The 57,671-nt window shown below is 64.5% G+C and carries 46 protein-coding genes and 2 rRNA genes (1 of these 48 running past the window's edge); 8 read left to right on the top strand and 40 right to left on the bottom strand.

From position 1 onward, the window contains the following. Window positions 1–92: 92 nt before the first annotated feature. The 21 genes from DFR24_RS15820 to aceE form a co-directional block, all read right to left on the bottom strand. Complete coding sequence (locus DFR24_RS15820) at window positions 93–1,274, bottom strand: OmpA family protein (protein ID WP_246051686.1); 1,182 nt, start codon at window positions 1,272–1,274, stop codon at window positions 93–95. Window positions 1,275–1,754: 480 nt separating this feature from the next. Further along, a complete protein-coding gene (locus tag DFR24_RS15815; protein ID WP_162851246.1) occupies window positions 1,755–5,636 on the bottom strand; it encodes a beta strand repeat-containing protein in 3,882 nt (1,293 codons plus the stop codon). A gap of 506 nt (window positions 5,637–6,142) precedes the next feature. After that, on the bottom strand, window positions 6,143–7,630 hold the full coding sequence (gene nuoN / locus DFR24_RS15810) for an NADH-quinone oxidoreductase subunit NuoN (RefSeq protein WP_133882345.1): 1,488 nt from the start codon (window positions 7,628–7,630) through the stop codon (window positions 6,143–6,145). Next, window positions 7,627–9,171: an NADH-quinone oxidoreductase subunit M gene (nuoM, locus tag DFR24_RS15805; RefSeq protein WP_133882344.1), complete on the bottom strand. Its 1,545-nt coding sequence runs from the start codon at window positions 9,169–9,171 to the stop codon at window positions 7,627–7,629. Before nuoM ends, nuoN begins: the two co-directional genes overlap by 4 nt. Before the next feature lie 13 nt (window positions 9,172–9,184). Beyond that, window positions 9,185–11,032, bottom strand: coding sequence for an NADH-quinone oxidoreductase subunit L (gene nuoL / locus DFR24_RS15800; RefSeq protein ID WP_133882343.1), 1,848 nt, complete (start codon window positions 11,030–11,032; stop codon window positions 9,185–9,187). 7 nt (window positions 11,033–11,039) lie between these two features. Next, the gene (nuoK, locus tag DFR24_RS15795; protein WP_133882342.1) at window positions 11,040–11,357 is read right to left on the bottom strand and encodes an NADH-quinone oxidoreductase subunit NuoK; all 318 of its coding nucleotides are present in this window, start codon (window positions 11,355–11,357) and stop codon (window positions 11,040–11,042) included. A gap of 24 nt (window positions 11,358–11,381) precedes the next feature. Then, window positions 11,382–11,879, bottom strand: coding sequence for an NADH-quinone oxidoreductase subunit J (gene nuoJ / locus DFR24_RS15790; protein ID WP_133882341.1), 498 nt, complete (start codon window positions 11,877–11,879; stop codon window positions 11,382–11,384). After that, window positions 11,876–12,415 carry an NADH-quinone oxidoreductase subunit NuoI gene (nuoI, locus tag DFR24_RS15785; RefSeq protein ID WP_133882340.1) on the bottom strand — a complete coding sequence of 180 codons (540 nt, stop codon included), beginning with the start codon at window positions 12,413–12,415 and terminating at the stop codon, window positions 11,876–11,878. Before nuoI ends, nuoJ begins: the two co-directional genes overlap by 4 nt. Continuing rightward, window positions 12,412–13,431: an NADH-quinone oxidoreductase subunit NuoH gene (nuoH, locus tag DFR24_RS15780; protein ID WP_133882339.1), complete on the bottom strand. Its 1,020-nt coding sequence runs from the start codon at window positions 13,429–13,431 to the stop codon at window positions 12,412–12,414. The genes nuoI and nuoH overlap by 4 nt, the downstream gene beginning before the upstream one ends. After that, window positions 13,428–16,124 carry an NADH-quinone oxidoreductase subunit NuoG gene (gene nuoG / locus DFR24_RS15775; RefSeq protein WP_133882338.1) on the bottom strand — a complete coding sequence of 899 codons (2,697 nt, stop codon included), beginning with the start codon at window positions 16,122–16,124 and terminating at the stop codon, window positions 13,428–13,430. The genes nuoH and nuoG overlap by 4 nt, the downstream gene beginning before the upstream one ends. A gap of 178 nt (window positions 16,125–16,302) precedes the next feature. Continuing rightward, a complete protein-coding gene (gene nuoF / locus DFR24_RS15770; RefSeq protein WP_133882337.1) occupies window positions 16,303–17,622 on the bottom strand; it encodes an NADH-quinone oxidoreductase subunit NuoF in 1,320 nt (439 codons plus the stop codon). Next, window positions 17,619–18,137 (bottom strand): NADH-quinone oxidoreductase subunit NuoE, encoded by a 519-nt coding sequence (gene nuoE, locus DFR24_RS15765; RefSeq protein WP_133882336.1) that lies wholly within the window; start codon window positions 18,135–18,137, stop codon window positions 17,619–17,621. The genes nuoF and nuoE overlap by 4 nt, the downstream gene beginning before the upstream one ends. Before the next feature lie 5 nt (window positions 18,138–18,142). Continuing rightward, complete coding sequence (gene nuoC, locus DFR24_RS15760; RefSeq protein WP_133882335.1) at window positions 18,143–19,936, bottom strand: NADH-quinone oxidoreductase subunit C/D; 1,794 nt, start codon at window positions 19,934–19,936, stop codon at window positions 18,143–18,145. A 3-nt stretch (window positions 19,937–19,939) separates the two neighbouring features. Next, entirely contained in the window at window positions 19,940–20,608 is a 669-nt protein-coding gene (locus DFR24_RS15755; protein ID WP_133882334.1) for a NuoB/complex I 20 kDa subunit family protein, read from the bottom strand. 32 nt (window positions 20,609–20,640) lie between these two features. Beyond that, window positions 20,641–20,982 (bottom strand): NADH-quinone oxidoreductase subunit A, encoded by a 342-nt coding sequence (gene ndhC / locus DFR24_RS15750; RefSeq protein WP_281280185.1) that lies wholly within the window; start codon window positions 20,980–20,982, stop codon window positions 20,641–20,643. 359 nt (window positions 20,983–21,341) lie between these two features. Then, the gene (locus tag DFR24_RS15745; RefSeq protein ID WP_133882332.1) at window positions 21,342–22,376 is read right to left on the bottom strand and encodes a succinylglutamate desuccinylase/aspartoacylase family protein; all 1,035 of its coding nucleotides are present in this window, start codon (window positions 22,374–22,376) and stop codon (window positions 21,342–21,344) included. Next, entirely contained in the window at window positions 22,376–23,281 is a 906-nt protein-coding gene (gene rimK / locus DFR24_RS15740) for a 30S ribosomal protein S6--L-glutamate ligase (protein WP_133882331.1), read from the bottom strand. The genes DFR24_RS15745 and rimK overlap by 1 nt, the downstream gene beginning before the upstream one ends. Beyond that, a complete protein-coding gene (locus DFR24_RS15735) occupies window positions 23,278–23,751 on the bottom strand; it encodes an ATP-dependent zinc protease family protein (RefSeq protein ID WP_133882330.1) in 474 nt (157 codons plus the stop codon). Before DFR24_RS15735 ends, rimK begins: the two co-directional genes overlap by 4 nt. 197 nt (window positions 23,752–23,948) lie before the next feature. Beyond that, window positions 23,949–25,256, bottom strand: a complete 1,308-nt coding sequence (locus DFR24_RS15730) for an adenylate/guanylate cyclase domain-containing protein (protein WP_162851245.1) — start codon at window positions 25,254–25,256, stop codon at window positions 23,949–23,951. Between the two features lie 172 nt (window positions 25,257–25,428). Beyond that, window positions 25,429–27,108, bottom strand: a complete 1,680-nt coding sequence (gene aceF / locus DFR24_RS15725; protein ID WP_133882328.1) for a dihydrolipoyllysine-residue acetyltransferase — start codon at window positions 27,106–27,108, stop codon at window positions 25,429–25,431. Window positions 27,109–27,203: 95 nt separating this feature from the next. Next, entirely contained in the window at window positions 27,204–29,864 is a 2,661-nt protein-coding gene (gene aceE, locus DFR24_RS15720; protein ID WP_133882327.1) for a pyruvate dehydrogenase (acetyl-transferring), homodimeric type, read from the bottom strand. A gap of 359 nt (window positions 29,865–30,223) precedes the next feature. Here aceE and DFR24_RS15715 point away from each other — a divergent pair, with 359 nt between their 5' ends. The 3 genes from DFR24_RS15715 (at window position 30,224) to DFR24_RS15705 (ending at window position 34,189) form a co-directional block, all read left to right on the top strand. After that, window positions 30,224–31,126 carry a LysR family transcriptional regulator gene (locus DFR24_RS15715; protein WP_133882326.1) on the top strand — a complete coding sequence of 301 codons (903 nt, stop codon included), beginning with the start codon at window positions 30,224–30,226 and terminating at the stop codon, window positions 31,124–31,126. Window positions 31,127–31,271: 145 nt separating this feature from the next. Continuing rightward, window positions 31,272–33,659, top strand: coding sequence for a TonB-dependent receptor (locus tag DFR24_RS15710; RefSeq protein ID WP_133882325.1), 2,388 nt, complete (start codon window positions 31,272–31,274; stop codon window positions 33,657–33,659). After that, on the top strand, window positions 33,656–34,189 hold the full coding sequence (locus DFR24_RS15705) for an HPP family protein (protein ID WP_210772522.1): 534 nt from the start codon (window positions 33,656–33,658) through the stop codon (window positions 34,187–34,189). The genes DFR24_RS15710 and DFR24_RS15705 overlap by 4 nt, the downstream gene beginning before the upstream one ends. A 15-nt stretch (window positions 34,190–34,204) precedes the next feature. Here the strand turns inward: DFR24_RS15705 and DFR24_RS15700 are convergent, their stop codons facing one another. Together DFR24_RS15700 and opgC are read right to left on the bottom strand one after the other, a co-directional pair. After that, complete coding sequence (locus tag DFR24_RS15700) at window positions 34,205–35,596, bottom strand: SGNH/GDSL hydrolase family protein (protein ID WP_133882324.1); 1,392 nt, start codon at window positions 35,594–35,596, stop codon at window positions 34,205–34,207. A 245-nt stretch (window positions 35,597–35,841) separates the two neighbouring features. Continuing rightward, entirely contained in the window at window positions 35,842–37,065 is a 1,224-nt protein-coding gene (opgC, locus tag DFR24_RS15695; RefSeq protein ID WP_133882323.1) for an OpgC domain-containing protein, read from the bottom strand. Between the two features lie 185 nt (window positions 37,066–37,250). Here opgC and DFR24_RS15690 point away from each other — a divergent pair, with 185 nt between their 5' ends. Then, on the top strand, window positions 37,251–37,769 hold the full coding sequence (locus tag DFR24_RS15690; RefSeq protein ID WP_133882322.1) for a hypothetical protein: 519 nt from the start codon (window positions 37,251–37,253) through the stop codon (window positions 37,767–37,769). Window positions 37,770–37,841: 72 nt separating this feature from the next. Here the strand turns inward: DFR24_RS15690 and DFR24_RS15685 are convergent, their stop codons facing one another. The 6 genes from DFR24_RS15685 to DFR24_RS15660 form a co-directional block, all read right to left on the bottom strand. Then, window positions 37,842–38,213 carry a hypothetical protein gene (locus DFR24_RS15685; RefSeq protein ID WP_133882321.1) on the bottom strand — a complete coding sequence of 124 codons (372 nt, stop codon included), beginning with the start codon at window positions 38,211–38,213 and terminating at the stop codon, window positions 37,842–37,844. A gap of 84 nt (window positions 38,214–38,297) precedes the next feature. Beyond that, window positions 38,298–39,053: a glutathione S-transferase family protein gene (locus DFR24_RS15680; protein WP_162851244.1), complete on the bottom strand. Its 756-nt coding sequence runs from the start codon at window positions 39,051–39,053 to the stop codon at window positions 38,298–38,300. 155 nt (window positions 39,054–39,208) lie between these two features. Further along, complete coding sequence (locus DFR24_RS15675; RefSeq protein ID WP_133882319.1) at window positions 39,209–39,403, bottom strand: hypothetical protein; 195 nt, start codon at window positions 39,401–39,403, stop codon at window positions 39,209–39,211. Between the two features lie 65 nt (window positions 39,404–39,468). Beyond that, complete coding sequence (locus DFR24_RS15670) at window positions 39,469–39,789, bottom strand: DUF4166 domain-containing protein (RefSeq protein ID WP_162851243.1); 321 nt, start codon at window positions 39,787–39,789, stop codon at window positions 39,469–39,471. Continuing rightward, entirely contained in the window at window positions 39,786–40,118 is a 333-nt protein-coding gene (locus tag DFR24_RS15665; protein WP_210772523.1) for a hypothetical protein, read from the bottom strand. The genes DFR24_RS15670 and DFR24_RS15665 overlap by 4 nt, the downstream gene beginning before the upstream one ends. 161 nt (window positions 40,119–40,279) lie before the next feature. Next, window positions 40,280–42,877 carry a DUF1302 domain-containing protein gene (locus DFR24_RS15660; RefSeq protein ID WP_246051672.1) on the bottom strand — a complete coding sequence of 866 codons (2,598 nt, stop codon included), beginning with the start codon at window positions 42,875–42,877 and terminating at the stop codon, window positions 40,280–40,282. Window positions 42,878–43,118: 241 nt separating this feature from the next. On the opposite strand from DFR24_RS15660, the gene DFR24_RS15655 reads away from it, so the two are divergent. Next, window positions 43,119–43,904, top strand: a complete 786-nt coding sequence (locus DFR24_RS15655) for an alpha/beta fold hydrolase (protein ID WP_162851242.1) — start codon at window positions 43,119–43,121, stop codon at window positions 43,902–43,904. Window positions 43,905–43,918: 14 nt separating this feature from the next. Here DFR24_RS15655 and DFR24_RS15650 read toward each other — a convergent pair whose 3' ends face one another. From DFR24_RS15650 to DFR24_RS15640, 3 genes are all read right to left on the bottom strand, one after another. Then, window positions 43,919–44,629: an acetoacetate decarboxylase family protein gene (locus tag DFR24_RS15650; protein WP_133882315.1), complete on the bottom strand. Its 711-nt coding sequence runs from the start codon at window positions 44,627–44,629 to the stop codon at window positions 43,919–43,921. After that, a complete protein-coding gene (locus tag DFR24_RS15645; RefSeq protein WP_133882314.1) occupies window positions 44,626–45,741 on the bottom strand; it encodes a CaiB/BaiF CoA transferase family protein in 1,116 nt (371 codons plus the stop codon). Before DFR24_RS15645 ends, DFR24_RS15650 begins: the two co-directional genes overlap by 4 nt. Before the next feature lie 102 nt (window positions 45,742–45,843). Then, window positions 45,844–46,983, bottom strand: coding sequence for an acyl-CoA dehydrogenase family protein (locus DFR24_RS15640; protein ID WP_133882313.1), 1,140 nt, complete (start codon window positions 46,981–46,983; stop codon window positions 45,844–45,846). Between the two features lie 265 nt (window positions 46,984–47,248). Here DFR24_RS15640 and DFR24_RS15635 point away from each other — a divergent pair, with 265 nt between their 5' ends. From DFR24_RS15635 to DFR24_RS15625, 3 genes are all read left to right on the top strand, one after another. Beyond that, a complete protein-coding gene (locus DFR24_RS15635) occupies window positions 47,249–47,863 on the top strand; it encodes a TetR/AcrR family transcriptional regulator (protein ID WP_133882312.1) in 615 nt (204 codons plus the stop codon). Between the two features lie 151 nt (window positions 47,864–48,014). Further along, entirely contained in the window at window positions 48,015–48,803 is a 789-nt protein-coding gene (locus tag DFR24_RS15630; protein ID WP_162851241.1) for an enoyl-CoA hydratase/isomerase family protein, read from the top strand. Between the two features lie 25 nt (window positions 48,804–48,828). Continuing rightward, window positions 48,829–49,542: an NAD(P)H-dependent oxidoreductase gene (locus DFR24_RS15625; protein ID WP_133882310.1), complete on the top strand. Its 714-nt coding sequence runs from the start codon at window positions 48,829–48,831 to the stop codon at window positions 49,540–49,542. Between the two features lie 9 nt (window positions 49,543–49,551). On the opposite strand, the gene DFR24_RS15620 is transcribed toward DFR24_RS15625, so the two are convergent. The 8 genes from DFR24_RS15620 to DFR24_RS15585 all read right to left on the bottom strand — a co-directional run. Next, on the bottom strand, window positions 49,552–50,508 hold the full coding sequence (locus DFR24_RS15620) for an ABC transporter ATP-binding protein (protein ID WP_133882309.1): 957 nt from the start codon (window positions 50,506–50,508) through the stop codon (window positions 49,552–49,554). A gap of 16 nt (window positions 50,509–50,524) precedes the next feature. Continuing rightward, window positions 50,525–51,421, bottom strand: a complete 897-nt coding sequence (locus DFR24_RS15615; protein WP_133882308.1) for an ABC transporter permease subunit — start codon at window positions 51,419–51,421, stop codon at window positions 50,525–50,527. Next, on the bottom strand, window positions 51,418–52,341 hold the full coding sequence (oppB, locus tag DFR24_RS15610) for an oligopeptide ABC transporter permease OppB (RefSeq protein ID WP_133882307.1): 924 nt from the start codon (window positions 52,339–52,341) through the stop codon (window positions 51,418–51,420). The genes DFR24_RS15615 and oppB overlap by 4 nt, the downstream gene beginning before the upstream one ends. An 80-nt stretch (window positions 52,342–52,421) precedes the next feature. Next, window positions 52,422–54,002, bottom strand: coding sequence for a peptide ABC transporter substrate-binding protein (locus DFR24_RS15605; protein ID WP_133882306.1), 1,581 nt, complete (start codon window positions 54,000–54,002; stop codon window positions 52,422–52,424). Beyond that, window positions 53,999–55,045 carry an EamA family transporter gene (locus tag DFR24_RS15600; protein ID WP_246051671.1) on the bottom strand — a complete coding sequence of 349 codons (1,047 nt, stop codon included), beginning with the start codon at window positions 55,043–55,045 and terminating at the stop codon, window positions 53,999–54,001. The genes DFR24_RS15605 and DFR24_RS15600 overlap by 4 nt, the downstream gene beginning before the upstream one ends. 206 nt (window positions 55,046–55,251) lie before the next feature. Beyond that, window positions 55,252–55,515, bottom strand: a complete 264-nt coding sequence (locus DFR24_RS15595) for a ComEA family DNA-binding protein (RefSeq protein ID WP_133882305.1) — start codon at window positions 55,513–55,515, stop codon at window positions 55,252–55,254. A 165-nt stretch (window positions 55,516–55,680) separates the two neighbouring features. Beyond that, a 5S ribosomal RNA gene (gene rrf, locus DFR24_RS15590) occupies window positions 55,681–55,795 on the bottom strand. 147 nt (window positions 55,796–55,942) lie between these two features. Then, window positions 55,943–57,671: ribosomal RNA gene (locus tag DFR24_RS15585) — 23S ribosomal RNA — on the bottom strand (it continues 1,100 nt past the right edge of the window).

Here is a 57,671-nt window from a genome sequence, read left to right as displayed (position 1 = left end):
ACGCCCGGGCTTTAGGGCCCGGGCGCTGATTCAGCAGTCGCCTCCGACCTCCCTGAACGCCGTTGAATGGCGCCCAAGGGATCCGGTTTCTATTACTGCGGCCGATCCTGGATACGGAGTTCGACGCGGCGGTTCTGCGCGCGGCCTTCGTCCGTCTCGTTGGTGGCAACCGGCTGCTTTTCGCCATAACCGCGCGAATCGAGCTGGCCAGCAGGAACACCCTTGGAGATCAGGTAGGCCTTGACCGAGGCGGCGCGGCGCTTCGACAGGGCGAGGTTGTAGGCATCCGAGCCCTTCGAGTCGGTGTGTCCGGCAACTTCGATCTGCAGACCCTTCTGATCCTTAATGCCGCCCACCACGTTGTCCAGGATACCGGTCGAGTTGGCGGTCAGCTTGTCGGAATCGAATTCGAAGTTGACGTCGCGCAGCAGGAACGTCTGGGCGCCGCCCACGCAACCCTTCGCATCCACCTTCATGCCGCGCGGGGTGTTGGGGCACTTGTCGAGGTAATCGGCGACGCCGTCGCCATCCGTGTCGAGCGGGCAACCAAACTCGTTCACCTGCACGCCCTTGGGCGTATTGGGGCACTTGTCGGCGCTGTCCGGGACGTTGTCGCCGTCGGTATCCACGATCGGGGCAGCGGCGATGGCCGCAGGCGCCGCAACGTAAACAATCGTGTCGGGCTTGGGCGGCTGGAACGTGTACTGGAGACCCAGACCGAGCTGACCGTCGTCATAACGCGATTCATCGGCAGAGCCGGAACCCGTGAACACCGGCACATAACGGGCTTCGGCACGAAGATCGAAGCCGCGGCCGAGGGCGAACAGGGCGCCCAGACCGAGGTTGACGTAACCGTTGTCTTCCTTGTCGAAACCGGCCTCGTCGCGCTGATAGCCGGCCCCGATCAAGCCGAACGGTCGCAGACGTCCCTGCGTGAACGGAATCATCGCGTCGACGCCGACACCCCAACCATCGAGGTCATCGCGCGGCCCGCCGTCGGACTCGGCATTCTGGCCATAGCCCGAGATTTCAACGTTGAACGACTTGCTGATCGGGTATCCGAAGAGGGCGCGAGCACCGCCGCCGCTGTCGTAATCCCTGGACGAGTCGGTCAGGTAAACGAATCCGAGTCCGCCGATGTAGGCACCTTCAAGCGCCGAGCTTTTGGCCGGGGCCGGGGGCGGTGCTTCGGTCGTTGCAGCGTCCTGAGCGAACGCTAGTGTCGTGGCCGAGGTGACCATTGCTACCGCGGCCCAAAGTGCGGCCTTGCGCATTCCCACGATTGTCTCTCCTGATGTTTGCTGTTCTGCCGATGCCTGACTGTCTCAGGTGATCAGCCCCCGGGGTGCGGGCACTAATAAACCGCCACCCCAAATTACGCAGCGACTATGCACGGGTTGATCACGAGCAACAAGTGCCTGGCTGTGAAAATGGACTCCGATCCAAAATGGAGCTCTGCTGCATTGCCATGTCCGCTGATTTCGGCGCCCGTTAGGACCCGGTTCAAGGACACCGCGAAGATGATTAACGACCGCTGACTGCGACAGTTACTCGCTCGCGGATCGCGAAGCGTCAAAGGTGTGGTGTGAACTTCTCAGCGACAAACGACACCACTTTTGCCCGACTCCGAGCTCCTGACGGCCGCATGGCTACGAGTTGCGACCGGAGCCCTCCATCACGACGAACAAAAAAAGAGAGGGGGGCTTCCGCCCCCCTCTCTAGGTCCTACTGTTTACATCTGATCTAACTAGCGATTAGCACTCGCCCGTCGTACCCACAACACCCACCTGCGGGCAGGTGTAGACCTGCGGGAGCGGCGGGATCGGAGCCAGCTCGTTCCGATCGTTGGTACCGTTGGCAGGCGTCGGCTGACCTTCATCGAACGGACGGATCACGATATTCGTGTTCGTCGGATCGAATTGGCTACCGAGGCCCTGACCAGCGATGAGACGCACCGAGTCGCCTGCTTCAACGTCCTGACCCAGCACAAACGTCAGGATGATCGTCTGAGCCTGCTGGTTGTTACCCGAGGTCGTCGTCACGTCCTGACCAGCCGAGTCCAGAATCTGGACCGAAGTCGGGGGGACGCTCAGTGCCGGATTCACCTGAGCCAACTCGAACTTCGCCGCGGCCCAAGCATTCAGCTCGGCCTGGGTCAGCACGTTGTTGTTGTCAGTGTCCGCATCGGGCCCAACTCCAGCAGCAACCACAGCCGGTCCAGCAGCAGCAACACCGTCGGTGAGGTAGAACGGGGTCGACGTCGTCACGGTGACGTTGATGTTCTGAGTGGCCAGACCGTTACCACCGCCCGCGCTGGTGAAGTTGTTGCCACGAGCGATCGCCTGCGGCACGAACGGCGGCAGGATGTTCGCGATGGCGAACAGCGGCGTGGTCTCGTCACCGTCGATGACGCCGACAGCCGGTTCTTCACCCGAACGACCCATACCGAGGCCCTGCGCCGCCCAGAACGCCCAGCTGTTGCCCTGCGCGACACCGAGATCGGTGTTGTTCGCGAGATCGCGAACGCCAGGGTAGGTGACCGCGCCATGCGACGGAGCGACAGCGACCGTCGGCAGCGTGGTATCCCCAGCAGCGCTCAGAGTTGCGAACGTGTACTGGTCGCCTTCCGCGTAGTTCAGCGACGCAGGGCCACCGAAGCATGCATTGACGATTCCGGCAGCCGGCAGCGACTGGATGGCACCAGTGTTCGGCGCTCCGTTGATCGCGAGCGGAACGATCACGCGGCGGTTACCGTCGCCGAACGAGACCGCGCCGGTCGGCGTGGCGTCGATGTCGATGACGATATCCGTACCACCGCAGTCGATCACGATGTCCTGAGTCGGGCCACCAAATCCGACGACGCCATTGCCACGCACCGCTTCGTGGAAGCGGAACACGAACTGGCGGCCGTCGAAGAGCGCCTTCGTCATGATCGGCGGCAGGAAATCACGCACGTTTACGATTGCACGGCTGGCCTGATTCGGCGCAGCAGCGGTATCGGTAAAGGTCGGCGAGAAGTCGATCGTGCGGTTGTTCGCACGGCCATCCGTTTCAAGCGTCAGCACATTGGACAGGAAGCCCAGCAGGTTGACGGGCTGGTTCAGCTCGTCGACGCCACCGTTGATGGAGCTGATACCCGTGATCGCCGAAGTCGTACCAGCGCTCAACACCGGGACAGCGCCGCTGACGACAGCAGACGGCTCCGTAACAACCAGGCCCAGACCACGGTTCGCGGCGGCGAGGAATGCCGTCGTACCCGCGGCGTCAGCGATGAAGTTGCCGCTGGCAGCACCCGGATCGATCGCGCTGCCCGTCAGGACAGCAGCCGAGGCGGCCTGGATCTCGCGCAGCGTATCGCCGGACAGACCGGTAGCGCCAGGACCCGCGTCCTCGACCAATTCGAGCGCCTGCGGGGTGATGGGATAGACGACCTGACCAGTGGACGTGGTCAGATTGATGGTCGTACCGCCCGAGCCACTGTTCTGCGCGTTGGCCGAGCTCAGGGCTCCTGCCGTACCGGCGAAGAACTGCGCGCCGGCCGTGGGGGCCACTGCATCGACGAGCGGGACAGAGATCTCGCTTCCCGTGAACCCCGACGCCGTACGGGCGATGACCTTCAGCACCGCGCCAGGCCGCAGAGGCTTGAACGGGGTGGTGGCCGTCGACGACGAGTCGGTGATGTAGATCTTGGCACCCGTCGCATTGCCCTTGGTGATGACGAAGATCGGGCAGGCATCGTTACCGAACCCTGCGGTCGGATTGTTGCAGCCCGGGAACTGCGTAACCGCCGACGAGAAGCTCTTCGGCACGACAGTACCCGGCTGGAAGCCTTCGAGCGTACCGACGATGCGCGGGTTGCCAGCAGCATCGGGGCTGACCGGCTGGACGGACATCTGGATCGTGTCAAGCGTGGTGCCGTTGCGATCTTCGACCCAAGCCAGATAGTGATCAGCAGTGCCGAACGTGATGTCGGCCGCTGCGGCGGCGACGTCGATCGCAGGGCCCGTGCTGCCACCCAGCACGCGGTCGTCGAGGATGTCGGCGAGCGCCTTCAGCGGGTGCGCCTGCGAGGGATTGAGCGGGAAGACGGCGTTCAGCTGCTGCATACCGTCAACGGAAACCGGGACGTTCTGCGTCGTGTTGCCGCTGCTCTTGTTGGCGAAGTTAAGCGTGCCGGAGCCGGGGATGAAGTCGGCAAGGGCCTGCGTCGCCGCGAAGAACGAATCGGTCGACGGATTCTCGGCCGTGAGGTCCTGCGACACGGTGGCTGCGCCGGTGTCGATGTCGAGCGGGTTAAAGGTACGGAGCAGCAGGCGCACGTAACCATTGGGCGCGTTCAAGTCGTACGCAACCGGGGGCTGCGTAGCGGCGGGACCGCCACCGGGGCCGCCGGAGCCAGGATTATTGCTGCCGGTATTGCCACCCGTGGTGGGCGCGCTGTTCTGGTCGTTCAGACCGAGCGAGTTACCGTTCGTGTCGCGGAACGTGTCGCGCAGCAGGTCGATGTTGAAGACGGTGCCGTCAGGGATCGGCGTCGCGAGCGTCACCGTGATCGTGTTGGCGTCGACAATCGTGACCGTGGACGGACGGAACTCGGTGTTGACACCCGTGCCCACCGTGACCACAACGTCATTCTGACCGGCGGCCAAGCCAGCGACCAGCGCTTCGCTGAAGTCGATCGTGAACACGCTGTTGACACCAGCCTGCAGCTGGCCAGCGCCCGAAACCAGGGCGGGGGTGCTGCCATCTACCACGCCGGCAACGCGCGTGACGAAGGGCTTCGTCAGGTCTTCAGTCGAAATCGCGGAGGCCTGGACCAACAGTGCCGTGTTGGCACCTTCGTTGATCGAGAAGCGAATTTCATTTGCGTCAACAGACGGCTGGATGGTGGTGCATCCAGCGCCTGCCGAGGAACCATCCGGATCGTTGTTGGCGAAGTTCAGATCCAGGTTGGCCGCACGCAGGTCATAGCAGGAATCGACCGCAACGTTGGCGAACGTGAAGGTGCCGTCAGCGGCCGTGGTGGTCGTCAGGATGGTGCCGGAAGCCTGGAAGCCCTCGGCGCCGGCGTTGTTCTGATCCAACTTCAGGCCAGCGAAATCGAGCGTCAGGACCTGATTGCCAATGACCTGGCCATTGATCTGGTCGCGCAGAACGCCGGTCAGCGTGCCGGTGGTTGCCGGAAGAATGATTGAGCCAGCGCCGACGTTGAAGCCGTCGATCAGGACGCACTGCGGGTTCGTCTGTCCGCCGCCATCCGTAACTTCGCTGCAGCTGTACTGCGAATTGAGCTTGACCTTCGTGTTGCCGCCGAGGAATCCGGGGGGCGCCTGGACAGTGATCGGCAGGGCGGGGTTGTTGGCGCTGCCTGAACCCGAAGACCCGCCAGAGCCGGTCTGCAGAACCGCATCGGTGACGGCGAGGTTATCGAACTGATACGCGCCTGCGGCGTTGGTCGTCTGAGACCGGGTGCCGATGGTTACCGTCGCGTTGGCAATGGGATTGCCGTTGGTGTCGAGCACCGTACCAATCACGGTGCCCTTGGGCGAATTCTGGCCGCCGAGGCCAGGGCCATTATTGCTGGAGTTGTTGTCGTCGTTGCAACCGGACAGGCCCATGCCAAAGGTCGCTGCCATGGCAGCGATCAGAAGCTTGCGGCCAGGTCTTTGAACCTTAGCGTTACCAAACGGCATTTGAAGTCTCCCTAGAAGAAGAAGGAACACGAAGAAGTTGAACAGAAGCTGCAGCTCTCAGGAGGACCCATGTTCATTTCATCGAACCCCCTCCCTAGCGGCCGGAGGCTAGCACACGCAATTCCGGCGGCACAAGCAATTGTCTCCATAATTTTAAGAACGGACTGCGACGCAATGCTCAGAGGTTTGTTGAGGACTGGCGCGGGTTTGCGGAGCGCCTGTTTCGGCCTGAATAAAGCATCGGAACGAGTCTCGGGAAGACCGAGGAGAAGCTTCCGACAGACGTTGAAGTTTGCCCGCTGTTTGGTTGAAGGACCGCCGCCGTTCCAATAATGGGGCCTCTCTTCGAGGTCATTTGGAGGGGGCCGCGCCCAGGCGGGAAGGCACCGTGATCGGGTTAGGCCCTGCCCGCTTCCCCGGAAGGGGCTGAAACCGGTTTCCCGGTCTCGCTACCTGCCGAGGGGGGCGAGCTGGATGATTTCGATGAAAGGCTGCGGGTATAGGCCAAGCACGAAGCTCGCCAACGTGACCGCAAGGACCATCGCGCCGCCCGTCTGCAGACCCCAGTCCAGCGGGGCGTCGAAGCGCTGCTGCCGGTCGCGGTCCATGAACATGATGATCATCAGGCGCAGGTAGTAGAACAGGCCGATGGCGCTGCCCAGGACCACGGCACCCAGCAGCCACCATTCGCGCGAATCGACACCGGCCGCAATGACATAGAACTTGCCGACGAAACCGGCCGTCGCCGGGATGCCGGCGAGCGAGAGCAGCATCGCCGTCAGAATCGACGAAATGTAGGGTCGGCGCCAGAACAGGCCCCGGTAATCCTCGAGTTCGTCGGCGTCACCGTCGTTGTTGAAGGGGCTCGACAGCAGGGTGATGACCCCGAGCACGCCCAGCGTCGTGACCACGTAGGTGATCAGGTACGCTCCGACCGCCTCGACCGCCAGCGGCCCGGAGGCGATCAACGCCACAAGGCAGTACCCGAAGTGGGCGATCGACGAGTAGGCGAGCATGCGCTTGACGTTGTTCTGGAGCAGCGCCAGCACGTTGCCGATCAGCATCGACAGGATGGCGAGCACCGTCAGGACGTTGATCAGCGAGATGTTCTGATGGCCGCCGGCTTCCACGTAGTAGCGCAACAGCACCGCGAACACCGCGGTCTTGCTGGCGGTGGCCAGGAAACTGGTCACCGGCGCGGGAGCGCCTTCGTACACGTCCGGCGTCCAGAGATGGAACGGCACCAGCGACAGCTTGAAACCGATGCCGACCAGGATCATCGCGCCGCCCAGACTCACGACGCCGGTGATGTGCCGGGGTTCGGTCATGTAGGCCCCGATCTCCGCGAACCCGAGATGCCCGACCTGGCTATAGATGAGCGCCATGCCGAACAACAGGAAGGACGAGGCCGCTGCCGACAGCACCAGGTACTTCAGTCCGCCTTCGAGCGAGCGCTTGGAGCGCTGCGGGTAGGCGACCATCGCGTACAGCGGAATGGAGAGCAGTTCCAGGCCGATGAAGAACGACACGAAGTGGCGGCTGGCCACCAGCACCATTCCTCCGAGCGCGGCCAGGGTCAGCAACAGGTACATCTCTTCCTTGTTGCCGGAATAGCCTTCGAGATAGGCCTGCGAGAGCGTCGCGCAAGCAAGCGTGCAGACGATGATGATGCCGAAGTAGAACAGCGCGTAGTTGTCGATCACCAGCAGCGGCGTGACCTGCTGGGGCAGCATCGCCGGGATCTGCTCGGGCAACAGGATCGGCCCGAAGAAGAGCACGGCCACGGAGATCCACGCGAGGTTCAGACCCAGCACGCCGACCGTGGCGTTCCAGAAATGATGCCGCTTGATCGCGATGGCCAGCATCACGGCCACGATCGCGCCGCTGGTGAAGAGGATGGGCGCGAGCGCCATCCACTGTTGTGCGGTGAACATCATGGCGCCACTCCCGCCGCCGCTTCCGGCTGCGCTGCGGCGTAGATGGCCGCCACGTGCTGCATGGCCGAGGCCGAAGTGTTGAGGAAGGGCTGCGGATACAGGCCCAACCACAGCATCAGGATCATCAGCGAACCCAGCATGCCGAGTTCGCGCGCGTTGAGATCCTGCAGCTTCTCGCCGTGGTGGTCTTCCTGCGTAGGACCATGGAATGCGCGCTGGATCATCATCAGGGAGTACACGGCGGCCAGGATCAGACCGGTCGACGCGAAGATCGTCACGACCGGATCAGCCGGCCAGCTTCCGATCAGCACCAGGAATTCGCCGATGAAATTGCCAAGTCCCGGCAGACCCAGCGATGCGGCCACGAAAAACAAAGTGATGGGCGGCAGATAGGGGAACCGCGACCACAGCCCGCCCATCTTGCGCAGGTCGCGCGTGTGCAGACGCTCGTAGATTTCACCGCAGAGGATGAACAGTGCACCGGCCGAGATGCCATGCGCGAGCATCTGGATGACGACGCCCTGCAACGCGATCTCGGTACCCGCGTACACGCCCACGAGAATGAAGCCCATGTGCGACACGGAGGAGTACGCGACCAGCCGTTTCACGTCGGTCTGCGCGAAGACCATGACACCGCCGTAAACGATGCCGGCCACACCCAGCCACATCGCAATTGGCGCGAAGTCCGCAGAGGCGTTGGGGAACAGCGGGATGCCGAAACGCAGCATGCCGTAGGCCGCGGTCTTGAGAAGGATGCCGGCAAGATCGACCGAGCCGGCGGTCGGCGCCTGCGAGTGCGCGTCCGGAAGCCACGTATGGAACGGCACCGCAGGTGTCTTGACCGCGAACGCGATGAAGAAGCCGAGCATGAGGACGTACTCGACGTTCGCGCTCATCTGCGTCTTCAGCAGATCCTCGTAGTTGAACGTGATGACGTTGGTGGCCTGGTAGTTCACGAACACCAGGCCCAGGATCGCCAGCAGCATGATCAGACCGGACGCCTGCGTGAACAGGAAGAACTTGGTCGCCGCGTAGACCTTGCCCTTGCCGCCCGGGGAGTCATGCCCCCACAGCGCGATCAGGAAGTACATCGGCACCAGCATCATTTCCCACAGGAAGAAGAACAGGAACAGGTCGAGCGTGAGAAACACGCCGACCACACCGCCCAGGTTCCACAGCAGGTTCAGATGGAAGAACCCGACGTTGCGGTCGATTTCCTTCCACGAGCAGATGATCGCCATCACGCCCAGCAGGTTGGTCAGCAGCACCAACAGGATGGAGAGGCCATCGAGTGCGAAATGGAACGAGATGCCGAAGCGCGGAATCCACGGCGCCTTGTACTCGATCACCCATTGGGTAGCACCGTCGACGGCCGGAAGGCTGTAGTCGTACGCCATCCACAGCCAGACCGAAATGCCCAGCGCCAGCAGCATGCCGGTGAGGGCGATCCAGCGCGGATACTTGGGTCCGAAGCGCAGTTCCGCCTGCCAGCTCAACAGGCCGGCGATGAACGGGATGAGGATGAGCCAGACGAGGATCATGTTTTAGGCGTCTTCAGAGGATGACCACAGCGCCCACGATCACGACCGCGCCAGCGCCGATCGCCGCCGCATACCAGCGCAGCATGCCGTTCTGCGTCTGGGCGGCCCAGCCGTTGAGGATCTTGAAGGCTTCGGGAATCAGCGTGATGCCCTGATCGACCACGTCCTTGGCATTCACGCGGATGAACCAGAGATAAGGCTTCACGAAGATCAGATCGTAGAGCCAGTCGAATCCGAAGGCCGCACCCCACCAGCGCAGGATCGGATTGCGCGAGTCGCGCAATGCTTCCGCACGCTTGCGCGAGCGCCCGAAGATCAGCCAGGCCAGCCCCACGCCGGAAAGCGAGACCGCCACCGAGATCGCCTCCAACATGTGCTTCTTGTGTTCCATCTCTTCGGAGAACTCGTGCCGGGGCAGCACGCTGTCCAGCGGCAGATGGATGAACCCACCCAGCAGCGCAGCCACCGCGAGGATCGCCAGCGGTAGGTCGTGCGCGAACTTCGAGTGCGGCTTGTGCACGCCGTGGTGGTGCGCTTCGCCGAAGAATGCGATGAAGATCATGCGGAACGTGTACAGGCCTGTCATGAAGGCACCGAACAGACCCATGTAGTACAGGTGCATGTTCCCGCCGGCGAAGGCCTCGAACAGGATCTCGTCCTTCGAGAAGAAGCCGGATGTTCCGGGGAATGCGATCAGGCCGAGCGAGCCGATCAGGAACACCCAGAACGTGAACGGCAGATCGCGCCTGAGATTTCCCATCTTGAAGATGTCCTGCTCGTGATGCAGCGCCAGGATCACCGAGCCGGCCGACAGGAACAGCAGCGCCTTGAAGAAGGCGTGCGTCATCAGATGGAAGATCGCCGGCTGATAGGCCCCGGCACCGAGCGCCAGGAACATGTAGCCGATCTGGCTCATCGTCGAGTACGCCAGCACGCGCTTGATGTCGGTCTGCTGCAGGGCGATGAAGCCCGCCATCAGCGCGGTGACGCCACCGACCCAGCCGACGGCCTCGAGCCCGATCGGCGAGACCTCGAACAGCACGTGCGTACGCGCGATCAGATACACGCCTGCCGTGACCATCGTCGCCGCGTGGATCAGTGCGGACACCGGTGTCGGGCCTGCCATCGCGTCCGGCAGCCAGGTCTGCAACGGCAGCTGCGCCGACTTGCCGCAGGCGCCGCCGAGCATCAGCAAGGCCGCGATCGTGGCGATCATCGGTCCGTCCTTCCACTCGACGGCCACCTTCGACATCAACTCCTGGATATCGAGCGTGCCGAAGTGGGTGAACAGGATGAACAGACCGATCGCCATGAACGTGTCGCCCACGCGCGTGATGACGAAGGCCTTGCGTGCCGCGTAGCCGTTGGCCGCGTCTTTGTACCAGAAGCCGATCAGCAGGTAGGACGCCAAACCGACGCCTTCCCATCCGAAGTACAGGAAGACCAGATTGTCGCCGAGCACCAGGAACAGCATCGAGGCGACGAACAGGTTCATGTACGACAGGAAGCGGTCGTAGGCCTCGTCACCGCGCATGTACCACGACGCGAACAGGTGGATGAAGAAACCCACGCCCGTGATGACGCCGGTCATTGCCAGCGACAGTCCGTCGAAGCGCAGCGCCAGTCGGATGTCGAGGTTGCCGACCTGCATCCACTGCCAGAGCACCTGTGTGTACGCACCGCCTTCCGGCGGATTCGTCAGGAACTGGTAGGCGCACAACAGATAGACGAGGAACGCACCGCCGATCGAACCCACACCGACGAAGGCGGCCGGAATTTCCGGCAGCCGGCCGCGGGCAAACGCCAGCGTGACGAAACCCGCGAGGGGAAGTGCGAAGACGAGGAAAAGGTAGTCGAGCATGGTCGCCTTATCCCTTCATCTCGGAGGCGGCATCGACGTCGAGCGAGCCGAAGCGGCGGTACAGCTGCAACAGCAGCGCCAGTCCCACGCAGGCTTCGCAGGCCGCGAGTGTGATGATCATCATGAACATGATCTGGCCGTCGGGCTGCTGCCAGCGGCTGCCGGCCACGACGAAGGCCAGTGCCGCCGAGTTCATCATGATCTCGAGCGACATCAGCATGAAGAGGATGTTGCGGCGCACGAGCAGGCCCATCAGGCCGAGCGTGAACAACACGCCCGCCAGCGCGAGGCCATGCTCCATCGGTATGCCGGCGGCTTCGGTCATTCCCTTCGTTCTTCTTCTGGTGAGCTAGTCGTGCTTGCCGAGGTGATACGCCGCGACGAGTCCCGCGGTGAGCATCATCGACGCCAGTTCCACGGCGAGCAGGTACGGTCCAAACAGCGCGATGCCCACTTCCTTGGGTCCGATCTCGCGCAGCCCGGCCGGCGTGTGATGCCCGTCGAGCATCAAGCGCAGGATCGGGAACAGCAGCGCCGCGCACAGGATGCCCGGGCCGATCCAGGTGCTGGGTCGAAGCCAGGCCTGTTCCTGCCGGATCACGGACTCGCCGAGGTTGAGCATCATCACGACGAACACGAACAGCACCATGATGGCGCCGGCGTAGACGATCACTTCGAGCATCGCCGCGAACGGCGCACCCAGCGAGAAGAACACGCTGGCCACGGCCAGCAGCGACACGACCAGATACATCAGGCCGTGCACGGGGTTGGGATTGACGATCACCAGGATCGTCGACAGCACGGCGATGAAGCCGAAAAAGTAGAACGCGATGTCCTGGAGGCTCACGGCAAGAGGCTCTTGACGTTGATCGGCTTGGCTTCGTTCAGCGCCGCGCCCTTGGGCTTGTCCTTCACCGCCATGCCCGCCACGCGGTAGAAGTTGTAGTCCGGATACTTGCCGGGGCCGCTGATCGTCAGGTGTTCCTTCTCGTAGACGAGATTCTGGCGGTCGTACTCGCACATCTCGTAGTCCGGCGTGAGCTGGATCGCCGTCGTCGGGCAGGCCTCTTCGCAGAGACCGCAGAAGATGCAGCGCGAGAAGTTGATGCGGAAGAATTCGGGATACCAGCGCCCGTCTTCCTTCTCCGCCTTCTGCAGGCTGATGCAGCCGACCGGGCAGGCCACCGCACACAGGTTGCACGCAACGCAGCGCTCTTCGCCGTCCGGATCCCGCGTCAGCACGATGCGGCCGCGATAACGCGGCGGAATGTAAGGCTTCTCTTCCGGGTACTGGATGGTGTCGCGCTTGCGGAAGCTGTGCATGAAGATCATGCCGATGCTTCGCAGCTGCGTGTAGATGCCGTGAAGGACTTTGCCGATCATGAGCTTGCTCCGGGCGTCTGCCACAGGATCACGGCGGCGGTGCCCAGCATGTTGATCAGGGAGATCGGCAGGCACACCTTCCAGCCGGCCGCCATGATCTGGTCGTAGCGCGGTCGCGGCAGCGCCGCGCGCACCAGGATGTAGGAACACATGAAGATGAAGGTCTTGGCCGAGAACGACAGGAATGACAGGAACCAGCCCTCGTTGTCCACGAACGGCACGTCCCAGCCGCCGAAGAACAAGGTCGTGGTCAACGCTGACACCATGACGATGCCCACGTATTCGCTGACCATGAACATGCCGAACTTCATGCTCGAATATTCGGTGTGGTAGCCCTGCACGAGCTCCTGTTCGGCTTCCGGCAGATCGAACGGCGTGCGGTGCGTCACCGCCAGCGCCGCCGGCACCCAGACGATGAAGCCCAGGAGCTGCGTGACGACGAACCAGACCTGCTCCTGCTGCGCGTGCACGATCTCGCGCAGGTTGAACGAGCCGGCCTGCATCACCACCCCCATCAGCGAGATGCCCATGAAGACTTCGTAGCTGATGGTCTGCGCCGTGGAGCGCACGCCGCCGAGCAGCGAGTACTTCGAGTTGCTGGCCCAACCGCCCAGGATCACCGCGTAGACCGCGAGGCCCGCGATGGCCAGGAAGAACAGCAGTCCGATGTTGAGATCGGCGATCCACAAGGTGTCGCCGAGCGGAATGATCATGAAGCCGAGGATCATCATCGCCATCGCGATGGCCGGCGCGATCCAGAACATCGCCTTGTCCGCGAACGGCGGCGTCCAGTCTTCCTTGAAGAAGATCTTGAGCATGTCCGCGATGACCTGCCCGAGCCCGAACGGACCGACGCGGTTCGGACCGTAGCGGTCCTGCCACAGCGCCAGCAGGCGACGCTCGAGCCAGATCATCCAGGCCGAGACCACCACCATGCCGACGAGGATCACGACCGCCTGCACCGACTTGATGGCGGTGTCGATCGTCTCCTGCGTGATCCAGGACGGCAGCGTCATCCGGCGGCTCCCACGCTGATCACGCTACCGGGCGCCGCGAACGGGACGCCGGGCAATCCCACCGGCAGGCCGACCGAGCCTGCCGCGAGCACGTCGCTGATGCGAACCGGCAACGTCGCGCTGGCTCCGTCCACGCTGACCTTCGCGCTGGTGCTCACGCCCAGACGCTCGGCGTCCGCACGGCTCAGCGCCACGTAGGCGGCGGGCGAACGTCCGCGAATCACTTCGGAACGTGCGCTCTGTTCTTCCGAACCGAAGATGTGATGCAGCGGCACCACGCGCAGGTCCTTCGAAGAACCGGAAACCGCGGGCGCGAAATAGGTCGGGACGATGGAGGCGTCGGTGACCAGCACTGGCTCGCCGGAGTCGCCACCCTTCATCTCGCCGCCGACTTCAGCCTGGAACTTGTTCCATGCCTGCGGCGAATTCCAGCCCGGCGCCCAGGCAAACGGCAGCAGTTCGGACGGACGTTCCATCGACATCGAACCGTTGGCGCCTTCCATCGAGAAGGCCAGCGCCGAGTCGGCGTCCTGCGTGGCGCGCGGCTCGTGCACCGACAGGTTGGCGCGCATCGCAGTGCGGCCGGACTGCCGATGCGACGCACGCGCCAGCTTCATGCCCTTCAGGCGGAACTTGGCGTTGGGTGCGGTCTCGGTGATCACGGCGAACTGCGGCAGCGATTGCGCGCAGGCGGCGGTCACGTCGTCGAGAACGTTCCAGCCGAGCGACTCGTTCATGTCCGCGGCCCAGCGCCAGGAATCCTTCAGCGCCACGGTGCGGTCGTAGTAAGCCGGATCGAAGACCTGGAAATAGCGCTGTGCGCGGCCTTCGAAATTCACGAACGTGCCGTCGGTCTCGTAGACCGTTCCGGCCGGCAGCAGCAGATCGGCGCGCTGCGCCGTATCGGTCTGCTGGTGATCGACGACGATCAGGCGGGTCTTGGCGAGCGCGGCATCGACGACGGCTTTCGGCGCGTGGCGATAGAGATCGTTCTCGACCACCACCAGCACATCGACCTCGCCATTGGTGCAGGCTTCGAGTGCGGCTTCCAGCGCCGGCGCGTCGAACAGCGACAGGCCCATGCTGTTGGCTTCCGGCAGCGGCAAGGACAGTCCGACCGTCTTGTCCGCCTTCTTGAGCGCCCACGCGATATTGGCCGCGGCCTGGATCACGGCGGTGGATCCCGCGCCGCAGCCCGACACGATCAGCGGCTTGGTGGCCGCGCCCAGTGCAGCGGCGACCTGATCCGCGAGCTTGGCGGTGGCCTCGTCGAGACCCGCTGCCACTGGCGCGCCGGCGTCGAGTCGATGCGCAATCGCAAAGCCGAGTTTCGCGATCGCATCCGGCGACGCGCGATACGTGGCAGTAGCCACGTCGTCGAGCCGCGAAACTTCCGGGGTCGCGACGAACACCGGGTTCCTGGCCTGCTGCACGAGGTCCGCGAGCGCGATGACCTGCCACTCCGGAATGTTCTTCTTCGCGCCCTCGGTGATCATCTTGCCGCGCGCGGCCTGACGAATGCCCAGTGCGACACGCGGTGCGGTCTGCGTCAGATCCTCGCCCAACACCAGCACGCAATCGGCGTCTTCCATGCCGCGGATCGTCGAAGCGCCGAGCGGCCCTCGCAGGATGCTGCTCGCGAGCTTGACCAGTTCGTGCTCGTGCGAGGCGACACCGCTGTTGAAGCGATCCGCCCCGACGACGCTGCGCAGCGCGAAATTCGCTTCCAGCGAGGCGCGCGGCGAACCGATGCCGAGAATTCTCGATGCGCCTGAAACGATGGCGCGAACCTGTTCCGTGCCGGTTTCGCCCGACACGATCTTGAACTTGCCCTCGACCTTCAGCACCGGGTGCTTCGGACGATCCTTGCGATTGGTATAGCCGTAACCGAAGCGGCCGCGATCGCAGAGGAAGTAGCCGTTGAGCGCGCCGTGGTAGCGGTTCTCGATGCGGCGCACTTCACCGTAGCGTTCGCCCGGCGACACGTTGCAACCCACCGAACAGCCCGAGCAGATGCTGGGCGCGAACTGCATGTCCCACTTGCGCACGTACTTGTCGGAGTGCGTCTTGTCGGTGAAGACACCGGTCGGGCAGACCTCGGTGAGGTTGCCGCTGAATTCGTTCTCCAGCACGCCATCCTCGACGCGGCCGAAGTAAACGTTGGACGCCGCGCCGTACACGCCCAGGTCCGTGCCACCGGCGTAATCGCGGTAGTAGCGAACACAGCGATAGCAGGAGATGCAGCGGTTCATCTCGTGGCCGATGAAGGGCCCGAGGTCCTGGTTGAGATGGGTGCGCTTGTCGAAACGGTACGAACGCGAGTGATGCCGCGTCATCACCGTCATGTCCTGCAGATGACAGTGACCGCCCTCTTCGCAGACCGGGCAGTCGTGCGGGTGGTTGGTCATCAGGAACTCGATGATCGCCTCGCGGAACTCGGCGGCTTCGCCGTCCGCGATGGAGATGTACATGTTGTCCTGCGCCTGCGTCATGCACGACATCACGATGCGGCCGTTCTTGTCGTTCTCGTCACGGTACTGCTTGACCGCGCACTGACGGCAGGCGCCGACGCTGCCCAGCGCCGGGTGCCAGCAGAAATACGGAATATCGAGTCCGAGCGACAGGCAGGCCTGCAGCAGGTTGTCGCTGCCGCTGACCTCGTAGTCCTTGCCGTCGACGTGAATCTTGGCCATCTAGTCTTGCTCCGCCGGAACGGCAACGGCTAACGCGAAGGCGCAAAGGGAAAAGAAAGGACGCAAAGATGAAAACGGGCGCTCCGCGCACATGTCGCGACTCCTTTCATCCATCTCCCTTTGCGTCCTTTGCTTCATCTTTTCCTTTGCGCCTTTGCGTTAGCCCTTCTTTGAATCATCAGCCGCGAACGGCAGCCGTCGCGGGCGCAGCCGTCACAGCAGCCCCACGAATTCCGGCCTCGAACTCGCCACGGAAATACTTGATCGCCGACTGCAGCGGCTCCATCGCGCCCGGCGCATGCGCGCAGAACGTGCGACCGGGACCGAGCTGCTTGGTCAGCGTCATCAGCTTTTCGATGTCGCCCGGCCGGCCTTCACCGTTCTCGATGGCGCGCAGGATGCGCACCGACCACGGCAGTCCGTCACGGCAAGGCGTGCACCAGCCGCAGGACTCGCGTGCGAAGAACTCTTCGAGGTTGCGCACCGCGGACACCATGCTCTGGTCTTCCGCAACGACGGTGATCAGTCCCGTGCCCATGCGCGAACCGGCCTTGGAGATCGTGTCGAAATCCATCGGCAGGTCGAGATGCTCGGGCATCAGGAAGTCGGTCGAAGCGCCGCCCGGCAACCAGGCCTTGAGCTTCTTGCCGCCTTTCATGCCACCGGCGTGCACTTCCAGGATCTCGCGCGTGGTCGTGCCGAACGGCAGTTCCCAACATCCGGGCTTGTTGGCGCGACCCGAGCAGCCGTACAGCTTGGTGCCGCCATCCTTGGTCTTGCCCTGGCTCAATCCCTTGAACCAGTCGCCGCCGTTCAACACGATCGACGGGATGTTGCAGAGCGTCTCGACGTTGTTGACCACCGTCGGACGGCCCCACAGGCCGCTGATCTGCGGGAACGGCGGCTTGGCACGCGGATTGGCGCGCTTGCCTTCCAGCGAATTGATCAGCGCGGTCTCTTCGCCGCAGATGTAGCGGCCGGCGCCGGTGTGGACGAAGCAGTCGTAGTCCCAGCCGGTGCCCAGAATGTTCTTGCCCAGCAGGCCGGCGGCGCGCGCCTCGGCCAGCGCCTTGTTGAGGTTCGCTGCAGCCACGACGTATTCGCCGCGCAGGAAGATGTAGCCGGTGCACGCGCCGATCGCGTACGCGGCCGTGATCATCGACTCCACCATCAGGTGCGGCGCCTGCTCCATCAGCAGGCGGTCCTTGAACGTGCCGGGCTCCATCTCGTCGGCATTGCAGACGAGATACTTCGCGCCCGCATCCGGTCCCATCGGAACCAGGCTCCACTTGATGCCGGTCGGGAAGCCCGCACCGCCACGACCGCGCAGGTTGGCGTCCTTGACGCGCGACTGCACTTCCTGCGGCTTGAAGTCCTTCACCGCCTTGCGCAAACCCGCGTAGCCGTTGGCCTTCTCGTAACCCTTCAGATCGAGCGGACCGCGCGCGGCATCGATCGTGTACGTCAGCGGGTGCGTCTCGGCGCTGATCTTGCTCACGAGTACGCTCCGAGAATCTGGTCGAGACCCGCGGGATCGACGTCGCCGTGCAGATCCTCGTCGATCATCATCGTCGGACCGCGGTCGCAGGCGCCGAGGCAGCAGATGTTCAGCAACGTGAAGCGCTGGTCCGGCGTGGTCTGGCCGTAGCGGATGCCGAGCTTGGCTTCGAGCGCGGTCTTGAGCTCGTCGTAGCCGGTCAGATGGCAGGAGATGCTGTCGCACACCGTGATCACATGGCGACCGACCGGCTGACGGAAGATCAGGCTGTAGAACGTGGCCACGCCTTCGAGATCGGCGGCATCGCTGCCGATCATCTTCGCGATCTGCGGGATCGCCGCGTCCGGCACCCAGCCGCGGTGTTTCTGCACGATCTTCAGCGCACCGATGCTCGCGGCGCGGCTGTCCGGATAATGGTGAATCTCTTCCTCGATCTCGTGACGCTCCGCGTCGCTCAGCGCGAACGGCGGCGCCTTTCCGAGATCAGCGAGCTTGATGACGGTTTCTTTCTGCATGGCCTCTAGCGATCCACGTCCGCCATCACGAAATCGATGGACGCGATGTAGGCGATCAGGTCCGGGATCATGTGCCCGTTGATCGCCGCCGGAATCTGTTGCAGGTGCGCAAAGCTCGGCGTGCGGATGCGCGTGCGATACGACGTCGTGCTGCCGTCGGCCACCGAGTAGTAGCTGTTAAGGCCTTTGGTCGCCTCGATGATCGTCGTCGATTCGCCCGGCGGCATGATCGGGCCCCAGCTCACGCCCAGGAAGTGCGTGATCAGCGTTTCGATGTCGTGCAGCGCGCGTTCCTTCGGCGGCGGACAGGTCAGCGGGTGATCCGCCTTGAACGGACCCGCGGGCATGTTGTTCATGCACTGCTCGATGATGCGCAGCGACTGGCGGATTTCCTCTGCACGCAGGCAACCGCGCGTGTAGACGTCACTGACGTCCGCGAGCGGCACTTCGAAGTCGAAGTTCTCGTAACCGGAGTACGGACGCGCCTTGCGGTAGTCGAAGTTCACGCCCGCGGCACGCAGCCCCGGACCGGTGACGCCCCACTCCTGCGCCTCGGCCGCGTCGTAGGCGGCAACGCCCTTGGAACGCGTGACCAGCACGGCGTTCTTGAGCGCGGCCTTCTCGTATTCGTCCATGCGCGGCCGCAGCCAGTCGATGAACTCCTTGACCTTGCGCTCCCAGCCGTTCGGAAGATCGTGCGCCAGTCCGCCGATACGGAACCACGCCGGATGCATGCGAAAACCGGTGACGGCTTCGATCACGTCGTAGGCCTTCTGCCGGTCCACGAACATGAAGAACACCGGGCTCATCGCACCGACGTCCTGGCAGTAGGTGCCGTAGAACAGCAGGTGCGAGGTGATGCGGAAGAACTCGGACATCATCACGCGGATCGTCTTGACGCGATCCGGCACCGTGATGCCGGCGAGCTTCTCGACGTTCATCACGTACGGCAGGTTGTTCATCACCCCGCCGAGATAGTCGATGCGATCGGTGTACGGGATGAACGTGTGCCAGGACTGGCGCTCGGCCATCTTCTCGGCACCGCGGTGGTGGTAGCCGATGTCCGGCACGCAATCCACGATCTCCTCGCCATCCAGCTGCAGCACGATGCGGAAGGCACCGTGCGCGCTCGGATGGTTCGGCCCCAGGTTCAGGAACATGAAGTCCACATCCCCGGAGGACCGCTGCATGCCCCATTCCTCGGGCTTGAACAGCAGCGCTTCCTGGTCGAGGTCCTGGCGCATCTGGTCGAGCAGGAACGGATCGAACTCGGTGGCGCGCGCCGGATAATCCTTGCGTCCCGGATGACCTTCCCAACGCGGCGGCAGCAGGATGCGGCGCAGGTTCGGGTGACCGGTGAAGACCACGCCGAACAGGTCCCAGGCTTCGCGCTCGTACCAGTTGGCGTTCTTGAAGATGGAAATGCAGGACGGGCACTCCGGCTTTTCGCCGACGAGGCCGACCTTCAGGCGAATGTCGCCGCCCGCGAGTTCCTTGGCATTGCAGCGATCGATCGACAGCAGGTGATAGACCACCGTGAAGTCGCTGGCCGGCTGGCCGTCGCGGTGCTTGCGCACGCGCTCGTCGATGGCGGTCAGGTCGAACAGCATCCGGTACGGACGCTGGACCTCGCTCTTCAGGAACTTGAGGACGTCGAGGATGCGGCCGGCCTCGACCCACAGGGTCGGCATGCCATCGATCGTGGCCTGGAAGCGGAACTCGCCCTCGCCGAAACGGCGATAGACCTCGCGCACGATGTCGTGCTGGAGGCCCGTGTTCGGTGCGGCGTCGTCAGCCATCGGTCAGACGGAATCCGGAGTGCGAAGAACCGTCTGCGCGACGCGCTCGGCGTGCTTCAGGTCGCGCTGGGCCGGCATGTTCGCCTTGTAGATGCCCTGCTCACCCACGACCCACGACAGCGGCCGGCGTTCCTTGCCGATCGAGTCCTGCAGCAGGCCCAGGGCCTGCAGAAAGGCTTCGGGACGCGGCGGGCAGCCCGGGATGTAGACGTCCACCGGCAGGAACTTGTCGACGCCCTGCACCACCGAATAGATGTCGTACATGCCGCCGGAATTGGCGCAGGCACCCATGCAGATGACCCACTTGGGCTCGAGCATCTGCTCGTACAGCCGCTGCACGACGGGGGCCATCTTGATGAAGCAGGTGCCGGCCACGACCATCAGATCGGCCTGGCGCGGCGACGCACGGATGACCTCGGCGCCGAAGCGTGCGAGATCGTGCGTGGGCGTGAACGCCGTCGCCATCTCCACGTAGCAGCAGGACAGGCCGAAGTTGTACGGCCAGATCGAATTCTTGCGGCCCCAGTTGACGGCGCCGTGCATCATCGTTTCGAGCTTTCCGAGGAAGACGTTCTTGTGCACCTGCGTCTCCATCGGGTCCGGCCCGGTGGAACGCTGCTGCATCGGGTACGTCTGCTTGTTCGGATCGATCCGTGTGAGCGTGTATTCCATGGCTTGCGAAGTGCTGGCCGTCTCGTTGGGAATCAGGCCGGATTGGCTTTGTCGCGTTGCGCAAGCTTGCGACGCCCGTCGGGAGCCCATTCGAGCCCGCCGATACGCCACAGGTACGCCAGGCTGGCGACCAGGATGGAGATGAAGACCAGCGCCTCGATGAAACCCGGCCAGCCCGACTCGCGCACGCTGATCGCCCAGGCGAACAGGAATACCGCCTCGAGATCGAAGATCACGAAAAACATGGCGACCAGGTAGAACTTGGCCGACAGACGAAGGCGCGTGGACCCGGCGCCCAGCACACCGGACTCGAACGGCTCTTCCTTTGCGCGGCCCCAGGCGCGACCGCCGAGGAGCCAGGAGCCGAGCAGCATGATGCCGATGATCGCGAACGTCACGGTCACATAGACCGCGATAGCCCACGTTTCGGCTGACATGGCTGCCTCTCCCGTCATTCGCTCGTCCGTCGTTGGAGCGGCTCTGCCCGAGTCCCGGTGTCGTGTGGCGAGCCTTGTCGGCAGGATTGTAACGACAAAGCCAACCGCTTTGGCGGAAGAACAGGGAGGGTGTTAGTGCGCGCCCTATAACGACTCGACGCAAGCGCCCATCGCGCTGCCGTGCAAGTCGCCGCTCACGGATCGCATGACGTTCGCGTGACGAGGGAAGGTCCGCGAGAAAGTCCCTCCGTTGCGGCGTCGTCGGAACCCTGCCGACGATCCGGCGCAGACGATCGCTAGACGAGCGGCGGCTCCTCGCCGCTCCAGGTCCGCATCTCGGCTTCCATCTGGTCGACCGCCTGCTTGGCGTCTTCAGGCACGTCGAAGGTGCCGATATGGAACAGCGCATCGCCCTCGTGCACCAGCGGCAGGTTGAGCCGGCCGATGACGACACCTTCGGTGGCGGAGATCACGGACACTTCGGACTCGCCGAAAGGGTCGCCGATGATCCCGAGGGTCTGGCCCTTGCGCACGTGATCACCCAGCGCGACGCCGGTCCGCAGGATGCCGCTGGCGGCCGCCCGCAGCCAGCGGCTCGAGTGCGCCAGCACCGGCTCGGCCATGCGCAGCGGCGAAAACTCGGGGCGCTCCAGCAGCCCCATCTCCCACATCACGTTGTGCACGCCCTGCGTGCCCATGCGGATGGCGGTCTCGTCGAAGCGCAGGGCCTCACCGGACTCGTACAGGATCACCGGGATGTTCTTGCGCGTCGTGTACTCGCGCAGCGTGCCGGCCGTGGGCTGCGAATCCAGGAACAGCGGCGCCCCGAAAGCCTTGGCGAGCCGCTGGTTGGTTTCGTTGCGCAGATCGGTGCGGATCTGCGGCAGGTTCGGGCGATGCACGGCGCCGGTGTGAAGATCGATGCCGAAATCGCAGCGTCCCACCACCTCGCGCAGGAACAACCAGGCCAACCGTGCAGCCAGCGAGCCGCTCGCACTGCCCGGGAAACTGCGATTCAGGTCGCGACGGTCCGGCAGGTAGCGCGACTGGTGGATGAAGGCCAGCGTATTGACGATCGGCACCGCCAGGATCGTTCCGCGCAGTTCGGGGAGCTGCGGGAGTCTGAGCACGCGGCGGATGATCTCCACCCCGATGATCTCGTCGCCGTGCAGCGCGGCACTCAGGAACATCGTCGGGCCCGGCAGCAGCCCGCGCTGCACGATCACCGGCAGATGCACCGGCGCACCGGTGGTGAGACGGGCCACCGGCACGTTGACGAGGCGGCGCTCGCCGGGCTCCACCGTCGTATCCGCAATCCGGAAGGAATCCATCACCCGGTTCCCTTGGTCTTGGTGTTCCCTGGACGCGCGTTCTTCTCGATGTGTTCGATGATCCGCGACGCGATATCCACGCCGCTGACGGTCTCGATCCCTTCCAGGCCGGGCGAGGAATTCACCTCCATGACGACCGGTCCGTGGTTCGAGCGCAGGATGTCCACGCCGGCCACGCTCAGCCCCATGATCTTGGCGGCGCGCACAGCGGTGGATCGCTCTTCGGGCGTGATCCTGACCTTGCTGGCGGCCCCGCCGCGATGCAGGTTGGAGCGGAATTCACCGGTCTTGGCCTGGCGCAGCATGGCCGCCACCACGCGACCGCCGATCACGAAGCAGCGGATGTCGGCACCCTTGGCCTCCTCGACGAATTCCTGCACGAGGAAATACGCGTCCAGATCGCGGAACGCCTCGATCACCGACTCGGCCGCCTTGTCGGTTTCGCACAGCACGATGCCGCGTCCCTGGGTGCCCTCGGTGAGCTTGACCACCACCGGCGCGCCGCCGACCAGGCCCACGAGATCGGCCGTGTCGTCCGGCGCATAGGCGAAGCCGGTCACCGGCATACCGATGCCCTTTCGTGCCAGCAACTGGTGGGCGCGCAGCTTGTCGCGCGAGCGCGTGATCGCCACCGACTCGTTGAGCGAATACACACCCTGCATCTCGAACTGGCGCACCACGGCGGCGCCGTAGAACGTCACGCTGGCGCCGATGCGCGGAATCACGGCGTCGAAGCCTTCGAGCTTCTGGCCGCGGTAATGGATCTCCGGATGGTGCGGCGCGATGTTCATGTAGCAGCGCAGCACGTCGATGACGCGAACGTCGTGCCCCCGCTCCTGCGCTGCCTGCACCAGCCGCCGGGTGGAATAGAGGCGGCGGTTGCGCGACAGGATGGCGATCTTCACGAGCGGGAGGTCTTGATCTTGCGCAGGCGCGGGGACGCGCCGACCAGATAGCTCGCAGCCGGGTCGACCCGGAAACGGCTGGCCAGCGCGGTGCGGCCGAGCAGCATGCGGAAGAGCAGGTTGTCGCGCGCCGTCAGCGTGATCTCGATCGGCCAGCGATCTGCGCCGAGCGATACGTGGCTGACGATCACCGGTCTGAATTCCTGGTGCCCGCCCGAATCCGTCACCCAGCGCTCGTCGACGACCTCGGTCTCGCACCAGATCTCCCGCTCGCCGCGCTGCAGCGGGTGTACGCCGAAGCGCACGCGGTCGATCGAAAGGCGCTCGATGGCGAAGGCATGGATCGCCGATGTCCGCGCGCCGGTGTCGACCTTGGCCTTGATGTTCGCGATGCCGAGGTCCGGCAGGGACACCCATTCGCGCCAGCCGAGCGTGCGCAGGCGCGTGCTGCTGTCGGGGGCGAGCTTCACGGGGGGCACCTTCGGAGGATCGCACCGGGCGCAGACGCGGAAGATCGGAATGCCTTCGCTGCGGGCCGCGGCGGTCGCGGGGTGTTCATTCGGATCGGCGACCGGATGGAAGTTGCATGGGCGGTGATGCTAGCGAGCATGGCGTGGGTCGGCCACCGCAACAGGCGTGCCCGTTGCGGGACCCTGCGGTCCGCTGCTCAGGCCGGTGTCTCCATCCGCGCCAATCGGTCATTGAAGGGCTCGCCTTCGATCGTCCGGCCGATCAGATCGTAGGTGCTCACCTGTGCACGGCCCTTCAGCGCGATCGGCTCGCGCGCCGCGAAGCGAAATTCATCGCCCAGGGCGCTGCGCATCGCTTCGCTGACGTGGATCCGGTCGGGTGCGCTCGACGCCTGCAGCTGCGCCGCGAAGTTGATCGTGTCGCCCCAGAGGTCGTAACAGAACTTCTTGCGCCCGATGACGCCGGCGATGGCAGGTCCGGTGTGCAGCCCCACGCGCACGCGCACCGGCAGGCCGCGATCCGACTTGAAGCGCCCCGCGATCGCCTGGATCCGTAGCGCCAGTTGCGCGGTACGCAGCGCGTGGTCCGGCTGTGCCGCGGGCACGCCGCAGGCCGCCATGTAGGAGTCGCCGAGCGTCTTGATCTTTTCGACGCCGAAGCGATCGGCGGCTTCGTCGAATTCGTGGAACAGCTGATCGAGCAGCGCGATCATCTGCTCGGGTGGCAGATCCTGCGTCAGCTTGCCGAAGCCGACGAAATCGGCGAACAGCACGCTCACCGCCGGATGATGTTCGACGCGTGTCGTAGGGTCGCGCTTGAGCCGCTCGGCGACGGTGGCAGGCAACACGTTGCGCAGCAGCGTGTCCGCGCGTCGCCGTTCGAGCTCGATCTCGATGCTCTTGGCGAAGTCGGCTGCGTACGTACGCATGGCCACCGCCTCGACCACGATCGCGCCGATACCCACGCAGGTCGCGTTGACGGTCACGTGGTACATCGAAACCGGGTCAGCCGACGTCCATGTCAGGCCTGCAAGCAGTACCAGCAAGGTCGCCGGATAGATCAGCAGCTTGCGTAGCAGCGGCAGCGGAAACAGAACCGCCGTGCCGATCAGGAAAAGCGCGTAGATCGAGGCGTCCGTGATCAGCGTCTGGCACACGATCGCGAACCACGCGCCGAACAGCGGGAACGCGATGGCGCTGCTCCAGGCGAACACGCGATCGCACTTGCGCTCATCCGGGATGAGCCGGCCCAGGACCAGCAGCGTGACGAGCAGGCCGGTCAGTGCGACGCGCCACCAGAAGATGCGCTCATGGGCCGGCTGCACGTCCCACTGACCCGACTTCCAGGTCGCGAAGTCGATCAACAGGAACAGCGGCAGCCCGAGTACGAACACGGCCCAGGCGGCGCGCAGCCCTCGCTCGGCACTGACCCGGTAGGCCTGCGTCGCAAATTCCTGGCGGCTCTCCTCCCCTATCCGATCGACCCCGAAAATCTGTCCGATCATCCGGACGAAAGCCTCAATCACGTTCGTCGCCATCCCCTATGCATATTGCGACGTCAGCGTACGCCACGGCGGGTGAGCCCGACAGCTACCCCGGAGACGCGCCCGAGACGCGGGGCACGTCGAAGCCGGGCGCAGCCCGGAATTCCCGCTGGCCGGCGAGCAACCGCGCCGGCTACAGGCTGAGCCGCCGGATATCCCCGAGCAGCTTCACCAGCGCCACGATGAAGCGCGCCGCGTAGGCGCCATCGATCACGCGGTGGTCGTAGGAGAGCGACAGCGGCAGCATCAGCCGCGGCTGGAACGCCTTGCCGTCCCAGACCGGCTTCATCACGCCGCGCGAGACGCCGAGGATGCCGACTTCGGGTGCATTGACGATCGGCGTGAAGAAGCTGCCGCCGATGCCGCCCAGGCTGGAGATCGAGAAGCAGCCGCCTTTCATCTCGTCGGGCTTGAGCTTGCCGTCGCGCGCCTTCTTGGCCAGCTCCGCGGTCTCTGCCGCGAGCTGCGTCAGCGTCTTGCCCCAGACGTCGCGCACCACCGGCACCAGCAGGCCATTGGGCGTATCGGCGGCGAATCCGATGTGGCAGTACTTCTTCATGATCAGGCTGCCACCGTCCGGCGACAGCGAACAGCCCATCTCCGGATACTGGCGAATCGCCACGGCAACCGCCTTCATGACGAACGGCAGCAACGTCAGCTTCACACCGGCGTCCTCGCTGGCGGATTTGCGGAAGGCTTCGAGCTCGGTGATGTCGGCCTCGTCCTGCTGCGTGACGTGCGGAACGTTGAGCCAGGAGCGGTGCAGAAAGGTGGCCGACAGCTTGCGGATGCGCGCCAGCGGCGTGGTCTCGATCTCGCCGTAGAGCGAGAAGTCCTGCGCCGGAACCGGCGGGATGCCGGCACCACCGGTCGGAGCCGCGCCGGGAGCTGCGGCCGCCGGAGCCGTCATCTGCTGCTTGACGAAACGCTGCACGTCCTCGATCTGGACGCGATTCTTCGGACCGGAGCCGACGACCTTCGAAAGGTCCACCCCGAGTTCGCGCGCGAACTTGCGCGTCGCAGGACCCGCGTGGACATTGGCGCCTGCCGGCACCGCGGCTTCCGCGGTTGCCGCCACCGGAGCAGCGGGCTGCGCGTCCGCAGGCTTCTCCGCGGCCGGCGCTGCCAGGGTCTCGCCCTGGGCCTTGGCCGGCGCCGCAACGGCGGGCGCGCCGCCCGCGCCTTCGAGCGACAGCAGCGCATCGCCCTTCGACACCTTGTCGCCGACCTTCACCTTCAAGCCGCGGATCGTGCCGGCGCCGGGCGACGGCACTTCCATCGTCGACTTGTCGGACTCCAGCACCATCAGCGCCTGGTCCTTCTCGACGGTGTCGCCGTCCTTCACCAGCAGTTCGATGATCGGCACACCCTGGAAGTCGCCGATGTCGGGGACCGTCACCGCGAGACTTGCCGAGGCAGCAGAAGACGCCGCCGCCTTCGCGGGCTCAGGGGCCGTGAACAAGTCGCCCCGCGCGGCAGCCTTGTCCGCCGTCTTGCCTTCCTTCTTCTGTGCGGGCGCGGCCGGCGTCTCGGCAGCGGCCTTCGCGGCGGGCTTCGCCGGTTCGGCGGCGCCTTCGAGTTCGAGGCGGCAGATGCGATCGCCCTTCGACAGCTTGTCGCCGACCTTCACTTTCAGTCCGCGCACGACGCCACCTTCCGGCGACGGCACTTCCATCGTCGATTTGTCCGACTCCAGCACCACCAGGGCCTGGTCCTTGGCCACCGTGTCGCCGTCCTTCACCAGCAGTTCGATGACCGGAACGCCCTGGAAGTCGCCGATGTCGGGCACCTGCACGTCGATGAGATTTGCCATGTCGTCCGAGGACCTCAAGCTCCGCGTGAGCGGTTGGAATTATTCACAGTGTGACGGGGTCGCGCATCGCGCGCGTGTTTCCACTCGCCGTCCCGCTACACCGTCCACGGCGCCGCGCGATCCACGCGGATGCCGTACAGCTTGATCGCCTGCGAGACGCGCTCCGGCGGCACCAGCTTGAGATCCGCCAGCGCACGCAAGGCCTTGACCGTGATCCAGCGGCGATCGACCTCGAAGAAGTCGCGCAGCGCGGGACGGTTGTCCGAACGCCCGAAGCCGTCGGTGCCCAGCGTGTGGAACGGCGCCGTCATGTAGGGGCGCAACTGTTCGGTGTACGCGCGCACGTAGTCGGTGCTCGCGATCACCGGCCCGGTCATGCCGCCGATGCATTCCTGCAGATAGCTCTTCTTCTGCGGCTGATCCGGGTGCAGCAGGTTCCAGCGCTCGCACTCGCGGCCGTCGCGCGCGAGTTCGTTGACGCTGGGCACACTCCAGACGTCGCTGGTCACGCCCCAGTCGGCCTTCAGGATTTCCGAGGCCGCCAGCACCTCGCGGAAGATCGAACCCGAGCCCATCAGCTGCACGTGCGCCTTGGCCGGTTGGTCCTCGGACTTGAACAGGTACATGCCGCGCACGATGCCGCTCTCGCAGCCCGCGGGCATCGAGGGGTGTGTGTGGTTCTCGTTGTAGATGGTCAGGTAGTAGTAGTTGTCCTTGTGCTCCTGGACCATCTCCTTCATGCCGTGCTGGATGATCACGGCCAGCTCGTACGCGAAGGCCGGGTCGTAGGCCTTGCAGTTGGGCACCAGCGACGCCATCACGTGGCTGTGGCCGTCCTCGTGCTGCAGGCCCTCGCCGTTGATCGTCGTGCGGCCGGCGGTGGCGCCCATCAGGAATCCGCGGGCGCGCATGTCGCCGGCGGCCCAGCACAGGTCCATCACGCGCTGGAAGCCGAACATCGAATAGAACGTGTAGAACGGGAGCAGCGCGGTGCCGTGGTTCGCGTATGACGTGCCCGCCGCGATCCAGCTCGACATCGCGCCGGCCTCGGTGATGCCTTCCTCGAGGATCTGGCCCTTGATGTCTTCCTTGTAGAACGCGAGCTGGTCGGCGTCCTCCGGCTTGTACTTCTGGCCGACCACCGAGTAGATGCCGAGCGAACGGAACATCGCCTCCATGCCGAACGTGCGTCCCTCGTCCGGAATGATCGGCACCACGCGCGGCCCGCAGACCTTGTCGCGCAGCAGGATCTGCAGGAACTGCACGAAGGCCATCGTCGTGCTGATCTCGCGCTCGCCGCTCGAATCCAGGATGCGCTGGAACGTGCTCAGCGCCGGCACTTCGAGCGTCTCTTCCTTGACGGTGCGCTGCGGCAGGTGTCCGCCGAGTGCTTCGCGCCGCGCCTTCAGGTACTGGATCTCCGGCGAATCCTCCGCCGGCTTGTAGAACGGCAGCTCCTCGATCTGGTCGTCCGGCACCGGGATCCTGAAGCGGTCGCGGAATTTCTTCAGCGCCTCCAGCCCCATCTTCTTCTGCTGGTGCGTGATGTTCTGGCCTTCGCCGGCCTCGCCCATGCCGTAGCCCTTCACGGTCTTGGCGAGAATCACGGTCGGCGTGCCGGTGTGCTTGCTGGCCGCGGCATACGCGGCGTAGACCTTGTGCGGGTCGTGGCCGCCGCGATTGAGCTGCGCGATCTCGTCGTCGCTCATCGTGGCGACCATCTTCGCGGTCTCGGGGTCCTTGCCGAAGAAGTGCTCGCGCGTGAACGCACCGCCCTTGGCCTTGTAGCCCTGGTACTCGCCGTCGACGGTGTCGTTCATCAGCCGCGCGAGGTGGCCGTCCTTGTCGCGCGCGAGCAGGCCGTCCCAGGCGCCGCCCCAGACCACCTTGAGCACGTTCCAGCCCGAGCCGCGGAACATGCCTTCGAGTTCCTGGATGATCTTGCCGTTGCCGCGCACCGGTCCGTCGAGGCGCTGCAGGTTGCAGTTGATGACGAACACGAGGTTGTCGAGCTTCTCGCGGTCCGCGATGTCGATGGCGCCCAGCGACTCGGGCTCGTCCATCTCGCCGTCACCGCAGAAGCACCAGACCTTGCGGCCCGTCATGTCCTTGATGCCGCGGTTGTGCAGGTACTTCATCAGCCGCGCCTGGTAGATCGCCATGATCGGCCCGAGGCCCATCGACACCGTGGCGAACTGCCAGAACTTGGGCATCAGCCAGGGATGCGGATAGCTGGAGAGTCCCGGTTCGAGCGCCTCCATGCGGAATCGCTGCAACTGCTGCTCGGTGAGACGCCCTTCGAGAAACGCACGCGCATAGATGCCCGGCGTGACGTGGCCCTGGATGTAGATCAGGTCCTGGCCCTGCGGATGATCGGGACCTTTCCAGAAATGGTTGAAGCCGACGTCGTAGAGCGTCGCCGACGACGCGAAGCTGGCGATGTGCCCGCCGATGCCCGCGTGTTCCTTGTTGGCGTTCAGGATCAGCGCCATCGCGTTCCAGCGGATGTAGCTGCGCAGCTTCCACTCGATATCGTGGTTGCCCGGTGAACGCTCTTCGAGGTGCGGCGGAATCGTGTTGACGTACGGCGTGTTCGGCGAAAACGGGATGAACGCGCCGGACATGCGCGCCTTCTCGGTGAGCGTCTCGAGCAGGAAGTGCGCACGCTCCGGCCCTTCGCGGTCGAGCACGGTCTGCAGCGAATCGACCCACTCGGCAGTTTCGATCGGGTCCAGGTCGTTCAGGGGTTCGCTCATGTGAATCCTCTTTCGCGCGGTGAAACGGCGGCGGTGACGTCAATGTCGACGAATGAATGTGATGGTGAAACGGAGCATCGGCTGTTCCCGCGAACCTGGAACGGCTGTGGGCCGAGAAAAGCGTTTCAACGCAAAGGACGCAAAGGAAAATGACGGAGCTCCGCTCACCTGCCGGACCCACGACAGGCATTCAGATTTCCTCTGCGTCCTTTCTTTTTCCTTTGCGTCCTTTGCGTTGAAAGCCTTTCAGTCGACAAGGGCCGGTCCCCGGTTTCACACCCGGGTCCCGCAAGATAGAGAGCCCCGCCGCCCGCTGTCCAATATATGAAAGCGGCGCGATTGATATATCTTGCGTATCAATGGAACTCCGCCACCTGCGCTACTTCGTTGCGGTTGCCGAAGCCCTGCACTTCCGGCGCGCGGCCGAGAAGCTGGGCATGCAGCAGCCGCCGTTGAGCATGCAGATCCGCCAGCTCGAGGCCGAGATCGGCACGCCGCTGTTCCGGCGCGCCCAGCGTCGGGTCGAACTCACGGACGCCGGGCATTCGTTTCTCGAAGATGCGCGCGCGATCCTCGCCAGCGCCCAGGCCGCCGCAGGACGGGCGCGCCAGGCGGCGCTCGGCGAGCACGGCCGCCTGCGCGTGGGAATGATCAACTCCGCTCCGTTCCATCCCTTGATCCTGCGCATCCTGCGCGAGTACCGCGAACGGCATCCCGGCGTCTGGATGACGCTGGACGAGGCCAGCACGCCGGTGCTTGCCGAACGTATCCGCGCGAACGTGCTGGACCTCGCGTTCGTGCGTCCGCTGCTCGACGAGACGCCGGGCATCGCGAACGAACATCTGTTCGACGAACCCCTGCTGCTGGCGCTGCCGCAGGGTCATCCGCTGTCGCGCCGGCGCACGGTCCCACTGGGCGCACTGTCGCTCGAACCTTTCGTGCTGTTCTCCCGGCCGGTCGGCTCGGGCCTCTACGACCAGATCATCACGGCCTGCCATCGCGCCGGCTTCAGTCCGCGCGTAACCCAGGAAGCCTCGCAGGTGACCTCCATCGTCAACCTCGTCGCGGCAGGCCTCGGCGTGTCGCTGGTGCCGGCCTCGATGCGCAAGATCCACTCGGAAGGCATCGTCTACCGTCCGCTTTCGAGCGGCGCGCCGGTGGCGCAGATGAGCCTGATCTGGCGCCGAGGGGATGCCTCGGCGACGGTGCGCAACCTGCGCAGCCTCGCCACGGCCCTGTCACGCGAAGCCGACGTGACCTGATCCCGAACAACGGCACTGTCCGAGCGGAGCCGAAGCCCGGATACTGCGTCCCACAACGATCAAAGCCGATCGCGAGGGCCCGTCCCATCGCGCACGGCAAGCGGGGCATTCCCTGGACAGCATCAAGACGATCAACACGGATCGGTTGTGCGCGATCGCATGCGCCGCGCTGCTCGGCACGGGCCTCGCACCCTCGTCGCTGTTCGCACAGGACACAGCCGACGTTCCGGACGAGGAGCTGCCGGTCATCGTCGTGACCGCGCAGAAGATCTCGCAGACGCAGGAGCAGGTGCCGGCCTCGCTCAGCCTGGTCAGCGGCGAGACCTTCCGCGAATCGGGCTCGACCTCGTTCACCGATCTGCAGGACTACACGGCCAACGTCGCGATCTCGCTGTCCGGCAGCGCGGGCACGTTCGGCATCCGCGGCCTGACGACGCCCGACACCAACACCGCGTTCGATCCGAGCGTGGGCACTGTCGTGGACGGCGTGTCGTACGGCCGCTCGAACTTCCTGATCGGCCTGTTCCACGACATCGATCACGTCGAAGTGCTGCGCGGACCGCAGGGCACGTTGTTCGGCAAGAACGCGACCGCCGGCCTGTTCAATGTCACGACGAACGCGCCGCATCGGGAATTCTCCGCCGGTGCCGACGTGCTCGCCTCGAGTTTCGGCACGGTGTCGGTGCGGCCGATGCTGAACCAGCCGCTCGGCGAATCCGCCGCGCTCAGGCTCTCGGGCAACTACGAATTCGGCGACGGCGCGCGGCTCGACAACACCTTCCTGGATCGCAACGAGGACAACACCCGCCAGGCGACGACACGTGCACGCCTGCGTTTCCTGCCCTCGGATGATCTGACCGTCGACATCGGCGCGTTCTACTCGCGCCAGGACGCGCACTTCAACATCTTCCAGTTCACGCAGGCCACGCCCGAGATGCTGGCGATGGCGCGCACCTACGACCCGCGCACCGAGACGCGGCTCGACGATCACAACTCCGCGAACTACCCGAGCCGCGAGCAGGCGAACCTGGGCAGCCTGAGCACGACGCTGGAATACCAGGCGCCGAGCTTCCTGCAACTGATCGACCCCACGATCGTGTCGATCACCGGCTGGGCGCAGGCCAGGACGCCGCATCGCGACTTCGACGCCGACTTCACCGCCGCGCCCTTTCTCAGCGACACCCTCGCCAAGCCCTCGGTGTACCGGCAGATCACGCAGGAGCTGCGACTTGCCGCGCACGCACCCGACCTGCTCGGCTGGGGCTACGGCGTGACCTTCGTCACCGGCCTGTATTTCTTCGACTCGCGCTTCGACACCTCGGACATCTTCGCCGTCGAGGATCTTGGCGCCGCGTTCTCCTACATCACGGCCGCGAATGCCGGCGCAATGGGCCAGGGCCTGCCGCCGGGCACGATCGGCGGACTCGCCGGATCGCTCGGCGCGCCGTTGTCGACGGTGCTGGGCCTGCTCGATCCGATCACCAGCCCGATCCTCGGCCAGTCGCAATCCGCCAACGTGAAGCTCGACCAGGACGCGCAGGCCTACGCCTACTTCGGTCAGTTCGAGCATCGCTTCCTGCCGGACTGGGCGCTGATCGGTGGCCTGCGCTGGGGCGTGGAGCGCAAGGATGGCCGCGCCTCCAGCCTCGCCGAAGGCGTGCTGGTTCCGTTGATCGCGGACCAGGAGAACCACGACACGCGGCTGTCGCGCATCGAGCACGACCTGTCGCCGAAAGTCGGATTCAAATGGATTCCGTCGAAGGATCTCAATGCCTACCTGACGTGGGCGCAGGGCTACAAGAGCGGCGGCTTCAACGCGCTGCCGCTGACACCGCGCAATCTGGAGTACGACGCCGAGCTGGCCGAAGGCATCGAAGCCGGCGCGAAATTCCGCGGCGAGCTGTTCGGCACGCCGCTGCGCGCATCGCTGGCCTTGTTCTCGACGGTCTTCGACGACCTGCAGGTGTCGACGTTCCGCAACGGCGGCTTCGTGATTCTCAACGCAGCTCGCGCACGTTCGCGCGGCTTCGAAGCCGAGGCGTTCTGGATGCCGCTGCGCGGCGCCACGTTGCAGGCCTCGGTGGGCTACGCGCAGGCGCGCTACCTCAGCTATCCGGATGCACCGGCCCGCGCCGACTCCGGTGAGCAGACGCAGGATCTCGGCGGACGTCCGCTCGCCTTCGCTCCGCGCTGGACCGCCAATCTCGTGCCCTCGATGAGCCTGCCGCTGACCGACGCGTTCCTGACCACGTTCGCGGTCAGCGCCAGTTTTCGCGACAAGCGTTACCTCGATCTCGACGACGATCCGCGCAAACGGCAGTCCGCGACGACCGTACTGGACCTGCGCGTGATCCTGCAGGGCTACGACTCGCCGTGGTCGCTGATGCTGGTGGGCCACAACCTCACCGACGAGCGCATATCCGATCAGGCGATCAGTCAGCCGCTGGCGCCCGGCAACTTCGTCGCCACGCGCACCGACTACGGCCGCTACGCGTCGCTGCTGCTGTCGTGGTCGTTCGGGGAAGAACCGTGACGCGTGCCGGTGCGCCGACGCGCACGGCCGTCACGCTCCGAGTGCTCTGGTGCCTGCTGGGTTCAGCGGCAGGGATGTCGCTGATGCTCTTCGTCGTGGCACCCCCGCATTCGCCGTTTCTGCTCGCGTCGCTGGGCGGCACCACGCTGTTCCTGTTCGGGCTGACGCGCGCGGATGCCGTGCAACCGCGCGCCCTGCTCGGCGGACATCTCGGCGGCGCGCTGGTCGGAATCGCGTTCTATCAGGCGTTTGGCGACGCGCTCTGGGTCTATGCGGCGGCCGAGGTGATCGCGATCGGTTTCATGCTGCTGACCCGCACAGTGCATCCGCCGGCCGGCGCCAATCCGCTGATCATGATCCAGAGCCACGCAGGATTTTCCGCGCTCTGGCAGCCGGTGCTGGCGGGCGTGCTGTGCCTGGCGGTGGTGGCCATCGTGTGGAGCCGCGTATTCAAGGGCATGCAGAAGTATCCGCGCGAGTGGCTCGCCCCCTCACCGCCCACGGTCACCTGGGGCGCCTGGACGGACTGAGGTCCGTCCGCTCGGCTACGGCGTCGCGGGCTCGGCTTGCGGTGTCCCGCCTTGCGGCGCGTCTCGGGATTCGTTCGCGCTTCCGGCGCCGTCACCCGCCGGCGGCGGCGACGCCACCGACACGTTATGCGCCGGCTGCACGTTGGCTCGAACCGTACGCGGTGCCGGTGGCAGCCGGGCGATCTCGGACGACGAGGCCTCGGACGGCAGGGCGGGCGTCTGCACGGCCGCAGCGAATGGCGGATCCTGGACGGGAGGCGGACTCGCATTGCCCTCGCCCGCCGCGATCGGCGGCGTTTCCGGTTTCGAAGGCGCAGCGTCGACCGATGGCGCGCCGGCGCCGGCGCTCTTGGATGAATCCGGAATCGACGGCGCAGGTGGCGCACCCGCATCGGTGTCGCCCGCCGGGGCGGCGGTTCCAGCCTTGGCCGTCGCATTCGCATCGCTGCTCGCGGGGGCCTGCGACGGCGGGACGGCGCTCTTGGGATCGACGACCGTCGCGGCCGCTGTCCGCTGCTCCGCCATCGGAGCGTCGACCGGCTTGGGCGCGGGCTTGGCGACGGCCAGCTTCCCGGCAGGCAGGGACTCGGCCTTCTGCATCACCGGCGGCGGCGTCTTGGGCTCAGCGCCCTTGACCATCGCCGGCTGTTCCTCGGTAGGCAGCACTGGCGAGATCAGCGCGTGCCACAGCGCGTATCCCTCGGCGTTGAGATGCAGCGAGTCGCCGCCGAACAGTTCGCCGCGCGGCTTGCCCTGGGCATCGAGCATCGGCGTGAACACATCGATGTAGCGCAGGTAGGGCTTGGTCGTGACGTAGTCGCGAATCTTCGTGTTGGTGTCGCGGATGCGGCTCAGAAGATCGATGCGCGCCGGGCTCGGCTTGATCGAGACGAATACGATCTGCGTCTTCGGAAGCCGCTCCTGGATGCGGCTCGTCAGTTCCACGAAGTCGAGCAGCACCTGATCGGAACTGCGGCCACCCGCAAGATCGTTGTCTCCCGCGTAGATGACCACCAGCCGCGGCTTGTGCGGCAGCACCAGCCGATCCATGTGCTTCACGCAGTCGGCCAGCGTCGAACCGCCGAAGCCACGATTGACCGCGGAATACGAGCTGTAGCGCTTCTCCAGATCGGCCCACAGGCGGATCGAGGAACTGCCGACGAAGACCACGCCACCCGCATGTGCATCGGCATTGTCGGCATTGGCAAACGCGGACATCGCTTCGGCCCAGGGATCGGCCGGGGTCACGACGGGGCCCGGCGTCAGCACCGGACCGGGCGACGGCGCCACGACCTTCTGCGGTGACACCGTGCTGGCCTCTGATGCGGGCGCCGTCGGATCGGCTTCATCGGCAGCTCCGCCGATGCCGACCACGAACAGCAGACCGAGAGCAAGGAGGGATTTCATCAAAACCTGTGAGCAAGCGGATGAGCTAATTCTGACGGGCCCGCATGAATAGGGAACTGCGGCCGGACATGCGGATTCGATCGCACGACGTCGGAAAGGAGCAGCAGTTTTCGGGCCTGCGTCGCCTGCTGCGACCTTCCTCTGCTCGCGGCGCAACGGTCGCTTCGAGCAGCGGCATGCTCAACCTCGTGCGCGCGACGCCCGAGCCATCGGCCCGATGGCGTCGCGAGGGCGGCACGCCGACATCACTCCGACCTGATCGGCATCGGCGTCATTCTGGATCGCGGGATCGCCATCGCGTCGGCAAGATCCCGCGGTGCACGCGGAAGCGGACGTGCCGTCGCGTACTTCGACGACTGGTGAATGATCGCCGTCGCCTGCATGACGAGCAGGCTGCCCAGGATCAGCGCCACATCGACCAGCGACGAGCCCGCGGCCCCCGGTTCGCCGAACACGGCCAGCGCCAGCAGGCAGCACACCAGATGGGCGCTGAAAACCGGCAGCGAGCTGCGCCCCAGCCGCGCCAGGAATCCCAGCGGCACACGCCGCACGATGGCCGGGCCCGCGGCCGCGATCAGCACCGCCCACGCAAACACGTTGATGAGTCGCAGCGGGCCGAGGTCCCACTTGTCGATGAGCTGGTTCGCGGCGACCGGCGCCCCGCTGGCGTCCACGCCGAACGGCGTCTGCCCGCCCGTATGACGCCACACCAGGAACGTGGCGACGAGCACCGCGAGCAGCACCAGCACCCGCGGGCTCGCACGCAACGGCGATTCGACGCCCTGCAGCCGCGCGGTTCCCAGCCACAGGCCGATGACCCAGATGAGCTGCCACGCGAAGGGGTTGAACGAACCCGTCGCCGCCATCGGCAGGGACAGGCCCGTGATCGCCATCAGGCCCTGGTGGAACGAGGTGCGCAAACCCAGCATCGCCGCGGTCCAGAGGGCGACGCTCAGCACCAGCGGCACGCTCCATCCATGCCGGCGCGCGTGCTCGAGAACCCAGGGCGTCAGCAGCAGGAACATCACGTACATCGGGAGAATGTCGAACAGCGCGGGCTGATAGATCAGCAACAGGCCTGCGACCGCGGTCCTTATCGGACTCGCCATGTATTGCGTGAACAGGTTGGTGATGGCGGCCTGTTCGTTGACGATGCCGATCAGCAGCACCATCGTGATGCCGAAGCCGAACAGCGCGAGATGGTGGCGGTAGACCGTGGCGGCGCGCGACCACAGCGCCTTGCGCATCGCACCGAAGCCCTGGCGCATGCCGCGCCGCAGGTAGACCTGCCCTGCGAGGAACGCGGACAGCATCACGAACCCCTCCGCCGCCGATAGCTGCCCGAACGGCTGACCCAGCTCCGAGCTCAGGCCGGTCGGCAGGTGGGTGAGGGTCATCAGGACCAGGAAAAGTCCCCGAAGCGCGTCGAGCCCGTCGTTGCGGCCCGCATCGATTGCTGGTGTGTTCATGACGACTGGAACAATGGGGGCGGCCCGCCCGATGCATGCCGCTGAGTTCAACTGGAGATGAGAAGGGGTAGGACCGGGATAGACCCGCGCGCTGAAGCCGACCTGAATCTTGGGATGCGGCCCGCGCACAAACCCGGGACAATGGCGGCCGCGCCGTTCGGCGCATTGATCAGCGAGGACGTGAGATGGAATTCCGGATCGTGCGCGCAGGCGTATTCGTAGCGCTCGCTGTGGCCACAGGCGTGGCAGGCGCGCAGCAGCCCCAGACGCCGGCGGCGCAGAACCCGTCAGCCTTGACCGCACCGGCCCTGGCCCGCTGCGCAAACCAGGTGCAGACGCTCCGATCGGAGTCCGCGCGCCTGCTGCAGACCAACGCCGAATACGAGGTGCGTCGCAACACCTACAATGCGCGCAGCGCCTCGCTCAAGGCGGAGCGCGATACGCTCAAGCCCGACGACCTCGCGGCCAGCCTCGCGTGGAAGCAGGCGCAGCAGAGCCACCAGGCTTTGCTCGTTGCGTTCAACGCCGATGTCGAGAAACTCAAGAGCGACATCCGCGCGATCAACGTGGTCAAGGCCGACTACGACGCGACCTGCGCGGGCCGGCCCTACCGGCGCCAGGATCTGGACGCCATGCCTGAAGCCGCGCGGAACGCGATGAGCAGCGGCCTGGGCGGCGTGCAGGTACCGACCCTCGGGCCGTAACCGGTTCCCTCGCCGAGCCGGCGCGATCGCACGCGGCGGCTCGGCGCCGCTACGGACGCGGCGACGAGACCTTCAGTCGATCAGGGCCCAGTGCAGAACCCTGAGCGCGACGATGGCGATCCCCAGATAGACGCCTGACACCACGCCGGTCACGGCCGGCGCCATGACCACGAGCAGGCCGTTCAGTTTGTTGGACGGATCCGGCTTGCCGCCGAACAGCGGTCGCAGCAGCGTGAACATCGTCCAGGAGAATCCGCCGGACACGACCAGCACCGCAACGATCGCGAAGCCCTGGGCCACTCCGAGACTCGTGCTGTCGGCGGGAAAGCGATTGGCCGATATCCATGCGCCCCAGGCGCCCAGCGATATCGCACCGAGCCCGATCGCCGCCGACACCAGCAGCAGAGCGCCGACGAGTGCATTGCCGGAACGGGCCTGATTCATGCTGTGATCTCGTCGCAACTGTGGTTGAGGAATGGCACGAAGCAGGGGCCCTGATCGAACGGGGAACCAGCGTTTCGCATCGGATCAGATGCCCATTTCAGCTCGCCGTTGCTGGTACAGGCGCAGCACGAACTGGCCCGCCGGATGCAGACGGAACCGCTCGACTTCGATACGTGCCTCGATCGGCGCCTCTTCGAGCGTCGGCAGCAGCACGCCGTACTCGGGCGGCAGCAGGACCGGTGCGGCCATGCAGGCGAACGTCAGGTCCGCCGCGGTGAACTCCGCACCCATCAGGTAGGGGCGGCCGTCTGCGAGCAGGGCGCCCACCTCGTCGAAGATCGTCGAGATGATCAGCAGGCCGGCCTCGACGTTCTGACGCGTGGCGCGCAGGCGCATGGCAAGGAAGCGGCGCATCAACGGAAACAGCAGCGGCGCGAGCAGACGCTCCCACCAGGGCGTGCCCTGGGCCGCGACGCGAAGCACGTCGCGCGTGGGCTCGTCGATCCAGCGGAAGTAGACCCAGCGCCGCGTCTCGACGCCGAGCATCGTGTCGAAGCGTTCTTCCAGTTCTTCGATCTCGTTGCGCTGCGCATCGGGGTAGAGCCGGCGCCGTTCCGGAACGTAATGGTGATCGAGGAATTGCAGGATCGCCGTGGAGTCCTCGATGACCTCGGTATCCGCGACCAGCACCGGGACCTTGCCGCCGCGCGCGTGCCGGCGCACCGCGAGATAGTGAAAGACCTGCAGGTGCGGCTGCTCGAGGTATTCGAGCCCCGCGTGCGCGAGGCCCCAGCGAGCCTTCTCGCAGTAATGGCTCATCGGGATGGTGATCAGGCGCATGCGTGATCGGACAGGACTCCGTAGGCAGGACATCAGTCTGCAGCAACAACGACGATCGGGATTCGTGCACGTCGCGAACACTCGATGCGCCGTCGGCGCCATGCGGGCAAAGCATCGCCCCTGGCGCCCCCAACAAGCAAAAAGTTTGCGCGCCCTCAGTCCTGCGCGGATGGTTCCGGCGAGGCCTGCAGATCGCCGCCGTAGCTCGGCACGCGCCCGAGCAGCGGAACCGCGAACTCCACTTCGAACACGTAGCGTCCGCCCTCGACGCGTTTGCCGGCGCGCGCGATCGTGGCAACAAGCCCAGCGGCAGCCGGATGCCGTGCAGATACGCCCGCATCGGCTTCCACTCCCCGCCGCCGCCCGCGGTGTCGACCGACAGCCGCAGCTACAGCGCGCGGGTGTTCTCGAACCACTATCCGGTGGGCCAGGTGCCGACCGGGACGAACGTGGATTTCATCTCGCCTGCCGCCTCGAAGCGACGATCCCAGTGCAAGGCGCGATCGGAATGATGTATCCGCACCTCGAAACCGCGCTGTTCGCGATCGACCGGCACGCCGATCGATCGTGCAAGTCGCCGGCACAGCCATCCCGCGATGCCGCGTCCCACCCGAATCCGCACGACGCCCTGCAGTCTGCCGCCGTGAAGATGAAGGTCACGCAGCAGCGGTTGCAAGGTCTGGAAGTGAGGTCCGAACCAGCGGCTGACGGCGCTGCCATCTTCGCTGGAGGTCACTGGGTTGGCGGTGTGGAACAGAAGACCTTGAAGCCCTCTTCGTCGAGACTGAACCCTTCCTGCTTGGCGAGTTCCCACGATCGCTCGCAGCGGCCCGTGCGTTCGCACCACTGGTAGCCCGCCGATGCGATGCAGCCGTGCGCGTCGCGATCTCCGCCGACGAGGGGCGGCTGCGAAGACGCGGGAGTCGACGACTCAGGCGATGCCACCTTCTGTTCGGCCAGCGCGGCACCCGAGTCCGGCTTCTTGCCACCTGCGTCGATCGGCGCGGAGCAGGCACACACCACGAAAGACGATGCGAACGCCATCGCGTACCAGAGCTTGTTCATCGCGGTCATTCAGGTCGGTGATCGGCAGGCGATGATCCCGCCGCCGGCGCCTCGCGGGCAACTTGCCTCGAGCGGATTGGCTGCGATCTGTCCGCGCAGGAAGTCCCCACAGCGACCGCGGCTGTCGGAGCACGACAGCCGGGTCGATCGAAGCGGGTGCGTCAGAACTGGTACTTGACGTAGAACTGCGCGAAATCCTTGTCGCGGTACAGGTTCTGTTCGCCGGCGCCGAAGAAGAACTGATAGCCGACGTTGACCGACAGCGAGGACTTGTAGCGGGCCTCGAGAAGCGTGAACAGCGAGCGGCGATCCTTGATGAAGTTCTCGCCCGGGCCGGGCGAGTTGCCGTACACGTCGTGCTTCCAGATGAGCTGCGGCTGCAGCGAGATGCCGGGCAGAACGCTCTCGTAACGGATGATCTGGATGATGTCGTAACCGAACGACACCTTGTCGACGAACTGCGAGCGATCCTGTTGGTGCGGGTTGAAGCGCAGGCCGTCGGCGCCGACCACGCAGGTCTGGTTCTTGGAACAAGCCTGCTGCGATCCGTCCGCGCCGCTGCCGTCGGCACCCGCGCTCGCATGCGTGTACGTGCCCGGCGCTTCGATCTGCAACTCGTCGAGGTCAGGCAGGTTGGGGATCCACATCGCGCCGACTTCGAACAGCGTGATGATCTGGTCGGCGAAGACGATGTTGACCTTGTCCGTGGCACCGGCGACGTGCGTCGCGCCGAGGATGAAGTTGAAGGTGTCGAAGGTCTCCCAGCCGCGGATGTAGCACGCGTCACTGCGCGAATAGCCGTTGAAGTTGGGATTGCGGACGCGCGTGTCGGTGGCCGACGCCGGGTTGAGCTTGCGCTCGCCGATGAACTCCGCGGTGCAGGGCGCGTTCTCGCCGACCGGCGTGCCACGGTAGGCCGTGACGAACGCGGGGAACGAGCGCGCCGATCCGGGCGCATGACCGATCAGCAGGTCGAAGGTGTCGGGGCCGAGCAGCGGATTCGCGTCGCTGGGAGCGTAGGGGATCAAGCCGCCGTCGGGGCCGTAGCCGATGCCGCTGGTGCTGCCCACGCAACCCGACGAGGACAGCAGGTTGGGTACGCCCACCGGCAGGCCCAGTGCATTGAGGTTGTTGACAAGGCCGTCGAGCAGGGCGCTGCCCAGGGCGGCCTGTCCCGGTAGCAGGTTGTGTTCGAGCGAACGGTCGTGGCAACGCGTCAGGGTCGGACCGAAGGCCGCGAACACGAGGTCCTCGACATCGATCTGCAGCGGCTGGTCGGGGCGGTAGGCCACTTCACCCTGCAGCGAAAGGTCGGCACCGAACAGGTTCACGGTGCTGTTGAAACTCACGCCGAACAGCTTGATGTCTTCCGGGTATTCGGTGAGCAGCTTGACCGTGTCGAGCGGCACCGCGTCCGAGGCCGCCAGATAAGGACTGCCGGCGAGCACCGGAAGATCCGGGCAGGTCGCCAGGAAGCTGACGGTGTCGTAGGCGTCGATACCCAGCGCGTTGCCTTCGCGGCGTGCGCAGCTCGCCTGCGTGGCGAACGTGCTCACGTACGGCAGCTTCGAGTGGTAGTTCATGAAATAGAACGCGAACTCGGTGCCGTTGTTGAAGTTCTCGGCGTAGTAGCGGAACGCGATGCCGTACTGGCCGCTGTCGCGCGCCTCGTTGTCCTTCAGGCGATCGACCTTCAGCGACGTGGGCGTCACACCCGACAGCGGGTTGTACAGCGGCGTGCCCAGGCCTTCCGGATCTTCGGCAGATCCGCCGAAATGCACGTAGGCCTGGTTCACGGCGTTGTCGGTGCCGATGACGTCCGACAGGTAGAAGAAGCTGCCCGGCGCGGGTGCTTCGACGGGCTGCCATTCGAGCTGGTAGTAGGCCTCGATCGTGGCGTTCTGGAACGGCTCGAAGCTGGCGTAGGCCATGCCCACCGGCGTGAAGACTTCTTCCACCTGGAAACCGATGCGGCCGAAGTTGGAGGCAGACACCGGCTGCGCCTGGTTGATCGAGTTGATGACCAGCAGCGTCGACTCGCCCCAGTTCACGATCTGCCGGCCCAGCTTGATCGTCAGGTCCTTGTCATCGGTCAGCGCCACCTTGCCGAAGAAGTACGCGTCGAGGAGCTGGTAGTTGGCGCCTACCTGCGACAGCAGCTCGCCGCCGCGACGCTCGAAGCGCTCGGGGCGGCCGGGGCCGTACTGGATGGGGTTGAGCACCAGCAGTCCTGCATTCGGATCGCCCGGGCTCAGGCCCACGTCGAGATAGTTCTCGCGCGTGATGATGTTGGGGTGGTACTCGGTGAAGTCGTTGTTGCGCGCGTCGTAGAAGAACAGCGACTTCATGAAGAAGCCGTAGTCGCCCCAGGTCAGCGTGATGTCCTGCGTGGCCTTGGCCACGGCGGAGAAGACGTCGCCCTTGTCGTAGTTCCAGTTGCCGTCGTCGAAGTTCGGCGAGAACTGGCCAGGCGCGGCCGTGAGCCGGGCCGCCGGGAACGACTGGTCGCGGAACAGGCCCTGGCAGGACTGGTACTGGCCGGCGCAGACGTTGGGATTGAGGTTGGCCTTGCCGACGAGGTCGCTCGCCCGGTTCTCCATGCGCCAACCGGAGCCGACCGTGATCGTCGTGTTGATCGTGGCCTCGCCCTGCGAGCCGAAATTGAAATTGATGGCCTGCGCCGTCGTGGCGCTGAGGGCCAGCATGGCGCCCAGCAGCCATGCCCCGCGAATTGCCGTCGAGACGTCTCGCATGTTCATTCCCCCTTCTCCCCCGTTGGAATCTGACTCTGCGCGTCGTCTATCCCATCGACGCCGGTCGAGCGGGATTATGAGCGATGCCCGACGAGTCGCAACAGGATGCTCCGGTCGAGTCGGCGCGCGTCCGAGCGTGCAGCAGTTGCGGCATGAGCCGCCTCGCTGGAACGGATGACATGTGCGAGGCCGGTTCGCACACGAGCCGTATCATTCGTGGCCCTGGCTCGAATCACGGAAATCTCGCTTGTCGACCACCTGGCATTACGTCGAACGCGGCTCCGGCCGCCCGCTGATTTTGCTGCACGGCATCGGTCTGTCCCACGCATCGTGGGCCCCGGTGCTGGATCGCCTTGCGGTCCATCGTCGCGTATTGGCGTTCGATCTGGCGGGTTTCGGCCAGTCGCCTTCTCTTCCGCGGGGCACGGCGCCCACGCACGAGAACCTGCTCGCCTCGCTGACGCAGACCTTCGCGAACCTGGGACTCGACACGCCAGTGGACATCGTCGGCAATTCGCTGGGCGGGCAACTTGCACTGGTGGCAGCGCGCGAGGGCGTGGCGCGTTCGGTCGTCGCCTTGTCGCCGGCCGGGCTGTGGGCGGGCCGCCACGCGCCGCCACAGGTGCGTCTGACCTTGAAAGCCACGCGCCTGCTGGTGAAACGCATGCCTCGGCTGGCCGACGGGTTGCTGCACTCGCCGATCGGACGCACGTTGGCCTTTGCGCTGCCGATGACCTCGCGCGGATGGCGAGTGGACTCCGAAGAAGCCGTCGCGATCGGCAAGGTGTTTCGCGAAGCGGCGGAATTCGAAACCACGCTGGCGGCCGCAGAACGCTTCACCGGCGGCTCACGCATCCACGTTCCGGTGACGGTCGCGTTCGGCGCGCGCGACTGGCTGCTCACGCGAAGCTGCCAGCATCGTGACGAACTGCCGGCGCAGACGCGCTGGCTGAGACCTCGCGGCTGGGGCCACGTCCCGATGTGGGACGACCCGGAAGCGGTGGCGCAGTTGATCCTCGAGGGGACCGCCTAGCGGGGCGGCTCCGCTCAGACCGCGGAGGATTCTATCCGCGACACCGGGAAGCGCATCCGGAAGTCGGTGATCTTCATCGCCGCCAGCACCCGGCCCTGCGTCAGGTCCGGGAACACCGCCGGATCGAATCGCCAGTTGCGCACGCGTGCGAAGCGGAAGTGCCCGCTGGCTTCCGGCACGTACGTGAAGCGCTTGCCGTCGCGTACCTGCGACAGCGTGCGCCAGGACCTCGGCGTCCACTGCATCGGCGCCGGAAGTCGCGGGCCGAAGGCTTCCAGTTCCATCTCCGCGAATCGACGGCCGTCGTCGGTACGCAGTGAAATCTGATCTCGCGATCCGTAGTGAACGTCGAAGTCGCACCGATCCTTCGGGATTCCCCAGTTCAATCGGCCGTTCACGACCGAGGCCTGGCTCGACACGAAGATGCGGGAGATCGACAGCCGCGCCTCGTCTCCGAAGCGCAGCTTCCCCGGGATGTAGAGCAGCTCGTGGTACGGACCAACGTCGCTGCTGGCGTAGTCGACGAACATCGCGAACGCGATGCGCCCACGCCCTGCGCGCGGTGTCTGCGGCAGGATGAAGCTGGCGTGATCGAGCACGTCCTGCGGCATCCAGAGCGCGAACATGTAGCCCTGCCCGGCGAGGTCCCAGGGCGAGGGTGCGAGCGCGATGCCGCTGTCCGTGTCGACTTCTTGCGGCGCCACGGCGTGGACAACATCGTTCATGCGGTCACTCCCTTTCGCGCCGGCAACACCGCGGCGTTGTCCGCACCGAGCTTGGGACTTGTGCCCGTGTGCGTGCAGGCATGGCTGAATTTCACCGGAAATCCGAACACCGGCTTTCCGTTCTGCATCTCGACAAGGCCCCGTGCTTTCACCTGCTCGTTCTGCAGCGCTTCGGCGGGGGTCAACACGCCCGAGACGCAGGTGTCGAGATGCGCCAGTTCGCGCTCCCACTCGTCACGCGACTTCGATTTGAACAATTCGACCAGTGCCTGCCGCAGCGGCTGCCCCTTCGGACCTGCGGCCATCGGGAGCTTCAGCAGGTCGGGCCGGTTCACGGCGCGCACGACTTCGTGGAAGAACTTCGGCTCGAGCGCGCCGACCGCGAGGTGCTTGCCGTCGGCGCATTCGTAGACGGCGTAGTTCGGCATCGCCCCGGTGAGGAAATCCTCGCCGCGCGGCTGCGACTGGCCCATCTGGCGCACGGTCGACAGCGCGATCACCTGCAGCGCCATCGTGCCATCGAGCATCGCGGCGTCGACGAAGGTGCCCACGCCCGAGGCGCGCGTCCCCAACAGGGCCGCAAGAATTCCGGCAAGGCAGGTCAGCGCGCCGCCCGCGAGATCCGCCACCTGGCAGTTGCCGGGCGCCGGCGCCTGTCCCGTTGCGCCCACCTGGTCGAGCTCGCCGGCGTAGCCGCGGTAGTTCATGTCATGCCCCGCGCGCTCGCGGTACGGGCCCGTGTGGCCGTAGCCGGTGAGCGCAGCGAAGACGATGCGCGGATTGACCGCGCGCACCGCCTCGAATCCGCAGCCGAGCTTGTCCATCACGCCCGGCCGGAACGATTCGAGCACCACGTCGGCGGTCTTCGCTAATTCCAGGAACGCGTCGCGGTCCGCCGGCTTACGCAGATCCAGCGTCACGGACTTCTTGCCGCGATTGACGATGTCGAACAGGTCTGCCGACAACGCGCGCGCGTAATCGCCGCCGTTCGGCTCCTCGATCTTGATCACCTCGGCCCCGAGCTGCGCCAGATAGAGCGAGCAGAACGGGCCGGGCAGCAGGCGGGAGAGGTCCAGAACACGGACGCCAGTCAGCAACGGATTAAGGGACATGGACTCGGGATTTCGCATCTGACGTAGCCCGGGTGAACCCCGGGGGTTTTCCCTCGACGATCGCGACCGCCGGCGTTCAACCGAGCGGCCGCGGACGAATCGTCACATCGTGCGCGCGATCAATTCCTTCATGATCTCGTTGGTGCCGCCGTAGATGCGCTGCGCACGCGAGTCGATCCACGCACGCGCGATCGGGTACTCCAGCATGTAGCCGTAGCCGCCATGCAGCTGCACGCACTCGTCGATGACCTTGCCCATCAGGTCCGACGTCCAGTATTTCGCCGTCGCGGCGTCGTCGACGCCCAGCTTGTTCTTGAGCTGCATCTCGATGCACTTGTCGACATACACGCGCGCGATCGACAGCTCCGCTTTCATCTCGGCGAGCTTGAATCGCGTGTTCTGGAACGTCGCCACCGGCTTGCCGAAGACCTTGCGGCTGCGGGTGTATTCCAGCGTGTGCTTCAGCGCGGCCTCGGCACCGGCCACCGAGGTGATGGCGATCATTAGGCGCTCCCAGGCGAGCTCCTTCATCAGCATGATGAAGCCCATGCCTTCCATGCCCAGACGGTTGGCCTTGGGCACCCGCACGTTCTCGAAGAACAGTTCGCAGGTGTCCTGCGCCTTCATGCCGACTTTCTTCAGCGGCTTGCCTTTCGTGAAACCGGCGCGATCCGCTTCGACCAGCAGCAACGAGATGTCCTTGGAGCCTTCCCCCGAATTGCCGGTACGGGCGACCACGACGACGACGTCCGAGAGGTATCCATTGGTGATGAAGATCTTGCTGCCGTTGAGCACGTAGTCGTCGCCGTCGGCAACGGCCGTGGTCTTCACGGCCTGCAGGTCGGAACCGGTGCCCGGCTCGGTCATCGCGATGGCACCGATGATCTCGCCGCTGGCCATCTTCGGCAGCCACTGCGCCTTCTGTTCCTTGCTGCCGAAATTGTTGATGTAGTTGGCGACGATGTCGGAATGCAGCGAGAAGCCCGTGCCGGAATCGCCCGAGTAGCTCTGCTCTTCCATCAGGATGACGCTGTAGCTGCGATCCACGCCCAGCCCGCCGAACTCCTCGGGCATCGTCACGCAAAGCAAGCCCAGTTCGCCGGCCTTGTTCCAGATCTTGCGATCGACGTGCTGCTGTTCTTCCCAGGCCTCGCGATTCGGCACGACCTCGGTTTCGAAGAAGCGCCGCACGGTCTTGCGGAAGTCGTCGTGCTCGGCGTTGAACAGGGTGCGGGGAATCATCGGACGCTCCGAAAGTCGGTTGAATGAGGGATGGGAAACAAGAGGGAGACCGCCCGTAACGAGAGCGTTGGAACGTCTCGTTTACATGCAGTACGTACTGTATGTAACATGACCGCGTCCATTCCTGTCAATCGCGCGGCGGCCATTCGTGCCTCGAGTCCCCTCTTCCACGTCGACTTCGCGGCCCCGCGCGCGGGCCGCCTCGGGTACCCGGGCGAGCGCCACCGAAGGTGCGCGCCGCACCCAGACCGAACGCAGCGACGCGATGCGCAAGCGCCTGATCGACGCGACCTTGCACTGCCTGACGAACGACGGTTATGCGGGAACGACGGTGAGCTCCATCGTGCGCAGGGCCGGCGTGTCGCGCGGAGCGCATCTGCACCACTTCCCGACGAAGAACGCACTGATCCTGGAAGCGACCGAGTTCCTGATGCGGCGCGCGTACCGGGTGCTCGGTGAGATGTTGTTGGCGATCGCGGAGGACGAAAATCGCGTCGCGGCAGTCGTCGACGGCGCGTGGAAAGCGATCTACGGCACGCGCCAGTTCGGCGCGTATTTCGAGCTGATTGCGGCCGCCAAGCACGATCCCGAACTGGCCCGCGCCATGCAAACGTTGTCCGAGCGGACGATGCGCACGATCGATGGCGCGATCGTCCATTACTTCGAGAAGCGCGGTGAAAACGTCGAGACGCCACGCGATCTGTTCGTGCTGACGCACTGGCTGATGAGCGGGCTGGCTGCGGGCGAACGCGCGTCCGTGACCGCCGCGGACAGCCAGCATTTCCTCGGCGTCTGGGCTCGATTGATCGCCACGCAGATGCGCGCCAAACGAGGCGTGCGAACGGCGCCGCCTCGCCCGCCGGAGTGGATTTCGGGTTGATCTGACGTCGATTTGGCCTGTTTTCAGGCCACGCAGCCGTCGCCGGATATAATCGTAGGGTACGTTACTAGTTCTGGACGCTCGCCCGTGCTCGGCTCGCATGCCGCACGAGCGGACCCACCGGATCTCCACCGACTCCGCGAGAACACCCATGACCGAAACCGCCACTGCCCTGACGATCGAAGACGGCATCGCCCGCCTGCGCTTCACGGACGCGGCTCGAGGCAATCCGATCGATCAGCGCTTCTGCGACGAAATGTGTGCGCGTGCGATCGAACTCTCTTGCCGCGACGACGTTCGTGTCGTGCTGGTGACAGCCGACGGCAAGGCCTTTGGGTACGGCGGCGATATCGGCAGCTTCGTTGCCCACCTCGACGAGCTGCCGAGCCTGATCAAGCGCATGACCGCCACGATGCATAGCGCGGTGTCACGCCTGCAGCGCATGGATGCGCCGATGGTGGTTGCCGTGCAAGGCGTGTGCGCGGGCGGCATGGCGGCGTTCGCGGCCGGCTGCGACATCGTGGTCAGCGCGGACACCGCACGCTATACGGCGGCCTACACCGGCATCGGATTCAGTTGCGACGCGAGTGCATCGATCATGTTCTCCCGGCGCATGGGCCTGGCCCGCGCCCGCAATTTCCTGCTGCGAAACCAGGTAATCGATGCCCAGGCGGCGCTGGCTGTTGGCTTGGTCGACGAGGTGGTGCCGGCAGCGGATCTGGTGGCGCACGCAGAGAAGATCGCGGCCCAGCTTGCCTCCGGTCCGACCAAGGCCTACGGCGAAGTGCGGCGGCTCCTGCTCTCCGTGCAGGATCAGCCGCTGGAAGCGCAGCTCGAACTCGAAGCCCAGGCACTAGCCCGCATGGCGGCCACCGCCGATGCCCGCGAAGGTCTTCTGGCCTTCAGCGAGAAGCGCAAGCCGCGCTATCTGGGCCGCTGAGCCCGCACACAGGATCGAAGCACCGATGAAAGTTCTGTTCGTACATGCGCACTCCGAAGCGGATTCGTTCGTGTCCGCGATGCGCGATTCCGCGAAGGCGGCGTTCGAAGAGCGTGGCGATACCGTCACGGTCTCCGACCTCTACGCGATGAAGTTCAACCCGGTGTCGGGGCCTGAAGACTTCGGGCAGCGGTCCGATCCGGGTCATCTGACCTATGCGCTCGAGCAGCGGCACGGCTACGAGAACGGCACGATCGCCGAGGACATCAAGACGGAGATCGGGAAGGTTCTGGACGCCGACATCGTCGGCTTCACGTTCCCGCTGTACTGGTTCGGCACACCGGCGATCCTGAAGGGATGGATCGATCGCGTGTTCATCTCGGGCACGTTCTACGGCGGCAAACGGCTGTATGGGAACGGCGGCATGGCCGGCAAAAAGGCCTTCGCCGCGTTCAGCCTGGGAGGACGCGAGTACATGTTCGGCGAGGACTCGCTGCACGGACCTCTGGCCACCGGGATGATGAAGCACTTCTTCCAGGGCACGCTCGGTTACGCCGGCTTCTCGGTCGTGGAGCCGTTCATCGCGCATCACGTGCCGTATCTGCCGCTCGATCAGCGCCAGAAATGCCTCGCCGAGTTGCGCGACTACGTGCTGTCCTTCGATCGGCTTCCGATCATGCCGATGCCGGATCTCAAAAACTTCGGACCGCGCTTCGAGCCACTCGGCAAGCCGGCCTGACGGCGGCCGTCACACTCGGATGCAGGCTGCAAGGTGAGCGGTTTCGATGCTTCGCAGCGCCGGCACGGATTGCGTGCAGACATCCACCGCAATCGGACAACGCGGTGCGAAGGCGCAGCCGGGTGGCAACTGCAGCAGGTTGGGCGGCTGTCCCCGCAGTGCGAGCAGACGATCGGTAAGCGGTGTGTCGATGCGCGGACGCGCTTCCAGCAAGGCGCGCGTGTAGGGATGGGCCGGCGCGTTGAGCAAGGTTTGCGTCGCGCCCGACTCGACCGCGCGCCCGGCGTACATGACCATCGTGTGCTCGCAGACCTCGGCGACCACGCCCAGGTCGTGCGTGATCAGAATCATCGCGACGCCGAAATCCTTCTTGAGTTCGGCGAACAATCTCAGAATCTGGGCTTGCACGGTGACGTCGAGCGCCGTCGTGGGTTCGTCGGCGAGCAGCAGCGCCGGCTGACAGGCGAGCGCGATGGCGATCATCACGCGTTGGCGCTGTCCACCGGATAGTTCGTGCGGGTAGCTGCGCAAACGCTGCGCGGCATCCGGGATGTGCACCGCCTGCATCAAGCGCAAGCTTTCCGCTCGGGCAGCACTTCGCGACAGACCGCGATGACGTTCCAGCACCTCGCCGAGCTGCACTTCGACGCGCAGATAGGGATTGAGGCTCGTCATCGGGTCTTGGAACACCATGGCGATGCGATTGCCGCGCAGCTTCGAGAGCTGCGATTCCGGCAACTTCAGCAGGTCGCGATCTTCGAAACGGATCGAGCCGCTGACCTTCGCGTTGCGCGCCAGCAGTCCGAGCACGGCCATCGCGGTCTGGGATTTTCCGGCGCCCGATTCGCCGACGATGCCCAGCGTGCCGCCTTGTGCCAGCGCGAAGCTGAGACCTTCGACCGCCTGCACGACGCCCTCGGGCGTCTTGAAACGGATGCTCAGATCTCGGACGTCGAGCAGGGTCATGGCGTGCGCAGGTCGTTCATCGATCTTTCGGATCGAGCGCGTCGCGCAATCCGTCGCCGATGAAGTTGAAGCAGAACAAGGTCACCGCGAGGAACGTCGCGGGGAAGATGAGCGCCCAGGGCGCGGCATCCATGTCGCGTGCGCCCTCGTTCACCAATGCGCCCCAGCTCGTGGCCGGCTCCTGCACGCCCAGGCCGAGGAAGCTCAGGAACGATTCGACGAGGATCACCTGGGGAATCGTCAGCGTGACGTAGACCATGACGACGCCCAGCAGGTTGGGAATGATGTGGCGACGGATGATGCGACCGTTGCTGACACCCGAGGCGCGCGCGGCCATCACGAACTCGCGATTCTTCAGTGCCAGTGTCTGGCCGCGGACGATGCGCGCCATGTCCAGCCAATTGATCGCGCCGATGGCGACGAAGATCAGCACCAGGTGCCGGCCGAACACGACCATCAGCAGGATCACCAGGAACATGAAGGGCAACGCGTACAGTATGTCGACCCCTCGCATCATCAGACCGTCGATGCGGCCGCCGAAATAACCGGCGGTTGCGCCGTAGGCAACGCCGATCAGCAGCGACACCAGCGTGGCGACGATGCCGACCATCAGCGAGATGCGTCCTCCCACCAGCGTTCGGACGAACAGATCCCGCCCAAGCTGATCGGTGCCGAAGAAATGCATGCCCTCGGTCTGTGGCGGCGCACGCCAGATGCCGTCGAAGTCGATGTAGTCGTAGGTCCATGGACTGAACATCGGACCCAACACGATCAATAGGACCATCAGCACCAGCACGACGATCGAGAGCAACGCGGCTCGGTTGGCGAACAGGCGCCTGCGCGCGTCCGCCCAGAGACTGCGACCGACGGGCGCGGCCGCAGCCACAGCGAGCGCGGTCTCGACCTTGTTCATTCGGCGCGCACCCTTGGATCGAGCACGCCGTACAGCATGTCTACGAGGAAATTGAACAGGATGATCAACGTGCCATAGAAGACCACCACGCCCATGACCAGCGTGTAGTCGCGATTGAGCGCCGCCTGCACGAAGTATCGTCCGATGCCTGGTATGCCGAAGATCTGCTCGATGACCACCGATCCCGTGATGATTCCGGCGGAGGCGGGCCCCAGGTAGGACAGGACCGGCATCAAGGCCGGACGTAACGCGTGTCGCAGGATCACCGTGCGTGTCGCCAGGCCTTTCGCACGCGCGGTACGGATGTAGTTCGAGTTGAGCACTTCGATCATCGAGCCACGCATCAGGCGCGCGAGGATCGCGATCTGCGGCAGCGCGAGTGCAACAACCGGAAGCGCCATGTCACGCAGGCCGCCGTCTTGCCAGCCGCCGGCGGGCAGCCAGCCGAGCGTGACGGCGAACAACAGGATCAGCAGCGGGGCGATGACGAACACGGGGATCGACATCCCGGTCATCGCGAGTGTCATCACCGCGTAGTCCGAGAATCGATTGTGCCGAAGTGCGGCGACGATGCCGGCCGCGCAGCCGACGAACAGGGCCAGGACCATCGCGCCGAGTCCGACACGCAGCGAGACGGGCAATCCCTGGAGGATGAGTTGGTTGACAGTGAAATCGGAATACTGGAATGAGGGTCCGAGATCGCCCTGTACCGCACCGCCGATGTAGCGCGCGAACTGCTTCCACAGCGGTTCGTCGAGGTGATACGCCTGCTCGAGCTTGGCCAGGATTTCCGGCGGAAGCGAGCGCTCGGTATCGAAGGGTCCGCCCGGCGCCGCTCGCATCATGAAGAATGCCAGCACGAGCAGCAGCAGCAGCGTAGGCACCGCGCTGGCGAATCTGAGCAGGGCGAGACGAAGCATGGCGGCGCGGGGGATGGGTCGGAGCAAGGATCGCGGTCGCTCCCGCCTTCGTCAACGGGAGTGCGGCGAACGGGCGGGCGTTATTGGAGCCGCATGTAACGCGTGTGGTGGTGGTCCATGATGTTCCCCTCCCATCCGGTGACTCTTGGCGAGACTAGGCGTTTGGTCACGTAGAAATAGATCGGGATCACAGGCAGATCTTCCATCAGGAGTGCTTCGGCGTCGTGTTGGAGTTGCTCGCGTACCGCCGGATCCCCTTCCACCGCGGCCTTTTCGATCAGCTCGTCGTACCGCGGATTCGAGTAGCCCTGATCATTCAACCCGTGCTTGGAATGAAGGATTTCGAGGAACGAGTTGGCGTCGTTGTAATCGCCGATCCATCCGGCGCGAAAGACCTCGGTGCGCGCTTTCAGTCGGCGAGTCTGCAGGTAGACCTTCCACTCCTCGTTCACGAGTACCGCATCGACCCCGAGCCACTGCTTCCACATTGCGGCGATCGCGGTGGCGACCTTCTTGTGATTCTCGTGGGTGTTGTAGAGGATCTCGACCCGCGCCGGATTTTCCTCCGAATAACCCGCCTCCTTGTAGAGACGCCGTGCCTCGGCAAGGGACTGCTCCCGATTCCATCCCGACCACTGGGCTTTCGCGGTGCGATGACCGATGGTGCCCGGGGGAACCCACGAGTCGGCTGGCTGTTCGCCGAGCCCCTGTACTTTCTCGCAGATGATCTTTCGATCGATCGCCAGGGTCAGAGCGCGACGCAGCTTGGGGTTGTCCTTGAATGGCGGACGCGTGACATTGAAGCCGTAGTAGTAGACGCCGAGATAGGTGTGCACCTTGTACATCTCGGGCAGATTCGCCCTGATCCAGGCCCCCTGGCTTGCCGGAACCTCGTAAGTCCAATCCAGTTCGCCGGCGCGGAACCGCTTGAATTCCGAGTTCAGATCTTCGGTGTTCAGATACTGAACCTGGTCGATGCTCGTATGGGCGTTGTCCCAGTAGTAGGGATTTCGCTCGAGCAGGATGTGAGATTGCACCACGCGCTGGACCAGGCGGTACGCCCCGTTGGTCACGAGGTTTCCAGGCTGCGCGAAGGCCGTACCGAACTTGGCGAGGCTCGCTCGATGGATCGGGTAAGTCGACGAGTGGACGAGCAGACCAAGGAAGTACGCGGTCGGGCCTTTCAAGCGAATGGTCAGCGTGTGCGGATCGACGGCGGTCACTGCGAGCTGGTCTGGCGGGAGCTTGCCTTCGATGACGGCTTCGGCGTTCGCGATGGGTGCAAGAATCTGGGAATAGTTTGAGCCCGTCGCCGGATCGGCACTTCGCCGCAAGCCCGCCACGAAGTCCTCTGCAGTAACAGGGTCGCCGTTCGACCACTTCGCGTCGCGGCGAAGTGTGAAGGTGTATGTGAGGCGATCGTCGCTGAGCGTCCAGCTCTCGGCGGCGCCGGCGGTGAGGGTCGCGTCGGGGCGCTCGGTGATGAGACCTTCGTACAGATCACGAAGAACGTTGGCGGCCGACACGCCCTCGGCCTTGTGCGGGTCGAGCGTTTCCACCTCCGGCCCATTGCCCTTGCGCAGAATCTGCGGGGCCGCGCTAGCCGTAAGGGTGCAGAAGACCAAGACGCTAGCGAGTAGCCGGGGGAGGATGGACTTCATGCGTGCTTGGGGCGGGCGCGACTCGCGAACCAACTGACGACGATGACGCTGCCCAGGATGATCAGCGTCCCGGCAATCTGCATCGAGCTGAGCTTTTCGTCCAGCAGCCACCCGCCGAGAAGGACTGCCACAGCGGGGTTGATGTAAGCGTACGTGCCGAGCTGCGCTGGCGTGACTTGGTGAACCAGCCAGAAGAAGCATGCGTAGGCGATGCACGTTCCGAAGACGATCAGATAGGCCATTGCGAAGAGGGCGCTCGGCTCCCAACTCCAGCGTTCCGCCTCCCCGGCAGCGAGTCCGCCCGTCGTCATCACGACGCCAGCCACGATCGTCTGGGCCGTAGCACTGCAAAACGGATTGCAGGCGAGGGGCCTTCGCTTGGATACGATCGAGCCGAGGGCCCATAACAGCGGAGAAAACAGGAGCGCGACATAGGCGAACCAAGGCGCATCGCCCGCCTGGAGACCGTCGCCGACCAGCACGATCACGCCCCCGAATCCGACCAGCAACCCTGTATATGTAGCTCCCGACAGGGATTGGCCCTGCGTTCCGAGCGTACCGAGCCATGCGATCCAGAGCGCTGAGGTCGCGACAATCAATGCTGTCTGGTTGGACTCGACCCATTGTTCACTCCAGGTCACGAGCCCGTTCGCTCCAACCAGCATCATCACGCTGACCAGAGCAAGCCAACGCCATTCGGCGAGCGTCGTCGGCATCCGATATCCCTTCCACCCGGCATAAGCGAGCATCAAGGCTCCGGCGATCAGAAATCTCACCCCTGCCGAAAGGAACGGTGGGAGATGCTCGACCATCAGACGTATGCCGAGATAGGTCGAACCCCAGACCAGATAGACCACGGCAAACGCCATGACGATCCGGGGATCTACCGACGCGCGGATGCGATCACTCACGCGCTTTTCGCCGCATGCTTTCGTCCAGCAAAAGTCGACTTCGCCGCGTTTGGCGGCGCGTTCGTCGTATCGAAGAGAGGCCTGATTGACACTACGGTCCGGGATGGTGCTTGCAGCAAGATCGTCGGCCACGTGTTCAAGTGGGAGACGGCGAAGCACAGCTTAACGCCTGACCTACCCGTTTTTACTTGCCAGCGGAGCCTTCAGCTCACGGATCCGACATGCAACCGGGGACTCTCCGCAGCGCTCCCAATTGGAAACGAAGAGAACGCGCGAAGGACAGTGAGCCTGCGGCGACGAGCGGATATCCCGCTCGTGCTGCAGGCCCATCCAGGATTTCAGCTGGAGAACTTCAAGTTGTCCTTGTTCTTCGTGATGATCGCGTCACCGACGCCTTTGACCCTCTTGGCAAGGTCGGCCCCATCCTTGAACGGCGCCTTCGCACGTTCCGTCACGATGGCTTCGGCAATCTTGTCGCCGACGCCCGCGAGTTCCTTGGCGATCGTCTTTGCGTCGGCTGTGTTCACGTTCACCGGCCCAGCCCATACCGAACCTGCAAAGGTGAGCAGCAGGGCAGTTAATACCGCTTTGGGTGCATTCATCGCCTATCTCCCGAAATTAAAGGACCGCCGACAAGTTCGGCGAGTAATAGGCTTGGGCACGAATAGGTTTCTGTCAGCTATGCAAACTCACGTTGAGTTTTTCGGCAGATTGTTTCGCGAACTAAAAAACCCCACCGGAGTTATCCGGTGGGGTTCGGTTTAAGAGCCTGGCAGTGACCTACTTTCGCATGGCAGCTGCCACACTATCATCGGCGCAGAGTCGTTTCACTTCCGTGTTCGGGATGGGAACGGGTGGTTCCAACTCGCTAATGCCGCCAGGCAAACTGGCTGACGAATTGAAATTAATCAATTCATCGAATTTTGGTTTGTAGTTGAACTACTGAAGCTCTCAATGCCTCAGTGCATGACGCTAAATTTGTCTTCTCGTTGGTCGCTTTGCGACGTTCCAAGAATGCTTGAGCGTTATATGGTCAAGCCGCACGAGCAATTAGTACACGTTAGCTGACCGTTACCGGCCGTACACACCGTGCCTATCAACCTTGTGGTCTACAAGGGCTCTTTAGGGGTCTCGAAGACCCGCGAGATCTCATCTTGAGGTGGGCTTCACGCTTAGATGCTTTCAGCGTTTATCCCGTCCGTATATAGCTACCCAGCGATGCCACTGGCGTGACAACTGGAACACCAGAGATACGTTCAACCCGGTCCTCTCGTACTAAGGTTAACTCCTCTCAAATCTCGAACGCCCACGGCAGATAGGGACCGAACTGTCTCACGACGTTCTGAACCCAGCTCGCGTACCACTTTAACCGGCGAACAGCCGGACCCTTGGGACCTGCTACAGCCCCAGGATGTGATGAGCCGACATCGAGGTGCCAAACACTGCCGTCGATATGGACTCTTGGGCAGTATCAGCCTGTTATCCCCGGAGTACCTTTTATCCGTTGAGCGATGGCCCTTCCATACAGAACCACCGGATCACTTAGACCTACTTTCGTACCTGCTCGACTCGTCTGTCTCGCAGTCAAGCCAGCTTGTGCCTATGCACTCAAGAGCGCGATTTCCGACCGCGCTGAGCTGACCTTCGCACTCCTCCGTTACTCTTTGGGAGGAGACCGCCCCAGTCAAACTACCCACCATACATTGTCCCTGACCAGGATGACTGGTCGAGGTTAGAATTCCGAGTTTATCAGGGTGGTATTTCAAGGTTGGCTCCACCTGAACTAGCGTCCAGGTTTCAATGCCTCCCACCTATCCTACACAAACAAACTCAAAATCCAATGTAAAGATATAGTAAAGGTTCACGGGGTCTTTCCGTCTTGCCGCGGGAACACTGCATCGTCACAGCGATTTCAATTTCACTGAGCCTCGGAAGGAGACAGTGGGGCTATCGTTACTCCATTCGTGCAGGTCGGAACTTACCCGACAAGGAATTTCGCTACCTTAGGACCGTTATAGTTACGGCCGCCGTTTACTGGGGCTTCGATCAAGAGCTTCGCCTTGCGGCTGACCCCATCAATTAACCTTCCAGCACCGGGCAGGAGTCACACCCTATACGTCCACTTTCGTGTTTGCAGAGTGCTGTGTTTTTGATAAACAGTCGCAACCCCCTCTTCACTGCGGCCCACTTGCGTGGGCGAACCTTATCCCGAAGTTACGGTTCTAATTTGCCGAGTTCCTTCTCCCGAGTTGTCTCAAACGCCTGAGGATACTCTCCTCGCCCACCTGTGTCGGTTTGGGGTACGGCTCGTATCTGCCTGAAGCTTAGAGGTTTTTCTTGGAAGCGGGGTATCAGCAACTTCAGCTCAAAGAGCCTCGTCATCACGTCTCAGATAATCCCAGCGGATTTGCCTACCGGGCACTCCTAAACGCTTAAACCACCATCCAACAGGTGGATTGCCTAACCTTCTCCGTCACCCCATCGCAGCAGAAACAAGTGCTGGAATATTAACCAGCTTTCCATCGACTACGCCTTTCGGCCTCGCCTTAGGAGCCGACTCACCCAGCGCCGAATATCGTTGCGCTGGAACCCTTGGGCTTACGGCGTGACGGTTTTTCACCGTCATTGTCGTTACTCATGTCAGCATTCGCACTTCTGATACCTCCAGCAACCCTTACGAGTCACCTTCGCAGGCTTACAGAACGCTCCTCTACCACGCACATTGCTGTGCATCCGCAGCTTCGGTACACGGCTTAGC

This window comes from Panacagrimonas perspica (assembly GCF_004364935.1).
Classification (GTDB): Bacteria; Pseudomonadota; Gammaproteobacteria; order Nevskiales; family Nevskiaceae; genus Panacagrimonas; species Panacagrimonas perspica.
This window is presented reverse-complemented; position numbering and strand designations above follow the sequence as displayed.

Coding starts and splice junctions, on each gene's coding strand:
- DFR24_RS15815 (WP_162851246.1), bottom strand. CDS start 5,636: ATGGCAGCGACCTTTGGCATGGGCCTGTCCGGTTGCAACGACGACAAC.
- DFR24_RS15715 (WP_133882326.1), top strand. CDS start 30,224: ATGGAACTCCGCCACCTGCGCTACTTCGTTGCGGTTGCCGAAGCCCTG.
- DFR24_RS15650 (WP_133882315.1), bottom strand. CDS start 44,629: ATGAACGATGTTGTCCACGCCGTGGCGCCGCAAGAAGTCGACACGGAC.
- DFR24_RS15820 (WP_246051686.1), bottom strand. CDS start 1,274: ATGCGCAAGGCCGCACTTTGGGCCGCGGTAGCAATGGTCACCTCGGCC.
- DFR24_RS15665 (WP_210772523.1), bottom strand. CDS start 40,118: ATGAACAAGCTCTGGTACGCGATGGCGTTCGCATCGTCTTTCGTGGTG.
- DFR24_RS15745 (WP_133882332.1), bottom strand. CDS start 22,376: ATGGATTCCTTCCGGATTGCGGATACGACGGTGGAGCCCGGCGAGCGC.
- DFR24_RS15635 (WP_133882312.1), top strand. CDS start 47,249: ATGCGCAAGCGCCTGATCGACGCGACCTTGCACTGCCTGACGAACGAC.
- nuoH (WP_133882339.1), bottom strand. CDS start 13,431: ATGACGCTGCCGTCCTGGATCACGCAGGAGACGATCGACACCGCCATC.
- oppB (WP_133882307.1), bottom strand. CDS start 52,341: ATGCTTCGTCTCGCCCTGCTCAGATTCGCCAGCGCGGTGCCTACGCTG.
- DFR24_RS15640 (WP_133882313.1), bottom strand. CDS start 46,983: ATGATTCCCCGCACCCTGTTCAACGCCGAGCACGACGACTTCCGCAAG.
- DFR24_RS15700 (WP_133882324.1), bottom strand. CDS start 35,596: ATGAAATCCCTCCTTGCTCTCGGTCTGCTGTTCGTGGTCGGCATCGGC.
- DFR24_RS15615 (WP_133882308.1), bottom strand. CDS start 51,421: ATGAACAAGGTCGAGACCGCGCTCGCTGTGGCTGCGGCCGCGCCCGTC.
- nuoG (WP_133882338.1), bottom strand. CDS start 16,124: ATGGCCAAGATTCACGTCGACGGCAAGGACTACGAGGTCAGCGGCAGC.
- DFR24_RS15685 (WP_133882321.1), bottom strand. CDS start 38,213: ATGAATCAGGCCCGTTCCGGCAATGCACTCGTCGGCGCTCTGCTGCTG.
- DFR24_RS15630 (WP_162851241.1), top strand. CDS start 48,015: ATGACCGAAACCGCCACTGCCCTGACGATCGAAGACGGCATCGCCCGC.
- nuoC (WP_133882335.1), bottom strand. CDS start 19,936: ATGGCTGACGACGCCGCACCGAACACGGGCCTCCAGCACGACATCGTG.
- nuoE (WP_133882336.1), bottom strand. CDS start 18,137: ATGCAGAAAGAAACCGTCATCAAGCTCGCTGATCTCGGAAAGGCGCCG.
- DFR24_RS15730 (WP_162851245.1), bottom strand. CDS start 25,256: ATGATCGGACAGATTTTCGGGGTCGATCGGATAGGGGAGGAGAGCCGC.
- DFR24_RS15660 (WP_246051672.1), bottom strand. CDS start 42,877: ATGAACATGCGAGACGTCTCGACGGCAATTCGCGGGGCATGGCTGCTG.
- DFR24_RS15605 (WP_133882306.1), bottom strand. CDS start 54,002: ATGAAGTCCATCCTCCCCCGGCTACTCGCTAGCGTCTTGGTCTTCTGC.
- DFR24_RS15620 (WP_133882309.1), bottom strand. CDS start 50,508: ATGACCCTGCTCGACGTCCGAGATCTGAGCATCCGTTTCAAGACGCCC.
- nuoN (WP_133882345.1), bottom strand. CDS start 7,630: ATGATGTTCACCGCACAACAGTGGATGGCGCTCGCGCCCATCCTCTTC.
- nuoI (WP_133882340.1), bottom strand. CDS start 12,415: ATGATCGGCAAAGTCCTTCACGGCATCTACACGCAGCTGCGAAGCATC.
- ndhC (WP_281280185.1), bottom strand. CDS start 20,982: ATGCTGCTCGGCTCCTGGCTCCTCGGCGGTCGCGCCTGGGGCCGCGCA.
- nuoM (WP_133882344.1), bottom strand. CDS start 9,171: ATGATCCTCGTCTGGCTCATCCTCATCCCGTTCATCGCCGGCCTGTTG.
- DFR24_RS15625 (WP_133882310.1), top strand. CDS start 48,829: ATGAAAGTTCTGTTCGTACATGCGCACTCCGAAGCGGATTCGTTCGTG.
- opgC (WP_133882323.1), bottom strand. CDS start 37,065: ATGAACACACCAGCAATCGATGCGGGCCGCAACGACGGGCTCGACGCG.
- nuoL (WP_133882343.1), bottom strand. CDS start 11,032: ATGCTCGACTACCTTTTCCTCGTCTTCGCACTTCCCCTCGCGGGTTTC.
- DFR24_RS15755 (WP_133882334.1), bottom strand. CDS start 20,608: ATGGAATACACGCTCACACGGATCGATCCGAACAAGCAGACGTACCCG.
- DFR24_RS15645 (WP_133882314.1), bottom strand. CDS start 45,741: ATGTCCCTTAATCCGTTGCTGACTGGCGTCCGTGTTCTGGACCTCTCC.
- nuoK (WP_133882342.1), bottom strand. CDS start 11,357: ATGACCGAAGCCGCCGGCATACCGATGGAGCATGGCCTCGCGCTGGCG.
- DFR24_RS15690 (WP_133882322.1), top strand. CDS start 37,251: ATGGAATTCCGGATCGTGCGCGCAGGCGTATTCGTAGCGCTCGCTGTG.
- aceF (WP_133882328.1), bottom strand. CDS start 27,108: ATGGCAAATCTCATCGACGTGCAGGTGCCCGACATCGGCGACTTCCAG.
- DFR24_RS15680 (WP_162851244.1), bottom strand. CDS start 39,053: ATGCGCCTGATCACCATCCCGATGAGCCATTACTGCGAGAAGGCTCGC.
- DFR24_RS15595 (WP_133882305.1), bottom strand. CDS start 55,515: ATGAATGCACCCAAAGCGGTATTAACTGCCCTGCTGCTCACCTTTGCA.
- aceE (WP_133882327.1), bottom strand. CDS start 29,864: ATGAGCGAACCCCTGAACGACCTGGACCCGATCGAAACTGCCGAGTGG.